This is a genomic window from Gemmata algarum (assembly GCF_034097035.1).
In the GTDB taxonomy this organism is placed as follows: Bacteria; Planctomycetota; Planctomycetia; order Gemmatales; family Gemmataceae; genus Gemmata; species Gemmata algarum.
The window spans coordinates 1-56,484 of the sequence record NZ_JAXBLV010000188.1 but is presented as its reverse complement, the minus strand read 5'-3'; the positions used below and the strand labels follow the sequence as shown (position 1 = coordinate 56,484).

The window sequence follows — 56,484 nt, the reverse complement described above, 5'->3', positions numbered from 1 at the left end:
CTTCCGGCGCGACCTTGGCGTCCAGTTCGACGTCGAAGTCACCCACCTCGGTCTGGAGCGTGGCCCGGGGCCGGGCGCCGAGCGGGGCGTCGCGCCATTCGAACCGCGGCGCCCGCTTGGGGTCGTAACCCGCGAGGTGCTTGGTGTCTTCCGGCTTGCGCTTCGCGGGGCGCTGGTACCGCCAGTCCTTGTTCCCGAACACTTCCTTGCAGAGCGCCGCCAGGGCCGGGTCGTAGTCCGTGAGCTTCCCGCGGGTGCGCACTTCGTTGTGCAGCGCGTCCGGCGGGGCGTTGTCGTCGAACCAGCACTGTACCCCTTCGGCCCAGTACTCGCTGTGGTTAGTGGCGGCGTACGTGTTCTTCCACAGCCCGCGGTCGAGCGCGGCCTGGTAGGCCGCCCGGAGCCGCTTGTCGAAGGTCGGGTCGGTTGTGCTCAGTCCGGTGCCGTGGATCGCGTGGGCGAATTCGTGGACGAAGATGTTCTCGCCCGGGTACGGGTCGCCGGCGTAGCCCAGCAGGTTCTCCTCGCCGCAACTGACCGCCGGGTTGGCGAGGGTCGCGCCGAGCCCGCGGGCGCGGCGGTCCCAGTACAGCTTCGGCTTCATGCGCGCGTGCTCAGGCACGTCGGTGGTGTACTCGGTCGCGGCCATCACCACGACGCGGACACGGTTCTTGCGCATCGCGTCGAGGACGTCTTTGCGCCCGTCGAGCATCCGGCCGACGATCCAGGCCGCCTCGGCCAGCGCGTGGTCGGACACCTTCGCCGAGCCGACCACCAGCACCCCGGCGTCGGCGTACTTCTGGTAAAAGCGGTCGAGCTTCCACTCCTCGCGCACGCGGTCGGGAATCGGGCCGGGCTCGGCGCCGCCGGCCGGGCCAGCCAGTGCCCCCAGCAGAACCACCACGGCGCATCGGAACGGGTGCGTCATCGCTCGTACTCTCGGTGTGGAAGAAGCCGTTCGCTTGCCGGTCGCTGTGGCGCGGCCGGTTCGCGTTCCCTTAGCCGCGCGGGGCTCGCGAGGGCGGGGGCCAGAATACGTGATTGCGGACCGGATTGCACGGCGCTTCGGGGCGGGATCGTACTGCGTGCGGCGCCGTGACCGGTGAAGGGGGAAAAGAGCGCGTCCCCGGTACGGGGCCGGGGACGCGCGACGGCTTACAGAGAGCAGGCCGTGGTGGGCGAACTTACTTCTTGCGCACCAGCTTCATGCCGCCGCAGTGGTCCTCGGCCGGCTTGCCGTTTACCCAGGCGACGCCGGACAGTTCCACGTGGTCGGCGTCCACGAAGGTGAGCGTCGCCTCGTGCATGTGCATGTCCTTGGCCGGGTCCAGGTTGCTGCCGCCGGCGAACGTGAACTTGATCTGGTTGGCCGGCGACTTCGGGTCGGCCTTCATCCGCGGCTGGTTGCCGAGCACGCAGTAGTGCGTCATCACCAGGTCGCTGCCGTCGAGGTGGTACACGGACACCATCTCCTGAGGCTGGCCCGGGAACGTGGTTTCTTGCACCGCGCTGCCGCCGGCGGTCACCTTGATGATCGACACCACCTTGTCCGTCGGCTTGCCGTCCTTGTCGGCCTCCACCCAGGTGCCGGCCAGCGCTTTGAGCTTCTCCAGCCCGGGGTGTGTCGGTGCGGCCTTGGCCGGCGCGTCCGCGCCGCGGGCGCCGGTGCCGAGGGCGATCACCAGCAGGCCGCAAGTCAACATCCGTTGCAACATACCGAACTCCACTGAGGGGGACGGGCGAACCGCGGCCCCGCACCGGGCGGGACCGTTTTCCTGCATCACTCCGGTGGTCGATCGGGAGCGCCCCGAATCGACACCGGGTGTTTTTCACATGCTTTTTCGCAGACTCGACAGGTCCACGACCGGGCGCACTTCGACCGTGCCGAAGCGCAAGCCCGGGTGCCGAGCGGCGACGGCCGCCGCTTCCGACGCGGATTCGGCCAGCACCAGGTAGTAGCCGCCGAGCACCTCGCGCGCTTCGGTGAACGGGCCGTCGGTGACGGTGCGCCGGCCGTCGCGCACCCGCACGCACGTCGCCGTGTCCGACGGGTGGAGCGGCGACGCACTCAGGTACGCGCCTGCGGCGCTCAGTTCCCGGCACAGCGCCGCCGCTTCACTCATCGCGGCGGTCATGGCTTCGGGACCGGCCGCGCGCCACGCGGCTTCGTCGTCGTGGCTGAGCAGCATGAACGGCGTGCGTCCCGTTCCGGTCGCCACCGCGGCCGGTTGTGAGGGCGGGAGCCCGTCGAGCGCGAGCAGCGGGCGGATCTCGACCGTGCTGCGGGCGATCCCGGGCAACCGGGACGCGACCGCAATCGCCTCATCCAGGTCGGGGAGGTCGAGCACGAAGTAGCCGCCGAGTTGCTCGGTGGTTTCCGCGAACGGGCCGTCGGTGACGAGCACGTCGCCTCCACGGACCCGCACCGTAACGGCCGTCGCGGCCGGTTGCAGCGGCGCGGCATCCAGGTATCGCCCCTGGGCGGCGAGTTCGTCACACAGTACGAGTGACGCTTTGACACAGGCCGTCCGCTCGGCGTCGGTCCAGGCGTCCTCGGCTCCGTACACGAGCAGCATGTACTTCATTCGCGTTCTCGGTGAGCGAAAGCGGCTCGTCCGCGTTCGTCGTTCGGTAGTCGAGTGGGCCGGGCACGAATCGACAGCGGCGAAGAAATTTCGTTCGGTCCGACCCTCGGGAGCTGGGCGAGCGGTCGTCAGAACCGTTCGAGCTGCGCCAGCCGGCTCATCAGGAAGCGGCGCTCCGGCTCCAGTCGCGCGAGCGACAGGGCGCGCTCGTAGGCGGCCCGCGCGGCGGCTCGGTCGCCGAGCCGGCGGAGCAAGTCTGCGCGGGCGGCGTGGGCCAGGTGGTATGTGCCGAGTGCGCCCTGTGAGAGGATGGCATCGATCAGCGCGAGCCCGGCGGCCGGGCCGTCACGCATCGCAACCGCAACGGCCCGGTTCAGTTCCACCACCGGCGACGGATGGGCCGCGCGGAGGGCGTCGTAGAGCTGCGCGATGTGGTTCCAGTCGGTCGCTTCGGGCGTCCGCGCGCGGGCGTGCGCAGCAGCGATCGCGGCCTGAAGCGTGTACGGCCCGGCGCGACCGCTGCTCAGCGCCCGCCCGACCAACTCCAACCCCTCGGCGATGAGGGCCGCGTTCCAGAGTGATCGGTCCTGATCGGCCAGAAGAACGACATCCCCCTCCGGCGTCGCCCGCGCAGGGCGGCGCGACTCCTGAAGGAGCATGAGCGCGAGCAGGCCGACGGCCTCGGGATCGGGGAGCAGTTCGGCGACGAGCCGGCCGAGCCGAACCGCCTCGCCGGACAGGTCCGGGCGGGTGAGCGCGGCGCCGGATGTCGCGGCGTACCCTTCGTTGAACACCAGGTACACCACCGCCAACACGGGTTCGAGGCGCTCCGCGAGTTGGTCCGCTTCGGGAACCGTGATGGGGATGCCGGCGTCGCGGATCTTGGCCTTGCCGCGCACCAACCGCTGCGCCATCGTCGCGGGCGCGGTCAGGAACGCGGCGGCGATCTCCTCGGTGGTCAGCCCGCACACCTCGCGCAGCGTGAGCGGCACTTGAACGCTCCGGTCCAGGGCCGGGTGACAGCAGGCGAACACGAGTCGCAGCCGGTCGTCTTCGATGTCCTCGCTGGCTCGAACCGCGTTGGCAGCGGCGACTTCTGCCGCCCGCTGGGCCAGCTCGGAGTGAAGGGCGGTGAGGTGCCCGCGCCGGCGCAGCGCGTCGATCACCTTGAACCGGCCGGTCGAAACGAGCCACGCCCGCGGGTTGTCGGGCACTCCGTCCGCGGCCCACTTCTCGACAGCCGCCGCGAACGCCTCGTGCAGCGCCTCTTCGGCCAGATCGAAGTCCCGCACCAGCCGGACCAGCGAGGCGAACACGCGCCGGCCCTCGGCGCGGTAAATGGCGTCGATTCGCGTGCGGATGTCGGTCGGTGGTGCTGGTTGGTCCATCACGTCAGGGTTCGGCTGTTCGCTCGGGAGGACAGCGGGACGATACTGCGGCGGGGCGGGCCGCGGCAGGTCAGTAGGCCGCTTCTTTTCGGACGGCCCGACGATTTGCACCGGCCGTCGCGTGTGCGATAATGCTAATACCTCCCGTCACCCCAGGGCTTCGCTCATGTGCTGCTTCTCCAAGTCGGTCGACGTGGTCGCGGACACGAACATCTTCGCCCGCGCGTCGAAGGACGGCCGGCAGTTCCTCGTGTACAGCATGCAGTTCGCGGCCGATCAGGACCTCGCGATGATCCTGCCGATCCCGACGCCCAAGGGGAGCGCCGATGACGCGGTGAAGTTCATCAGCCTCAAGAAGTACGAAGCGTTCTTCGACGACCTGCGGAAGGGGTTTCCGATTCAGAAGGGGCGCGGGCCGAAAAAGGAGCCGATGCTCGGGGGCCTCGGCGCGGCACTCCCCGTGGTGGAAGTGGGAGACTTCATCGCCTCGTTCGTTCCGGCGGTCAAGGACTTCGCCCGTCTTGATGAGAAGTTCCGGCTGCCCGAGGGCGTGTGGGCGAAACTGCCGCAGTACAAGGAGTTCGGGTTCGCCGTGTTCAAACTGAAGAAGCCCGAGAAGGACCTCAGTAAGGTTCACCCGATGGCGTTCGAGTTCCCGCGGGCCGACAAACGGGTGCTGTTCTTCCCGACGGTCCACATCCACGACGGAACGGTGGGCGAGAAGGCCGACTTCGACCACTCGCTGTTCTGCCAAGTGGAGGGGAACGGGCTGATGTCGTGGGACGAGTCGGCTCAACTGGCCGAGTCGTTCGTGAAGGTCAAAGAGGCGCACGGCATCGTGGACGGGAATGCCCACGTGTACCGCAAGGTTATGAAGGGCGAGTTCGAGAACAAAGACATACTGGTGTGATGCGGGGGGCCGCTGTGGTCAGGAGCTGAGTTTCGTTTGCGTTTGCCGGACCGATTCGCACCGGCGAACGGATCATCTGATTGAAGTTACGGCTGCGCCCGGCGCCGTTTCCAGAGATGGCGCCGGGCGCAGCGGGCGGTCACTTCTTCTTCGGCCGCTGGACGGGCGGGGCGTTGCGATCCGGGTTCGGGTCTGATTTGTACTTCCCGGCCACCGCGGTCGTCAGAAACCGCGTTTCTTCTTGATACCCCGTGCCCTCGGTCAGCACTTCCATGAGCATCGGCGTTCCGAACGGCCCAGCTTTTAAGTCCTTGATGGTGATCGCGTCGTCCTCGACACGCACCCGGAACGCGAACGGGAAATCCGTCACGAGAGCCCCGTAGACCATAGCCTCGGCTGCAATCTCGTCGCCCGCGCCGCTCACATCAGCCCCCGTAATCACCCCGTACACGGTGCTCTCACGATTAATGCTGTAGTCGGCATCGGCGTCGATCGTCAGCGTCGCGTCCTCAATGTTCACGACGGCGTGGACGTGGAGCCGGTCCTCGGTGAACGTGATCGTCGCGCGGCCGAACGGCTTCACCTCGCGCGTGTAGCTCCCGAGCGGCCGGCGTACCGTCAGTTCCTTGGCCGGGGCGTTCGTCGCTGCGGCGTTCGACGGCTGCTCGTCCGCCTTCGCAGGGGCGCCGCGGTCGGCCCGCTCCGTCTTGTCGGCCGCGAGCGGTTTCTTGGTGTCGCCCGCGTTCGCCTCGGCCGTGCCGACCGTCGAGCGGCCGAGCCCCAGACCGAGCAGCACGGCCGCCAGGAGTCCGATCCCGATGGCCGCTTTGAGTTTGGTTCCGATCATCGCTCGCACCACTCCGTTCGTGAGAGGTAGAACCCGTTCCGACACCAGTCCGTTGTCCACCGGCTCGCCGGCGGCGAGTGCCGCCGCGGTCGGCGTGATTCGACCCGCGAGCCGTGCCGCTGCGTGCGGCGTGACGCGCCCCGTGAGCACCGCGGCGAGCCCGCCCGCGAGGGTGACGCCCCGCTGGCTGAGCCGAGCGCCGAGCCGCTTCCGCGCCCACGCGAGGCGCGTCAGCAGTGTGCCCTTCGGCCACCCGAGTTGCCGGGCCGCTTCGGCGGTCGACGTTCCAGTCGCGTAGCAAGTCAGCACCGCGGTGCGGTACACCTCGGGCAGCTTGCCGATCTCGTCCAGAACCGCCGCCAGTGCCAGCCCGTCGGTGCCGGGTTCGTTGGCCGGGGTCGAATCGGGATCGACGCCCGCGTTCCGGCCGTTGCGCCGCGCGTTGTCCGTGCGGAGCCGGTTGGCGGTGCGCCACGCGACCCGGCACAGCCACGCGCCCAATGCGGCGCGGTCGCGCACGGCCGCAGCCCGCCGGACGAGCACCAGGAACGTGGCCTGGGCCGCGTCGTCGGCGTCGTTCGGGTCGGTCAGCACCGAGCGGCACACCGCGAGCACCGCCGGTCCGTGCCGCGCGACCAGTTCCGCGAACGCGGCCTGATCGCGGGCGTCAAGGAACCGGCCGAGCAGTTCCGCATCGGTGCGCTCGTCGGACCGCGACCGCGAGTCCGCAATCCGGCGGGCGGCGGCGTGAATGCTGTGCGGGCTCATGGCCGCTCCTGGCCGGTCACAAGACAAGTGGCTGAGAAGCTGGAAGTGATTTTCCGATTTTGTGGACGGTAAGTAAACCGGAACCGGCCGTCCGGTTTGCGCGGGAGCTTTCGCTACATGTGTGGTTCGCAGATGCGCCACGCCTTTGCGATGTGTTCGGCGGCGCTCGTTACCTCGTCCGAGGCGGCCCGAAGGGCGGCGGCGAGCTTCCCGCGCCCGCGAGCACCGTCCGCGAGCGAATCGGCTTCGAGCTTCGCCGCGAGTTCCTCCAGGAAGGTCGCCAGCGCGTCGTAGCGGAGGTCGCCGAGTTCGGTGGCCAGTTCCGCCAGCGTCCCGGGGTAACGCTCGACGTGGTTCGCGTGCGGCATTTTGCCTCTCACGGTTGGGGGGCGCGGGTCAGCGGCACGTCCGGTAGGAAGATGTGCGTGTAGCCACCTTCGTGGTGGATCAGCGACACGCGGGGCGTTTCGGTCCAGATAAATAGCGCGTCCTGAGCCAAGTCGCCGCGACAGCCCATGACGAACTCGCGCAGCGTTTCTCCGGATGTCAGGTACGGCTCGCGGCGTGACCAGAAACAGTCGTCCGGCAGGTACCAGAGCGGTCCGGGCGTCGGCGGGTGATCTTCAAAAACCGAGTCGAACAGTTCGGCCTTGGACAGTTCCTCGAACGGCTTTTTCCCTTTGCCCTCCGGGGCCGCGCGCCACGGGTTGTAGAACAGCACAAAATCGAAGGGGAGACCGGCCCGCGTCGCCGCGGCGGTAATGGAATCCGGGCCGAACGGTGCGGCACCGAGGTCCGCAAACAGCGCCCGCATGCGCGCCTCTGCGGCAACCCACCCCGGGAGCTGCCATCGCGGGTCTTTCGCAGCCTCGGCGCTGCGCGCGGCGAAACGTTCTCGGGGCGACAGTTTCTCGTTCGGTTTTTCAGGGCTCATTGCGTTCGTCTCACGCCCCCTCGTTCCGCTCCAGTTCGTCGAGCAGGTGCCCGAGCCTTTCCTTCCTCGTCTGCAAGTACCTGCGGTTGTGCTCGCGATGTGACTGTATCAGCAGCGCACGGCGATCCGCAATCCGTAACCCTCCAAGGCCGATCCTTATGAAGAGCGCTAAGAGAAACACCGCGCGTTTGGAATGCGGCCGTGGTGCCTCATGGGTTCGGCGCGACCCAGTTCTCGGTCTCCGTGCGGTCCATCTGTTTCCCGTGGTACACTCCCGGCCAACGACGGTGGAATTCGGGGTCGTCACCCGAGTCGTGCGTGTAGTCCGTGCGCATTCCGGCTCGGTCGAAGACGTAAACAGGGGGGCCGGATGCGAACGCCAAGGTCGGCGGCATCGGGCCGCGAACTGCGAGATACTCGGTGCCGTTCCGTTCGATGAGGCGATAATCGACCGGAGCGGGCATCGCGGCCAGATGTTCGCGCAACGTTTGTCCGTGTGGGTGAACCTCCCGGTATGCAACCACACGGAGAGCAGCCACGCCGACGAGACCCAGCACGTATGCGAGCCCGATCACCGCACACTGCCAGAATATCTGCCGCCGCACGCTTGTTGCTCGCATCACGCCCCCTCGTTCTGTTCCAGTTCGTCGAGCAGGTGCCCGAGCTTTTCCTTCTTCGTCTGCAAGTACCCGCGGTTGTGCTCGCCGGGCGGGAGCTGGATCGGCACGCGCTCCACGATCCGCAGCCCGTAGCCCTCCAGGCCGATCACCTTCCGCGGGTTGTTCGTTAACAGGCGGATGTCACGGACGCCCAGGTCGTGCAGGATCTGGGCGCCGATGCCGAAGTGCCGCAGGTCCGGGGCGAACCCGAGCCGCGTGTTCGCCTCCACGGTGTCCAGCCCCTCTTCCTGCTGGAGCTTGTACGCCTTCAGCTTGTTCAGCAGCCCGATCCCGCGGCCCTCCTGCCGCATGTACACGATCACCCCGCGCCCGGCCGCGGCGAGCTGCCGCATCGCGTACTGCAACTGCGGCCCGCAGTCGCACTTGGTCGAGTGCAGCGCGTCGCCGGTCAGGCACTCGCTGTGCATCCGCACCAGCACGGGTTCCGTTTGCACGGAGATCTGGGCGGGCGCGCCGGGCGCCGCCTCGGCCTGCACCCCGATCCCGCCGAGCGTCAGGGCCAGGTGCGGCTCCTGGTCCACCATCGACGTGTACGCGAACAGGTCGAACACGCCGAACTCGGTGGGCAGTTTCAGCGCGATCGCCCGGCTGATGAGGCGCTCCTTGCGGCGGCGGTACTCGATCAGGTCGGCGATGGTACACATCTTGAGTTCGTGCCTGACGCAGAACTCGCGCAGGTCCGGGAGCCGGGCCATGCTCCCGTCCTCGTTCAGCACCTCGCAGATCACCGCCACCTCGCGCATCCCCGCGAGCCGGCACAGGTCCACGCTCCCCTCCGTGTGCCCGGCGCGAACCAGCACGCCGCCGGGCTTGGCGATGAGGCCGTCCACGTGCCCCTTGTCGCGCACGAGGTCCTGCGGCCCCGAGTTGGGGTCAGCGCACACCTGGACGGTGCGGCACCGGTCGAACGCGGAGATGCCGGTGGTGATGCCGTAGCGGGCGTCGAAGTTGTGCGTGAAGGGCGTGGCGGTGGGGTCGAGGTTCACCCCGGGCAGGAGCTCGAGGCCCAGCCGCTCGGCGTGCAGGCGCGAAAAGGACACGCACAGCCGGCCGCAGGCGTGGCGGATCATGAAGTTGATGGCGGCGGGCGTCATCGCCTCAGCCGCCATCACCACGTCGCCCTCGTTCTCGCGGTGCTCGTCGTCCACGAGCACCACCATCCGACCGGCGCGCAGCTCGTCGAGTGCGACGTCGATGGTGCAGAAGCCTTCGGCCGAGCGCGGCATGGGAGCGGTCTCCGTGTAGGGAACTACCGCATATTGTACCCGGCCGGCCCGGTCGTCTGTCGCCGAATCAGTGGCCGGGGCCGCCGGGGCCGCCGGACCGAGCGTCACCGGCGGCCGGGCCGAGGGTCACCGGTACGAGGTCCGACTCGATCCGGGCCACCCGCCACCGGACCGCCGCCCACCGCTCCAGGTCGGGCGGCGGGTTGAGGCTCGGCTTCTCGCCCGCGACCGCCCCCGCTTTGCGCTGCTTCAGTTCCTCGAGGAGCGCGGGGTCCTTGGTAACCACCACCAGCCGGCCGCGGGCCGTTTCCACCTTGTTAACGTTCGGCAGCGGCAGCTCGACCGGGATGTAGAGCTCGACGGCGGCGTCGGTCACCTTCAGCGTGGGCTCCTTGTCGCTGACGTTCCCGCCGGGGTCCTTGAGCCGGCGCCCCGCCTCGAACAGCCCGAGCGCGTTCCAGCCGCTGAGGAACCGGTCCAGCTTGGTCGATTTCTCCCCGCCGGGGGCGGTGAAGAACCCGTCCGGGAGGCCGCCCGGGTTCGCGTTCGGGTACGCCGCGGCGGTCGGGATCGCGAACGCGATCTGGAGGAACGGGTCGCGCGCGACGGTGAGCCACTTCGGGTCCCCGCCCTCTTCGGCGAACGCCCGGTACAGGTACGGGTGGCCGGCCGGCCCGAAGCCGATGTGGTCGATGAACGCCTTGCCGAACGCCCCGCCGTTCGCCTCCAGCATCAGCAGCATCCACCCGTAGGTGGTGCGCTCGGCCTTATCTTGCCGGATGAACCCGCCGCTCTGCGGGCGGACGATCATCCACTGGCGGCCGACGTCGGCGCCGGTCACCCCCTCGACGCCCTTGAGCCCGACCACCACCGGGAACTTGCCCTCCGGGCACGTGATCTCCCCGTTGGAAATGCAGTCGATGGTGCCGGGCTTGTACGACCACTCGGCCACCTCGCCGGGGGTGAACCGGAGCTGGTCGCCGTTGCGCTGGGCGAGCCTCATCAGGTCGGTGCCCTTGAACGCCAGCAGCTCCTCGCCGTACCGGCCGCGCAGGGCGAGCTTGTCGCTCTTCGGAACGCCCTGGCGCGCGCCGGGCGGGATGGTCAGGAAGAACGCGTCCTCGGGGTCGCCCTTCTGGATCAGCCCGATCCACCGCTCGACCTCGGTCTTGGCCTCGCGGCGCACGGCGAAGCTGATCGCGAACAGGTACGCGAAGTACGCCAGCCCGAGCACCAGCGACAGCCACCACGCCGCGTCCGCCAGCGCCTCGCCGGTGCGCGTGCCCTCCGAGTTGCGGATCAGCCGCCGGGCCGCGAAGCTGAGCACCACCCCGATCACCGGGAGGATCAGCAGCTCCTCGATCAGCAGCGGCTTCTTGTTGACGAACGCGCTGACCCCGAGCACCAGGAGGAGCACCGCGAACAGCCCCGCGACCGCGGCCGCAGCAACCGCGCTCCAGGCAATGGGAACGTAGGGTGTGGTGTCCGCGGTGGACGGGAGCGCCGGCGGCTGGGTCGGTTCGGCCATGACTGTGTGTGGACTCTGGACAGAATGGCGGTTGGAGCCGTTGTAGCGTCCAGAGGTACTACGGGACAGCCACCCCGCCGGTTCGATCGGCTGATGGCAGCGGCGGGGAATCAGGAATCAGGGTGGTACGAGAGTTGTGCGGGCCGGCTCCTGATTCTTCATGCCGACGGATTTGGGGTTCTGGTCTTCAGTGTGGCCCGCTCGCTCCGCGAGCGGTGCTTCGGGCGTCAAATTAGCGACATTCGATGCACTCTGCACACGGTTGCAACCGCTCGCGGAGCGAGCGGGCCACACTGAAGACCAGAACCGGCCTCATTTCCGATCACGGCGCGGTGCGCTGGACGTACCCGATGACGACCGCCTTCACGGCTTCGGGCAGGGCGTTGAACTCCTTTTCGTCGAGCTTGCCGTCGTCGTTGGTGTCGAACCGCTTGAACCGCTCCTTGAACTGGTCGGGGATCGTGATCCCGTCCTTCGGGAATTTGAAGTCGGCCGCGGCGCCGGGGCGCAGGCCGAGCAGCCCGCCCGCCGGGGCGCCCGGGGCGACCACGAACTCGACGTACCCCAGGTGCATCTCGTCGGCGGTCTGCGGCCCCCACCGCACGGGCTTGGTGGCGTCCGGGTTGGCGGGGTTCTTGTCGCTGTTGTCGTACCACGCGGTGTACGTCAGCACGCTCCCTTTGGGCACCGGCACCGGCTCGGCGAACCGGTACTGCAACTGCCAGTTGAAGTCGTAGTGCGGCACGTCGAGCAGGGTGGTCGTCTTGCCGCCGGCCCTCAGCTCGTACCGCGCCGCCTTGCCGCGCAGGTGGGCGTGCGGGAACAGCGCCAGGACGTGGGCGTCGAACGGCACGTACGGGATGCTGGCGTTCACACGGTGGTTGTCCGCCCCGGCCGGGATCGTGAACGCCGGGTTCGCGATGCCCGTCACCCGCACCTCGTACCGCGGGGCCGTGTTCGCGAACACCAGCCCGATGCGGGTGCGGTCGGTGGTGGCCGTGCCGTTCGGGGTGTAGTGGAGCTGGAACACCAGGTTCGCGCCCTTCGGGAGCTTCTTCGCGTACCCCTCCGGGTACACCAGCGCGGTGCTCCCGGGCACGTAGGCCGCGAAGAACCCCTGCGCCTCGCCGCCGATCCGCTGGCCCTTCGGCAGCGCGAACACGAGGACGTGGTGGACGACCTCGCGCGCCCCCGGCTGCACCTCGACGGCCTGCACCCACTTGTCCTCGTCGAACTCCGTCGGAACGCTCACCACCTGATACGGCATCGTCCCTTCGGCCTTGATCGCGACCGGCTTGGGCAGTTGGAACACCGCGTCCGGCTTGCCGAGCCCCCACCCGCTCTCGTCCGCCCGGGGGAGCGGGGCGTCGGCCGGGTCGCCCTTCTTCAGGTCGCCCGCGAGCCACGCGAGCAGGTCGCGCTTGTCGCCCTCGGTCAGCGTGCGGTCGTTGGCGAACGGCGAGTGCTCGCCCTTTTTTGGCGGGGCCGCGAACCACGGCGGCATCGTCCCCTTGTCCACCACCTTGCGGATCATCCCCTTGTTCGCGACGACCGCGTCGTAGGTATCGAGGGCGAACGGGCCGACGCCGCCCTTGCGGTGGCACTCGGCGCAGTTTGCCTGCACGATGCGCTCCACCCGGGCGTGGTACGTGAGCGCCACCGCGGGGGCCTTGGCGCGGTCCGGGGCCAGTTCGCACCCCGGCGCGGTGGTGGCCTGAACGACGGGCCGCTTGTCGGCGAGGAGGTCGCTCAGCGCGGTGGCGAGGTAGCTCGCGCGGGGCGCGTCGAGGGCGTACCCGAGCCCGTACTGGTCGCTGACCGCGCCGCGGTACCGGACCGTTCGCGCCGCGTCGAGAACGACCACTTCGGTGGTGCTGGTCGCGCCGAGTGCGGCGGTCAGCGTCCCGTCGGTGTCGTGGGCGTAGCGCCCGGCGAAGGTCGTGGCGTCGGGTTTGTCGCCCTTCGTCGGGTTCACGAACAGGAAGCTCACGCCCTTCGGCGCGAACTCCTTTTCGAGCCGCTGAAGGACCGGCGTGTACTTCTTGCACAGCGGGCAAGTGGTGTTGGTGAACGCCACCACGAGCAGCTTGCTTTGCTTGAAGTCCGACAGCTTGCCCGCTTTACCCGCGAGGTCGGTGAAGGGCACGTCCGGGATCAACCGGCTCACCCCGGCTTCGCCCGGGAGGCGGAGCTTCGGCGCCTCTTTCGGGTCGGCGTCCGCACCCTTTTGGGCGCGCGGCGCGGGCGTGGCGTCATCGGCCGCGGCCGTCCAAGCGATGGCGAGCGTGAGGGCCAGGGCGGTCAGTCGCATGGGTCGAGTTCCGTGTGACGCAAGGACGCGGGCCGTGTGCCCGGCGGTCGGTTCAGATCAATAACCCGCTCCTCGGCACTGAGTTACCCGGAATCCGAACTCCGGGTTTCGGACTTCACGTTGGCTTCGTACCCGATTCGTTCGCACATCGGGCGTTTCCCAGTCAAGGTCAGGCACGCGGTCATTTCGGACACAAACAACGTATTCACAAGTCTTTGCGTCACTTCACCTGGGTGCTACTGGAGCTGATACCACTGTCGCGGAGGCACGATTTAACGCCTGAAACGTGCGACCGCGTGTGGTAGCGAAGCACCAGCGAACCGCCAGCCCGGAAGTAGCAGCCGTCCAGTCGGCGACCCGTCCGCGTCCACCAGTGCCGCGCTGTAACCCTCGTTACAGCCGTGTGGGTTTGAGCCCCCGAAGGGCATCGGACGGTAACCGGGAGCGGAGCGCCCGCCCTGGTACGAATCCGATCGCCAAACCCGGCACGAGTACACTGACCGCCCGCGCACGTCCTCATCACGGTTCGGCGGGTCGCGTCCGTTTCTCGTGGCACGGACATTCCCGCCGTCGAGCGCGGAAGGCGGCACAAACCGGAATATCCGTGCCACAAAGGCATCAGCCGAAAACGGTCGCTCGCGGCACGCACCGCGCGGCTTCTTACGGCTGATGTCACGCGCTCACGCCGCTCACCTCGGCCCGCCTCATGGTCGGATTTTGACAGGATTTCAAATTAACCGGCCGTCACCTGTTTATCCTGTCGGTCCTGTAAAACGCTCTTCGCCCACCCATCGCGCTCGAGTGCCATATTGCCCTTGCTCCTGGCCAGCCGAATCCCCGGGCGAGCTTCGGTCCGCCAGACGTTCTTGAGGTGCGGTAGCGATGCCCGACGAACAACCGCGATACTTCACCGCGATTGATATGTTTTGGGAGGTGTTCCACGTCGCGGTCGTTTCCACCGGCTGCTATCTCGGGTCGGCGGTCTGCGACACTTACCTCGCGATGCTGTTCGGCGGCTTGGTCGCCCGCTTGGCCGGGGTGACTCTTGTTCTCGGCATTCGCCGGCTGTCGGGTGTTCGGAACTGAGGAACCGTTGCGGGAAGCGCCCCATTCGCCTCTGCCTTTCCCTCTCACGCAAGTCAGACTTGACCACCTGTAGCAGCGATCGCTATCCCCGACGCGCCTCTCCCGCTCAACCGCTGACCGTAGGTGAACCATGCGGCGCGTCTACCCGGTGCTGGCGCTTCTGATGCCGTTGAACGGGTGCGCGTTCCTGGTCGCCACCAGCGGGAAAGATGTGGGCGCGCTGGCCACACGGGACGAGGTGCAACACGACTTCGGAACTCCGGTCGTCAGTGGGAGCGTAGAGGGTCAGCCCTACGACGAGTTCCGAACCCACCGGAAAATATCCGAGGGATGGAAGAGCATCTATTACAGCATGGGCTACGTCGTGACGCTGGGCTTCGGAGAGGTGATCTGGCTCCCGAACGAACTGTACCGGGCGACACGGCGGTCAATCGTCGGGCAAACCGTCCGCTTTGTGTACGACGAGGCCGGGAACGTTAAGTCTGTGCAGCTTGACGGGGAAGCTATACCCAACGCCCCGCGCCCCAGATGACTCGGGCGAACCGCTTCCGATAAGCGACCACTTCGCCGGACGGCGCGTCCGGTTCGCACTTCACCCACCGCCTTCCGCCCGCCATACTGGACGCAACCCGAGGGCGGCCGATGACTGAAGCCGAATGGCTGGCGTGCGCTCACCCGAAGCCGATGCTGGAGTTCCTACGAGGACAGGTGAGCGACCGGAAGTTGAAGCTTTTCGCCTGCGGTTGTTGCCGCCGTTTACTGCATCTGATGCCTGATATGAGAAGTCGAACCGCGCTGGAGGTCGCGGAACGGGTTGCCGATGGTTTGGTGTCGGGGCCGGCCGAACGAGAGGCGGCGTGGCAGGTTCGTCTCGGGCTACCCCATGACCACACCGGCTGGGCGTTACAACCGGATGCTTTCATTGCGGCAAGGAGTGGGGCAGAGCATTTGGCGGATGCGGTGCGGATGCAGCAGAAGCCTCTCAGACGGCACGAGGCATGGCTGAAGGAACTCGGTTCACAAGCCCTCCTCATCCGCTGCGTCTTCGGCAACCCCTTCCGCCCCGCAACCGCCGAACCCGGTTGGCTCACGTCCGATGTCCTCGCCCTCGCCACCGGCATCTACGCCGAGCGTGCCTTCGACCGCCTGCCGATCCTGGCCGACGCACTACAAGACGCCGGATGCGACCGCGACGACATGCTGAACCACCTCCGCGGCGACGGCCCGCATGTTCTCGGCTGCTGGGCGCTGGATTTGGTGCTCGGGAAGTCGTGACGCTCCGACGATCTACGCCGAAAGATCGAAATAGACCTTCAACGACCTGTTCCGCTTCTCCCAAGACGTGGTATAGAGTGCGAGTCTCGGCCCACATCGTCGTCTCACCCGAAAGGAGATCGCATGTTCGTGAAACTCGCGGTCCTGCTGGCCGTCTGTGCCCCCGTCGGTTCAGACGGGGACGCAGCGCCGGTGCCAGCCCCCGTGGCCGAGAAGGTGAAGACGGCGGAAGAAGTCCGGCGCGAGTGCGATGAGGTTGACCGCCGATTGGAGGCTTCGCTGAAGCGCACCGACGAACTCCTCCGGTCGCTCGGAATGACTCTGCCGAAAGGGGAGCCGGTACCCCCGCTCAACCTCGTGCCCAACGTGCCGATGTCGTCCAGTACCCCCATCGCTTCGGACGGAGACGCAGCGCCGGCGCCAGCCCCCGTGGCCTCAAAGGTGAAGTTGAAGACGCTGGAAGAAATCCGCCGCGAGTCCGAAGAACTCGACCGCCGAGTGGAGGCTTCGCTAAAGCGCTCCGACGAGTTGCTTCGGTCGCTCGGAATGACTCTGCCGAAGGGGGAGCCGGTACCCCCGCTCAACCTCGTGCCCAACGTGCCGATGTCGTCCAGTACCCCCATCGCTTCGGACGGAGACGGAGGCGCGGACACGGCGCCAGCTCCCGTAGCCCCGAAAGTGAAGACGGTAGAGGAGACCCTGCGGCAGTGTCGAGAAACCGACCGCCGGGTAGAGGCCACGCTGAAACGCACCGACGAACTCCTCCGGTCGCTCGGGCTAACGCTACCGAAGGTAGAACCGGTGCCCCGCCCCGATCTGCTGCCCAATGTGCCGAAGTCGTCCAGTGCCACCGTCGCTTCGGATGGGGATGCGGTTGCGCCCGTGCGCGTACCCCCACCCCTACCCGTGTACCCGAAGCCGAAGGCGTTCGAGCAATCGATCCGTGATTCCGAAGAACTCGACCGAGACGTGGCGGCTACGATCAAGCGTGCTGACGAACTCTTCCGGTTACTCGGGGTGACGACCCCAAAGTTGGTGCCAGAACCCCGACCCGACCTGCTGCCCAACGTGCCGATGTCGTCCAGTGCCCCTGTCGCTCCGGACGGGCACGCAGCGCCGGCGCCAGTTCCCGTGGCCCCGAAGGTGAAGTTGAAGACGTGGGAAGAAGTCCAGCGCGAGTGCGATGAGGTCAACCGCCAAGCCGATGCCGCGATGAATCGCGCGGAGGCGCTCATCCGGTCGCTCGGGCTGACGCTGCCGAAGGGGGAGCCGGTTCCTCCGCTCAACCTCGTGCCCAACGTGCCGAAGCCGTAGTGCAGTTGTTCCAACAGCGGCCCGCTGCGTCACCCGGCGCAGCGGGCCGCTCCGCCATTTCCGCTTCGCACTTCTCCTGTCACTTCCGGAACGACATACTGAACGCCTCTTAAATCGAGGTTGATCGATGGAAGAAAGTCGTTCGCAAGAACCGTTCATGCGAGAAATCGCGGCAACTTTTCAGGCCACCCGAGTGCGGCTTGTCCGCCGGTTGGCCGAAACCCCGTCTGCACAAGTCGGAGCGGTTGTGGAGGACGAACTGCGAGGGCTGTATCACGGGTTGTTCGTTGTTCTTGATGGCGGAACGGCCTTAGCCGACGAAGGGTTGGTATCGGTCGTAGGCGAAGACGGAGTGCCGTTCGCACGCTTTCTCCATGAGCTCTGCTTCAAACACTGGCCCGCGTGAATCCGTCGGTTGCCTGTTCCGGTTCTTTTGGGACTTGGTATAGAGTGCTGGTCTTGGCGCTCACAGAACCCCAGCCGAACAGGGGAACACAATGCGACTCATCCTCTCCGCGATGCTTCTCGCAATCTCGACCGCGGCTACTGCGGCCGACAAGCCTGTGGCCCTCTTCAACGGCAAGGATCTCACCGGCTGGGAGGGCGACACGGAGAAGACCTGGAAGGTCGAGGACGGGGCCATCACGGCCGGGTCGCTCGACGCCGTCGTGCCGCGCAACGAGTTCCGGTGAACCCTTTCGGAAAAATGCTGTCGTCCAACCCTGCCGGAGAAAGGGTATGAGAGCGATTGTCGTCTCACTTCTGGTACTCGGCTCTCTCTTCTGCTTTTTGTTGCTCCTCCCGATTGCGCTACTCTTGCACTCTCTGCACCAGCTTCGCCTCTGGCTCAGGGTGCGGAATTTACAGTGTTTCACGTGTGGAATGAGAATGGGTGCCTCGTCCGTCCGGTTGGCTGAAACCGTGATGCGAAAGCAGATGGAAGAGTTGAGACGCCAGCACCCGAACGTAGATTTCAGAGTCCAGAGAACGTTCGACGCCATCTGCCCAACCTGCGGGACGAGGTACAGGTATGATGAGGCAAGCCAGCAGTTCCGACTGACCCAGAACCATCAGGGTTAGCGCCGCTTACCGAACCTGTTCCGGTTCTACTGGGACTTCGGGTAGGGTGTGGTCCTGGTCGTTCACCGGACATCAGCCCAACAGGAGAACACAATGCGACTCATCCTTTCGGCATTGCTTCTTGCATTCTCGACCGCTGCCACTGCCTCCGAGAAACCAGTTTCTCTCTTCAACGGCAAGGACTTCACGGGCTGGGACGGCGACACCGAGAAAACTTGGCGGATCGAAGACGGATACATCGCAGGAGGCTCGTTAGAGCAGCTTGTTCCTCGAAACGAGTTCCTCTGCACCACCAAGACCTACGAGGACTTCGAGCTCAAGGTGACGTTCAAGCTGACCGGCGACAAGGCGAAGGCGAACGCCGGCGTGCAGTTCCGCACGAAGCGCATCCCGAAGCACCACGAGGTCATTGGCTACCAGGCGGACGTGGGGCAGGACTACTGGGGCGCCCTCTACGACGAGAGCCGCCGCAACAAGATCCTCGCCAAGCCCGCCAAGGACGTGATCGAAAAGCTGGTGAAGCACGACGACTGGAACGAGTACGTCGTCCGCTGTGAGGGGCCGCGGGTCAAGTTGTGGCTGAACGGCACGCTCACCGTCGATTACACCGAGGAGGACGCGAAGATCGAACGTTCGGGCGTGATCGCGTTGCAGATCCACGGCGGGGCGAAAGCAAAGGTGTATTACAAGAACATCACCATCGAAGAGTTGCCCGCGAAGAAGTGAAGTCACCGCGGGCGAGCTTTGCGGCGGCTCGTTCGGACCTGGGGTCAGAACGGGTGCAGAACGGATAGACGGGCGTGAAAGCGGTGCGACTCAGAGGCCAGAGGCGGTAACACCAGCGCTCGATGGACGAGCCAAGAAGATTTTTGACAGGATCAACAGGATTAACAGGATTTCAGCCCGATCCAGTCGTTTCACGTTCGCGCCGCGCGGCGGTTCTGGCCTTTGAGTGTGGCCCGCTCACTCCGTGAGCGGGAGCCCCGCGCATCCGATTCGCGCCGCGGGCGGGCCGGCCTCTCATCGCGCGCCGTCCGATCCCCCGAGCGACCGCTCACGGAGTGAGCGGACCACACTCCGAAGCACTGCACGGGCACTCCGTACCAACTTGAAATCACCCGATCGGTCTTTATCCGGTAAATCCTGTCGATCCTGTCAAAATCACTCTTCGTAAACGCCAGGGCCGGACGCGGGGCCGGGAATCGGATGCGACCGGGGTCGGCGTCACTGCCAGCGGACCGTGAGCTTGCCCCCCTCGCGGGCCTTGCGCTCGATGTACCGGAGCCCGATCCGGGCCACGGAGATGAACACGCACGCCAGGACCGCCAGCACGCTCAGCTCCGCCCACACCGCGAACAGCCCCGGCGTGTGGAACAGCACCTGGCGCATCGCGTCCATCCCCAGCGTGAGCGGGATCAGGCTCGCGAACAGCGCGACCGCGCGGGGCAGCACGTTCACCGGGAAGTTGGTCCCGCTCATCAGGTAGATCGGCTCCTGCAACAGACTGATGAGGTGCCACGCCTCCCGGCCCCACAGCAGGAACAGCGACGCGAACATCATCCCGAGCCCGTACAGCGCCGCCAGCGTTATCAGCAGCCCCGCGACCAGCAGCCACCAGCTCGACGGCTGGACCGGCACGTCGAACAGCAGCACCCCAGCGACGGTGATGGCCACGGCCCGGATGGTGGTGGTGATCATCCCGCCGAGCGCCATGCCCGTCAGGATCGCGGTCATCGGGGCCGGCGACATCACGTACAGTTCGAGGTTCCCGGAGTCGCGCTCCCAGTAGAGTTGCGCCCCGAGCCCCCACAGCACGTTGAGCCAGAAGGTGGTCATGGCGGCGCCGAGGACCAGCACGCCGGTGTACTCCGGCGGCGCCTGCATCGCGCGGTACGCGTAGGCGAACGCGGACACCGCCAGCACCGGCAGTATCGTCTCCTGGATCATCCACGAGTTGTTGCGGAACAGCCACGCCACCCGCGGGTAGGTCCGGGCCTGCGCGGCTTGCAGAAACAGCTTGAGCGAGGACATGCGGTGTGCTCGTGTGCGGTGGCGGTGCCCAAACGCGGCGCTACGGCGCGCCCGGCGGGGCCGCGCCGTCGTTCAGCCCGTGCCCGACCAGTTCGATGAACACGTCCTCGAGCGTCGGCTCCACCTTCTTCATCGTCAGCACGCGGGCGCCGCCCGTCACCAGCGCCTGCACCACGGTCCCGATGACCGGCTCGTCGAGCAGCGACACCTTCAGCTCCACCGTGGTGGGGGTCGTGGTGGTGGTGAGCTGGTGGACCCCGGGCAGCGCGCCCGCCGCGGCCCACGTCCCCGCGCCCGGGGCGAGGGAGATTTCGTAGAGCGGGTACTTCTGCACCTGCCGCTTCAGGTTCGCGGGGGTGTCGCAGGCGAGCACCTTCCCCTTATCGATGATCGCCAGCCGGTCGCACAGCTCGTCGGCCTCGGCCATGTAGTGCGTGGTGAGCAGCAGGGTCCGCTCCGGCCGCTCCTTCATCCAGTCGCGGACGAACGTGCGGATGGCCCGGGCGCTGGTCACGTCCAGCCCCAGCGTCGGCTCGTCGAGGAACAGGATCTTGGGGTCGGTGATGAACCCGCGGCAGAAGTTCATCTTTTGTCGCTGGCCGGTCGATAAATGGCTGATGCGGCTGCCGGCCTTGTCGGTCATGCCGACGACGCCGAGCATCCGGTCGATGCGCTCCTCGGCGACCTTCGTGGGGACGCCGTAGATGCGCGCGAACAGCCAGAGGTTCTCCCGCACGTTCAGGATGCCGTACCCGCTGGACTCCCCGCCCGACACCATGTTGATCCGCGGCCGGAGCGCGTCGGCCTCGGCGACCACGTCGAGCCCGTCCACGCGGGCGGTCCCGGCGGTCGGCGCGAGCAGGGTGGTGAGGATCTTGATGAGCGTGGTCTTGCCCGCCCCGTTCGGGCCGAGCAGCCCGAACAGCTCGCCCGGGCGCACCTCGAGCGACACCCCGTCGAGCGCGACGAAGTCGGCCGGCGCGGCGGCGGCGGGGTCGGGTTTCGACCGCCACCAGCGCCGCTTCCGGCTCTTGCGGTACGTGCGGGTCAGTCCTTCGGTGCGGATCGCCGGGGGTTCCATGTACCCATTGTAGGCGCGGACGTGCCGATCAGTGAGCGCCGGCAAAAGGCGGTCAGCCGTGCCGGATGTGTGAACCGCGCCCGGTCCGCCGGGTTGCGCCCGAGGGCCATCGAAGTGAAAGCGCCGCAGAGTGCAAGGCGGACTATTCAGCCCCCGTACCGGGGCGCTAAACTGCTCCAACGCCCGGTGGCTCACGTGCGGACGAAACGACCTTGACCGCGGCTCGTGACGACGCTATGAGCCCGATCGTTCGGATTCCCCCCGTCCCGAACCTCGCACAAAATCAGGTGACCTGATGCTCCGACGCGCGCACTCGCCCGCGCTTCAGGTGGAACAGCTCGAGGACCGGTTCAACCCGGCCGGCTCCATCATCCCCGCCGGTGAGTTCAACTGGACCCAGTACAGCCCCACGGGCGAGCTGGGCCAGTTGCTGTGGAACGGCGGGACCCTGGTCTACCAGTCGCGCGTCGCCGGTGCGTGGAGCACCGAAACCGTGGCGTCCTCCGGGATCTTCACCGCGGGCGAGTACAACAGTACCGACGCGGTGCAGAAGGCGTCGCAGACCGCGCAGCTCGTGTTCACCAGCGACGGGACGCCGCACGCGCTGTTCCTCGAAAAGGTCTGGGCCGGGAGCTCGTACCAGACGCTCATCCAGCACTACGCGCGGACGTCCGCCGGGTGGCAGCACGTCGAGACGATCACCCCGACGTGGCAGTCCGCGTGGGGGCCGAACAACCTGGTCGCGGAGGCCGGGGCGAACAACTCGATCCACCTGATCTTCACCGAGACCACGGCGGCGGCCACCGGGGTCGGCAACTTCGGCTCCGGCCAGCTGTGGTACTCCACCAACGCCAGCGGCTCGTGGGGGTTCGCCAAGATCGCGGACACGGCGGACCTGGCCCAGGACGTGTGGTTCACCGGCGGCCGGTGGGCGCCGCGGTTCCTGTCGCTCGCGGTCGATTCGCTCAACTACGCGCACGTGACCTACACCCCGCAGTTCTACATCGCGGGCGCGTTCTCGACGGTCAACAGCACGCTGATGTACGCGACCAACCGCGGCGGCGTGTGGAACTCGCAGACCCTGATGGCGCCCGGGGACGGGACCGCCGACGCCGGGCTGGGGGCCAGCGTCGCGGTCGGCCCCGGGGACCAGATCGCGGTCGCGAGCTACTACGTGGACCGGTACAACACCGGCTCGCCGCAGACCTCGCAGCTCATGTACCACACGCTCACCGCGGGCGGGTGGACGCACACCGTGGTGGCGAACGCCCCGGCCGGGTACGTCGCGGGCGACGGGGCCAAGTTCACGGGGTTCGCGCCGCAGCTCTACTTCGACGCCAGCGGCCAGGCCAACATCGTGTTCTCGGACGAGGCCGCCGAGCACCTGCCGGTCAGCTACGCGAACCAGTTCGCGGGGCAGATCCGGCTCGCGACCCTCGCGGGCGGGGCGTGGTCGATCCAGACCATTTACGCCCAGACGGACCCGATCCACAACCAGCTCCTGTACCCGGTCGCGGCCACGTACAACGGGCAGACCACGTTCGCCGGGCTGGTGGCGACGAGCACCGTGGACGGGAACAAGAACCCGATCCGCACCGACTACACGCCGGTCGATGTGAACGCGCCCTACGGGTCGGCCACGCCGCCGGTATCGACCACGCCCCCGATCGCCACCAAGCCCGGTTCGACCACGCCGGCGGCGGGCGCCGCGGCGGGCGGGAGCGTCAGCGGCAGCGGGTGGGCGGTGGCATCGGACAGCGGGGCGACCACCTCGCGGGTGTACGTGTACCGGGCCGACGGCACCCTCTCCATGTCGGTCACCCCGTTCGGCGAGGGGTACCGCGGCGGGGTCCGGATCGCGCGGGGCGACGTGAACGGCGACGGGGTCATCGACCTGATTACGGTTAGCGGCGCCGGGATCGAGAGCCGGGTGCGGGTGTGGAGCGGGGTCAACGCGGCCATGATCGCGGACTTCGTCCCGTTCGTCGGGTACCAGGGCGGGCTGTGGGTGGCTGCCGGTGACATCAACGGCGACGGGGCGGCCGACATCGCGCTCGGCACCGACCTCGGCAACGTGCCGCACGTGAAAGTGTTCAGCGGCCGCGGGGTGAACGAGATCGCCAGCTTCTACGCGTACTCCGTCGGGTTCCTCGGCGGCGTGCGGGTGGGCGTGGGCGACCTGAACCGCGACGGGTTCGCGGACCTCGTGACCGGGGCTGGCTATGGCGCCGGGCCGCACGTCCGGATGTTCGACGGCAAGGCGATCGCGAGCGGCGCCGGCCCCAAGCTGCTCGCCAACGACTTCTTCGCGTTCGCCCCGTCCATGACCGCCGGGCTGAACATCACGGTGGGCGACATCGACGGCGACGGCTACGCCGACATCGCCGCGTCGCCCGGCGCCGGAGCCGCGCACTTGCGGGTGTTCAGCGGGCGCGCCCTGGCGAACGGCCAGGGGCCGGTGGAACTGCTCAGCACCATCGCCTGGGACGGCGCGACCGGTCTGCGTACCGCGGCGGCCGACGTGAACGGCGACGGCCGGATGGACCTGATCGCGACGACGGCCGGTGCGAACAACGGCCGCATCGCCGTGTTCACCAACTCCAACCTGCTGCCGCCGAACCCGCTCGGCGTTCGCTGGATCGATACGGTTCCGGGCACCAGCACCGGCGTCTTCGTCGGCTGAACCAGTCTACCGTTCGCGTTCTTTAACGGCCGCGCTCGCGCAACGTCTGTTGTGCGAGCGCGGCTTTCTTTTGTATTTCGCTCGCCAGATGTGTGGTTCGTGTGGCGTTTGCTTCGTCCCGTAGCCGGCCCCACAGGGGCGGCCGGGCGCGGATCACTTCGTGATCGTTACGGTGGGCGTGTGAAGAGCTGTCTTGACCACGTGACCACATCTGAACTGCCCTGACGGCACGGCGACGCCCCCGGGCCTCGGAGCGGCACACCGCACCGGTCGCGAGCGACTCCCCTGATCGCTCGCGGCCGGCACGGCGGCGCTCCGCTCGTGTGTTTGCGCCTTTCGCTCCCGACTTGTCAAAGACCGGTGGTTCCGTGACCGTTTCGCCCCGGCTCTCCCCAGAGCCAGGGCATTCCTTCCGCATCCACATCCGGTTACTATGTGCGAAGCTCAAAACTTACACGCTGGGTTCTGACACAGCATGTTTCCCTTTCGCACACCCCTTGCCCTCGCTACGCTCGCCCTTTTGCTCGCCGTCGCTGCGGTCGGGTCGCCCCGGTCGCCGGCCGACAAGCGACCCGAGCACCCGGTGCCCGAGCCGTACAAACAAGCCCCACCCCATTCGTTCGAGTGCCGGTGGGCGGACACTCCGATCGTTCTCGACGGGCTCGCGGACGAACCCGCGTGGGCGCTCGCACAACCGATATCTGCATTCCACGTGCCGTGGCTGGGCGACAAGGCCCGGATGTCCCGCACCGCGACCACCGCGAAACTGCTCTGGGACCGCGAGTACATCTACTTCCACGCCGACATGGAGGATTCGGACCTCTTCGCCGACATCACCGAGCACGATGGCGGTTTGTGGAAGAACGACGTGTTCGAGCTGTTCTTGCGCCCGGATGCGGAGAAACTTGGGTACTACGAGTTCCAGGTCAACGCCGCCGGGGCGCGGTTCGACGCCTTCTACCCGAAGTACGACCTGGACCGGCTCGGCGCGCACGCCAAGGCCGGGACGTTCGGCCTCGAAGCGAAGGTGAAGCTGCGCGGCACGCTCAACGCGCGCGACGACGCCGATAAAGGCTGGAGCGTGGAGGGGCGCATCCCGTGGGGCGACTTCCTGCGCACCGGCGGGCGCCCGGTCGCCGGCGAGAAGTGGAAGCTGAACCTGTGCCGGTTCGACTACAACGCCGACTGGGCGGAGCCCGAGCTGTCGTGCGTGGCGCCCATCGCCAAGAAGAAGATCCCGCCCTTCTTCCACCAGAGCGACGACTACGCCACCCTCACCTTCGTCGGCCCCACGGCGGCCACCGCCAAACCATACGGGATCGAGACGCGCGAGCCGGTGGCGTCGAAGGTGGTCGGGTTCCCGGACCCGCCCCCGCCGTTCGTCGCGACCCGCATCCTCGACAAATACCGCCCGGAATACCCGATCCGCGTGGAGCCGATCCCGGGCACGCCGGAGGCGCTCGTCATCACGCAGCCGCACGCCTACGGCCCGACGAAGGTGCTGCGCGTCCCGTTCGGCCCCGGCGCCACCGACAAGGACGCGGTGAAGCAGCTCGACACCCCCAACGGGGGCACCGCCTACGACATCGCGTTCCACCCGAAGTTCGCCGAGAACCGGTACGTCTACATCGGTTGGAACGGCGCCCCCACGGGGCGGAAGAAGAAGTCCAGCGTCATCTCGCGCTACACGATGACCGCGAAGGCGCCGTATGAACTCGACCCGAAGAGCGAGCGGACCGTCATCGAGTGGGAGTCCGACGGGCACAACGGCGCGGCGGTGTGCTTCGGCCCGGACGGGATGATGTACGTCACGAGCGGCGACGGCACCGCCGACTCCGACGCGAACCTGACGGGGCAGCGCACCGACCTCTTGCTCGCGAAGGTGCTGCGCATCGACGTGGACCACCCGGCCGACGGGAAGATGTACGGCGTGCCGAAGGACAACCCCTACGTGGGGCGTAAGGAGTTCGTGCCCGAGACGTGGGCCTACGGCCTCCGCAACCCGTGGCGCGTCACCTACGACGCCAAGCTGAACCAGCTCTGGGTGGGCCAGAACGGCCAGGACCTGTGGGAGCAGGCGTATCTGGTCAAGAAGGGCGAGAACTACGGATGGAGTGTGATGGAGGGCTCGCACCCGTTCTACCCGAACCGCAAGGCAGGGCCGACGCCGATCACCAAGCCCACGGTGGAGCACCACCACTCCGAGGCGCGCTCGCTGACGGGCGGGGTGGTGTACCACGGGGACAAGCTGCCGGGGCTGAAGGGCGCCTACGTCTACGGCGACTACAGCACCGGCCACATCTGGGCCGTGAAGCACACGGGTGAGAAGATCGAGTGGCACAAGAAGATCGCGATCACCACGCTGAAGATCACGAACTTCGCGCTCGACCGCGACGGCGAGCTGGTCGTCTGCCACCACGCCCCCGCGGGCGAGGGCGGGTTCTACACGCTCACCCCGAACGCCGCGAAGGCCGACACCGGGTTCCCCAAAAAGCTGAGCGAGAGCGGCCTCTTCGCCTCGGTCAAGGACCACGCGATGGCCCCGGGCGTGGTGCCGTACTCGGTGAACGCGCCGTTCTGGTCCGACGGGCTGCACAAGGAGCGGTTCCTGGCGGTGCCCGCGGGGAAAATCTCGTACAAGCGCGCCGGCGGCTGGGACTTCCCGGACGGGGCGGTGCTGGTGAAGAGCTTCGCGCTCGAAACCCGCGAAGGCGACCCGGCGAGCCGCACCTGGATCGAGACGCGGTTCATGACGCGCCAGGGCGGCGAGTGGTACGGGTACTCCTACGTCTGGAACGACGCCGGCACCGACGCGACCCTCGTGGACGCGGCCGGGCTAGACCGCGAGTTCACGGTCCGGACCGCCGCCGGCGCGGCGAAGCAGTCGTGGCACTACCCGAGCCGGGCCGAGTGCATGGTGTGCCACAGCCGCGCCGCGAACTACGTGCTGGGGCTGTGCGAGGTGCAGATGAACAAGGACCACACCTACCCGAACGGCCGCACCGACAACCAGCTCCGCGTGCTCGAACACCTGGGGCTGCTCGACGTGGGGTGGGCGGGCGAGGCCAAGGACCCGAGCGCGCGGCAGCAGCCGGACCAGCGCGAGCCGAAGCCGACGGGGCTGCTGCCCGCGCCGCCCGCGGGGCTGAAGCGGCTGGCCAACCCCTACGACAAGGCGCAGCCGCTGGCGGAGCGGGCGAAGGCGTACCTGCACGTGAACTGCTCGAGCTGCCACGTGGAGGCGGGCGGCGGGAACGCGCAGATGGACCTCGGCTACGCGACCGCGTGGGACAAGATGCGGCTGATCGACGTGACGCCGGTCCACCAGTCGTTCGGGCTGGCGGACGCGCGGCTCGTCGCGCCGGCCGCGCCCGAGCGGAGCGTGGTGCTGCACCGGGTCGCCCAGCGCGGCCCGAACACCGGCCAGATGCCGCCGCTGTCCTCGGCCCGCGTCGATCGGGCCGGCGTCGAACTGCTGACCGAGTGGTGCAAGGGCCTGCGTAAGTAGCAGGTGGGCGCGACACCGGTCCCAAGAACCGCCGACTTACGTCGGCGGTTCGGCGCTCAATCCAACTTATGCTCGCGGCTGATTCCAGTAGTTTCAAGTTCGCACAGCGCGATTCCGGTTTTGGAGTGTGGTCCGCTCACTCCGTGAGCGGTCGTTCCGCGCGCCCGACTCGCCCCGCGGGCGTGCCGGCCCCGTCGTTGCGCGCCACGCGCATCCGATACCCGGAGCGACCGCTCACGGAGTGAGCGGACCACACTCAACGGCCTGTGGATGGGTCGGCTACGCCAACTTGAAACCACCGGATGCTGATTGAGCGACAGGCTGATTGTGTCTATGCCACAAAAAGCCAAATCTATAAATACATTGCCCGGATCAGCTTTTCGTTGCGGGAATCGGTTTCGCGTCCGGGTCGCGCGTTTTCAGCTCCTTGACGAGCGTCTCGGCTTTGTCCACCGTACTCAAGTCGATGTCCTTCAGCACCCACTTCCCGTCTTTGGTCTTCTTCAACGTGAAGATCAGGCACCTGCGGTCGGCGCCAGCGGGAGCCTTTTCCGGCAGTCCGATCGGGTCGCTCACCGCCATCGCGTACCCGTGCTTGTCACTGATCAGGACCGTCGGTAGTCCGAGCGATTTGGCGGCGATGAGTTCTTTCAGCTTCTTGGCGGATTCGGGCTTCGCCGGGCTTTTGCCTTCTTCCGCAAGCTTTACCGCATCGTCGAATTGACCCGCGAGCGCGGCCGCGACATAGCCCTCAGCAACTTGGCGCGGGTTCGGAGTCGGTTTCGGGTCGGCAGCGGGAGTGAGTGCGAACACACAAACCAACGCGAGCATGTGATAGCCCCTGAAAGGAATCGTGCGTCCGGAAGACGTTCGGGGCGGGTCGTGGTTTCAGACTACGATTGCGACGGAGTGGATTTTGACACCGAGCGTTCTCTCCCTTTTCAGCAGCAACACACAACGTCCCCGCTCACCAGCGCGGATTGCTACCATCACGCCTGCGGCCCGGGCGCCGGCCGTAATGGCGTCGAAATCGAAAGCTGGCGTCGCGCTCCCCGTGCGGCTCGCGCCCGATGTTGGCGGGCGCGCCTTGCTTCGCGCGCGGGGTTCGTGCATCTTGAAGGGATGGCCGGCGAGTTGTCGTTCGAGAACCCTGAGTTCCTGTGGCTGGCGCCGCTCGCGCTGTTCGTCGCGTGGTGGTGGGGCCGGCGGTCGCGTCCCGCGCTGCGGTTCAGCGACGTGAGCCGGTTCGGCCCGCGCCCCGGGCGGCGCGCCACCGCCGCGCGCCGGGGCAGCCCCGCGCTGCGTGGGCTGGCGTGCCTGCTGCTGGTCGTCGCGTGCGCCGGGCCGCGCCGGCCGGACCTGGTCACGCAGTTGCCCGCGAAAGGGATCGCGCTGGTGGTGGCGCTGGACGTGAGCGGCAGCATGGGCGCCGAGGACGTGGTCTGGACCCCCAACACCCCGCCGGTCTCGCGGCTCGAAGCCGCCCGGCGCGCCCTCAAGCTGTTCCTCGCCGGCGGCGCGGCCCCGGACGGCACCGCGTTCGACCCGCGCCCCGGGGACGCGGTCGGGCTGGTCGCGTTCGCCGCGGTGCCCGAGACGGTGTGCCCCGCCACGCTCAACCACTCGGTGCTGTTCAAGGTGGCGGACGCGCTCCAGCCGAAGGGCGGCGCGGACGCCGGGACCAACATCGGCGACTCGCTCGCCGAAGCGGTCATCCGCCTCGACGCCGCCGACCAGAAGTCGCGGGTGCTGATCCTCCTGAGCGACGGCGAGCACAACATCCTCAAGGAGGACGTGCGCGACGCGCAGCGCCCGGGCATCGACCGCACGCTGAAGCCCCGGGAGGCGGCGCAGCTCGCCGCGAACCTCGGGGTCCGGGTGTACACCATCGACGCCGGCGGCGACCCGCCCCTCGGCGCCCCGCCCGACGCCGTCGCGCAGCGGTTCGCCGGCCGCAAGGCGCTCAAGGACGTGGCCGAGATGACCGGCGGCAAGTCGTTCCAGGCGACCAGCGGGGCCGAACTGCTGGCCGCGTACCGCGAGATCAGCCTGCTAGAGAAGACCGACGACCGCGCGCCGATCTACCGCCGGTACTTCGACTACTACGCGTGGTGCGCCGGGGCCGCGCTCGTCTTACTGCTGTCGGCGCACGCGCTCGACCGCACCGCCTGGCGCACCATGACGTGAGCGGCGGTTGCAACGCTCGCCACGAAGGCGCAACGCGCCCTTCGTTCCCCCTGTTTGTGTCCCAAGCGGTTACCGCTTTATGCTCCTCTTCACGGCGTCTTCCGGCCTGGGCGGGCTGCTGACCGACGGGCGCGAGTTCCTCGCGGCCGTGCGGCTGGGCCGCCCCGCCGCGCTGTGGCTGCTGGCGCTGCTCCCGCTGCTCGCCCTGCTGAACCGCTACGCCGCCCGCCGCCGCCGGGCGGCCCTCGCGGGCGTCGGGCGCCCGGCGGCGCTCACGGGTCAGCTCACGCACCCGCGCCCCCGGCGCCGCTGGGCGGGGCTGACCTACCCGCTCGCGTGGCTGCTCCTGGTGGTCGGCCTCGCGGGGCCGCGGTGGGGCGAGAGCGACGAGCCCGGCGTCGCGGTCGGGCGCGACACGGTGATCGTGATCGACCTGAGCCGCTCGATGCTCGCCGAGGACATGGCCGACCCCGGGGCCAGGTCGCGCTGGGAGGCCGCGCGGTCCGGCGCGCTCGACCTGCTCGCCGCGATGGAGCGGCGCGGGGGGCACCGGGTCGGGGTCGTGCTGTTCGCGGCGCGGCCGAAGCTGGTGTGCCCGCTCACTACCGATTACAAGCACGCGCGGGCGGTTCTGCGGGCCGTGAACGGCAGGTTCCCGCCGCCCGAGTGCCGGCCCGGCCCCGAGGCCGACGCCACCTCCGGTACGCGGTTCGGCGCGGCGCTGGTCGCGGCCGTCGCGGCGCACGACCCGCGGTTCGTCGGGGCGCAGGACATCGTCCTTATCTCCGACGGCGACGACCCCGAAGAGGCCGACCGCGAGTGGGTACGCGGGGCGAACGCGGCCCGCACGGCCAACGTCCCGGTCCACACGGTCGGCGTGGGGAACCCGGGCCAGCCCACCGTGCCCGACCTCGGGCCGGACGCGGTCGAGCCGTTCAGCACCAAGCTCGAAGAGGGCGAGGACAAGCCGCTGAAGTTGATCGCGGGGGAGACGCAGGGGGACTACGTGGCGGCCCGCACCGGCTCGCCGCGGCTCGGCGAGTTCTTCCTGAACCGCATCGAGGGGCACAAGCTGCGAACGGTGGTGGGCGACGACCAGGTGCCGCAGCCGAAGGAGCGGTACCCGTGGCTCCTGGCCCCGGCGCTGGCCCTGTTTTTTGTCGGCTGGCTCCGCGGGCGCTGATCGCGACGAAATGCGAAGGCGGCGGATACGATACAATGTCGAACGTGGCCCGCAACGAACGGGGAACGGCAATGCGTCTCACCCGTAGCCTCTTTTGTCTGGTGTCTGTCGTCGTTTGCTTGCTCGCGGCGGCCCCGCCGCACGAGGACGCGCCCGACGACCTGATTCGACAGGCGAACGCGCTGTTCCGCGAGGGCGATAAGGCCGGCGCCGACCAGCTCTACGCCCGGGCGGAGGAGCGCACCGGCGACCCGGGGCTGGTCGCGTTCAACCGCGGCGTGGTGCTGTTCGACCGGCAGAAGTACCGCGACGCCGAACAGCTCTACGCGTGCGTCCTGGACGACGCCGCGTGCCCGCCGGACCGCGCCGCGCGGGCGTGGTACAACCGCGGCACCTGCCTGCTGCACCGGGGCGGCTCGTGGGAGGTGTTCCGGGCCGCGGTCGCGTGCTTCGAGCACACGCTCGACAGTCCCGCGGCCGACGAGCGGCTCCGCGCCGACGCCCGCCACAACATCGAGCTGGCGAAGCTGTTGTGCGCGAAGGAGCGGGCGAAGGAGGAGAACAAGAAGAAGTCGCCCAACACGGACGTGCCGCCGGAAGAGACGCACCAGCCGCGCCAGCGCCCGGACCCGCAGCCGGGCGGCGGCGACCCCGACCCCAACGGCGGCGAGCAGCCGACCGACCCGGGCGCGTCGAAGGGTCCCGGCGGGATGCACGCGCAGCAGCAACAGGGCACGGCCATCAAGCCGACCGAAACCGACCAGACCACCGCCGGCAACAACGCCGCGCTCGAGGTGCTCAAGGACGACGCACAGGTGCAGCAGTTGAGCGAGAAGGACGCGCGGGCGACCCTCGCCGAGATCGAGAAGCGCAACCGCCGGGAGCAGCAGTCGCTGCTCCGCACCCTGTACGGCCCCGAGCGCACCGCCGTTCGGGACTGGTGAAGGCAGCGACGAGCGACGGGGGCACATGCTTTTTCTTGACCGTAACACGTTGCGCGGCGCCGTAATGCTGGCCGCACTCGGGCCGTTGCTCGTCGCCCACCGGCCGCTATGGGCTGGACAGCCGGCCTTTTTCGAGCCGAAAGAGCACTACTACAAGGCGAAGGGGAGCAGCGTCAGCGTGCGGTGGGTGGTCGAGCCGCGGGAGGTGCTGGTGGGCCGCGACCTGACCGCCACGCTCGTCGTCACGGGCGCGACGAACCCCACCGAGGTCGTGAAGCCCGACCTGCGGAAGCTCCCCGGGTTCGACGTGTTCAAGGTGACGGACGTGCCCGACCCGCCCCCCTCCCCGACCGACAAGGAAGTCCGGTTCGTGTACAAGCTGGCCCCGCGCGGCACCGACGTGAAAGAGGTCCCGCCGCTCAAGTTCAGTTACTTCAACCCGGGCGCGCCGCCGGGCAAGCAGCAGTTCCCGTCCACCCGCACGGACCGCGACGAGGACACCCCCGTCATAACGGTTCGCGAGGCGCCGAAGGTGGAGCGCCGGGTGGTGCCGCTCGAGGCGCCGGAGCGCCTGTTCCAACTCGAAGCCGGTGCGGACGCGCTCGGCCGCGGGCCGTTCGTGCCCGGCGTGTGGGCGTGGGCCGCGGCGGTCCTGGCGGGGCCGCTCGCGGCCGTCGGGTGGTTCCTCGTGTGGCGCCGGTTCAACCCGACGGCGGCGCGGCTCGCGCGGGCGCGGCGGTCCCGGGCCGCGCGCCGGTCCGTCGAGCAGATTCGAAAGGCGAACCGCACCCCCGACCCGCCCGCGGCGATCGCGGGCGCGGTTCTGGGCTACCTGCGGGCGCGGTTCCTGCTACCGGAGAGCACGGTCACGCCGTCGGAAACCATGTCCGCCCTGCGGCAACTGGATGTACCCGCAGGCGTGGCCGAACGGGTCGCCGAGGTGCTGCGCGCGTGCGACCGCGCGCGGTTCGCGCCGACCGGTGCGGAAACGGCCCTCGCGACCGAGGCCGAAGCGCTGCTCACGCGGCTGGAGGCGCTCGCGTGAAGCGGCTGGCCCCTGTCGCACTCTTTGCCGTTCTTCTGACCGTCGCGCCCGCGGCGGCGGCCCCGCCCGAGGACACGCTCGCGGCGGCGGAACGGGCGTTCGCGGAGGGCGTGGGGTCGCGGGCCGACGCCGAGACCGCCCGCCCCGCGTTCGCCCGGGCCGCGGCGGCCTACGACGATCTCTGGGCGCGGGGGCACCACAACCCGGAGCTGGCGCTGAACCGGAGCCGCGCGCACCGGCTTGCCGGGAGCCTGCCCCGGGCCGTCGCCGCCCTTCACGACGGGCTCGCGGTCGCCCGGTTCAGCCGGCCGCTCCAGGTGGAACTCGAAGACGCCCGCGCGGGCGTGCTGTACCCGCTCGAAGGCGAGCTGGCGGCGCAGGGGAAGCCCGTGCCGGTGCGCACCGTGAGCACGCGGCTGTCGGCCCTCGACACGTGGCTGTTGAGCGGGCTGATGTGGCTGGTGGCGTGCGGCAGCGCGGCGCGGTTCGTCGCCACCCGTCGCGCGGCGTGGCTCGCGTGGGCGGGGGGCGGGCTGTGCGGGCTGGGCGCGCTGGCGGCGCTGTGGGTGCAGGACGCGCGGGCGCGCGAGCGGGCCGAGTCGCTCCCGCTCTTGGTGGTGGCGGAAGACGTTCACTTGCGAAAGGGGAACGCGGCCGAGTACCCGCCCCGCATCGAGCCGGCGCTGCCGCGGGGGGCGGAGGTGCGCGAGCTGTCGCGCCGCGGCGGGTGGGTGCAGGTGCAACTGCCCGGGGGCATGGCCGGCTGGCTCCCGGAACCCGCGGTTCTCCCGTGCGGGCGGTGAGGAGAGCATTCCAACTTACAGCCCACCGGCTCGGCCGCGATCCCAACCCGCGGCACGAACAACCCGGCGAGCGCCGGGAAACAGATCACGCGGCTGGTTCCGGTGCCGCGCCGAGTTCGGCGCGGCACCGGAAGACCACCAACAGCACACGATCTGGTTCCGCCTCTGGCGCTGCCGTGCATGTGCTCACGGCTGCGTGCCACTCGCCTTGCGCTTGCATGCGGCCTTGGCGGTCCAGGGCAGCGTAAGCACGTCACCCACCAGAGAGAACGGGAGATCGATGAACGCAACGATGCCGGCCAAGGGGGGCTCGTGGCTGACGGCGTCCGTCGCGAACTCCAGATCCGTCCGGACTCCACCGAACACCTCGCGCGGGGCCGGCTTCCCAGTGGCCCGATCGGTCCGCATGTTCGCGGTTGTGCCACAACCAGCCACCAAGAAGGCGACTGCGCACCCCAGAGCGATTGCGAAATGTCGGGTCATGGTCGTGCGCCCGTGTCCGGTGTCGATTCACTCTTAATCGACACGCCGACGGTGACCGGCGACCCCAAGTGGCGTGGCTTCGTGCCGCGCGGGAGGGAAGCCGCGTGCAGTTCGCTCGACCGTTACGCTCTTCCTCAGCAACGTCTTCTGCCCGTGTGGCCGAACTGCCGAATGGGAGGCGCCCGAACCGGTCGGCGAGTGGATCCGCCTCACGCTCTATCTCGTTGCCGACCTAACAGTCTGACTCGTACCCGTCATTTTCATCCCTTTGCCAAGGTTATCGCAGTGCGTGGCTCGTATCGTGCGTCGCTCTGTGACTTGTAGGTGCTTTTTGCGGGCACTGCGGCGCGGTATACTCGTTCCGACTCGCTCCGGAGGCACCCGTGACAACTCGCATCCCGCTTCTGCTCGCCGGGCTCGCGGTCTTCGCAACGCCCACCGGTGAAACCGCTCGGGCGCATCACGCGCCGGTCCCGAAACGCACCGCGCCGGCCCTCGTGCGCCCGACCCCGGAACAGGTCCAGGAGGCCAACGACGCGTTCGCGGGGCTGGCGGGCGCGTGCGCGGAGGAGCCGCTGGCGAGCGGGCGGGGCACGGTACACGTCTTTCACTTCCCGGTGGTGGCCGACGACGAGACGCTGAAGCGGGTTCCGGACCTGCCGTTCGCGTTCGGGTTGAGGTTCAACTGCGCGAACATCACGGACGCGGGCGTCAAGGAGCTCAAGCGGCTCACCAACCTCACTTACGTGAGCTTCTACGGCACCGCGGTGACGGATGCGGCCCTTAAAGAACTCAAAGAGCTCCCCAACCTCACCGACCTGGACCTGGGCACGACGGGGATGACCGGCGAGGGGCTCGCCGCGCTGGACGGCGCTCCCAACGTCGTCTTCTTGAACCTGTGCAACTCGCGGGTGACGGACGCAGGGCTCAAGGCGGCCAAGGGGCTCCCCAGGCTCCGGGTTCTGCGGTTCTCCGGCGACCGAGTGACAGACGCGGGCCTCAAAGAACTGGCCGAGATGCCGAACCTCTCCGAGGTGGGTTCGTACTCCAAGCGGGTGACGAACGCAGGGCTCAAGGGGCTCAAGGGGTTGAAGCACCTAACCGTCCTGAACCTCTACGCCCCGCAGGTGACGGACGCGGGCCTCCAAGAACTCGGCGGCCTGACCAGCCTGACCCGGTTGTGCGTGCAGGAGGCGCAGGTGACGGACGCGGGCCTCAAGGGGCTCAAAGGACTCAAAGAACTCACCGATCTGGAACTTCGGAAAACCAGGGTGACGGGAGCCGGCCTCAGCGAGTTCTCAGCTCTCAAACGGCTGTGTCTGAACGAGTCGCCGGTGACGGACGCCGGGCTCAACGGGGTCGGCGGGTTGCGGAACCTCGCCGAACTGGAACTCGGGGCGACGCCGGTGACGGACGCGGGCCTCAAGGAACTCAGAGGGCTTCCGAAGCTCGCCCGCCTCCGCCTCTGGAACACCGCGGTGACCGGAGCGGGGCTCAAGGAGCTGAAAGGGCTGACCGGTCTGACCGAACTGGACCTCGGAGGTACGGGGGTGACGGACACCGGGCTCAAGGAGCTCAAAGAGTTCCCGAACCTCACCGAACTGGACCTCTGGCGCACGAAGGTGACGGACGCCGGGCTCAAGGAACTCAAAGGTCTCCCGAAGCTCACCAAACTGAGCGTCGGGGGCTCACAGATCACGGACGCGGGGTTGAAGGAACTCGAAGAGCTGCCAGGGCTCAGGGCGCTGAACCTCAGTGAGACGGGGATTACGGACGCGGGCGTTGTGGAGCTCAAAAAGCTGCGCCGTCTCAAAGAGCTGTTGCTGTTCCGCACCAAGCTGACCAAAAAAGGGTACGACGAACTGCGTATCGCCCTGCACTCCTGCGTGCTCAGCTCCTTTGAACAGTAAGGCGGCTCGTCAGCAATGCGCGACCGCGCATTGTCACGCGCCACCCGGCCATCCATTCGGGCGACCGGCGCGTCGGTCGCAAATCCGCACACGGTTTCCGGACGCAGAATACGAAGTCACACGATTGCAAGACAAACCCGCCCGCGTCACTTCGCTTCTTCGCTGAGGTGCTCGGCGAGCGCGGCCCGGAGCCGCGCTTCGAGCGCCGGCGGCAGCGGGCCGCACTTCGGCAGCGCCCGCACCACCCGCACCGTGCGCGAGTACGTGGACACGTACACCTCGCACTTCGGGCACCCCTTCACGTGAACGGTCACCGTCTCGTGGCGCTCGTGCGCCACCACCAGGACGCCGTCGGCGCCCACGTAGTCGGCCAGCAGCGCCTTCAACTCGTCACACGTCATCACGCGTTCTCCTCGAAGTGCGGTGCGAGCAGGTCGCGCATCCGCATTCGCGCGCGGTGCAGACGGCTCTTCACGGCGGCCACGCTCAGGCCCAACATGCTCGCGATGTCCGCGTTGGGGAGCCCCTCAACGTCGGCCAGCAGGTACACGTCGCGGAACGGCTCCGGCAGCTCGCCGATCGCCCGCTCGATGACCGCCGCCTGCTCGGCCGCGAGCACCGGCTCGTCGGGCGCGACGTTCCACCGCTTCACCTCGCCCTCCGGGGCGGCGGCCTCGAGCAGGTCGTCGGCCACCTCGCCGGACTCGTGCTTCTGCCGCGACGCCCGTTTGGCGCGGTGGGCCAGGGCCGCGTTGACCGTCACCCGGTGCAGCCACGTGGCGATCTGCGACTCGCCCCGGAACGTGTCCAGCTTGCGCACCACCTGGAGCAGCACGTCCTGGGTCACGTCCTCGGCGTCGGCGTCGTTGCCGAGCATCCGGCGCGCGATGTTGTAGATCCGCGGCGCGTACTCGCGAAAAACGAGTTCGGGGGTCAGCTTCTCGGGCAGCGGTGCAACCATTCGGCGGCTCGCGGGCGAGGGTCGGTCCCGTTCACTTTAACACAGCGAACGGGGTGTGTCCGTAGCAACCCGTGTGCCCGCGCGGCTCAGGCGCTCTGCGCCGCGGGCCGGGCGACCGACATCGCGCCGCGGGAGGCGTACCGTTTTATCAGGGCCGCGGCACTCGCGACCGCCCACCAGCCCAGCGCGGCGGCCACGCTACCGGCCATAGCGCCGGCGGCCCCGCACGCCTCCAGGTGTGCCGTTCCGGCCGCGGCGCAGAGCCCCACCGCGCCCACCGCCCCGCCGGCCGCGCCGACAATCCCCGCGGGCATCAGCCCCCGCTCGGACAGCGGTTCCGCACCGCCCGCCCCCCGCTCGCTCATCGCACCCCCTCCACCAACCCGAGCGCCCGACACAGACGGATCGAGATGGCACCAAAGTGACATCTCTAGTTCTACACCCCTTTCTTCACGAAATCTACACGAAGCGCAACATCAACCGAAATTCTGACAGCGCGTGCGGCGCGCTGTCCGGCCGGTACGATAAAGTAACGCCGCCGCACACCGCACCCGGGGGACCGATGCCTTTTCGCGCCGCGCTCTTCGACTTCGACGGCACACTCGCCGACAGCTTCGCCGCGATCACGTCCAGCACCAACCACGTCCGGCGGAGCTACGGGCTGCCGCCGATGACCGAGGCGGAGGTGCGTGGGTACGTCGGGTTCGGCCTCGACAAGCTCATGGCGGACCTCGTACCGGGCGCCCCAGTGGGCGAGGCGGTGGCCCGGTACCGCGAGCACCACGCGGGCGTGATGATCGCCGAAACGCGGCTCCTGCCGAACGTCGGGGACACGATCCGGGCGCTCGCCGGGCGTGGGCTGAAGCTCGCCGTGTGCAGCAACAAGCGGGTCGAGTTCACGCGCGAACTGGTTCGCGCGCTCGGCCTCGGCGACTACTTCGCCTATGTACTCGGTCCGGACGACGTCGGGGACCGGGCCAAGCCCGACCCGGCCATGTTGTTAGAGGGGCTGAAGCGGCTCGAGGTTTCACCCGCGAAGGCGGTGTACGTCGGGGACATGGTTGTCGACGTGCGCACGGCCCGGGCCGCCGGGGTCGAAGTTTGGCTCGTTCCGACCGGGACGACGGAGCCCGGTGAGGAACCGGACCGGCGGCTCACCTCGTTCGACGAACTGCTCGCACTGCTCGCCGGGTGAAGACCGCAGGTCCGTAAAAACGTCGGAGGGGCCGCGGGGGCTGATGTCAGCCCCCGCGGCCCCTGAACCGTTTTGCGCCGTTACGCCCAGTCGTTACCAGCGCCACGGGGACCCGTAGCCGCGGTAGCCGTAGCTTCCGTAGTACGGGCGGCCGTAGTAGGAGTTGTACCCGTAGTTCGGGTAGACGGAGCCGCTACCGAAACTGAAGCCCCCGCGCGGCCCGCCGACACTCAGCCCGAACCCGCTGCTCGGGTAGCTGTAGCCGCGGTAATAGCTCGGGTACGCGTACCCGCCGCGGTACCCGCTGGAGTAGTTGTGGTAGTGGCCGCCGTGGTAGGCCGGGGGCCGGGCGTCGGCGGCGCCCGCGGACACAGCCAGCGCGCCGGCGGCAACGAACGACAGTATAGCGAACTTCATTGCAGCGTCTCCTCGGTGTGGTTTGAGGAGCCGGTCGCGGAGTTGGGCGGCAGCGCGTCGGGCGTCGGCTCCGGTTGTCGAACGCTCTCGGCCGCCGGACTTGCGCCCGGCGGCCGAGAAGAGATACCGGTTCGACCGAATTTGCTTACGCGACGCCGAAATGGTGCTGGAGCTTCTTGATCGCCTTGTACTTCTCGTCGCTGACCCGCTCGACGGTCGTCGCCAGCTCCGTGGCGATCTCCGGAACCGGCCAGCCGTCGGCGGTCAGCTCCAGGATGCGGCGCTGCCGCGGGCTGAGCTGCTCGGCCGCCTTGGCGACGGCGTCGCGGTCGTCGCGGGTGGTGTTGGTGACGGGCCGCCGGTCCGGCAGCTCGTGCGACAGCGCCGCGAACTTACGGGCGCGCTGGGTGCGCTTCTTCACCGCGTCGATGGCGCGGAGGAACTCCCGGCGCTCGCTCGTCTCGCTGTCCACCAGCACCGCGCCCCACTTGTCCGCTTCGACCCGCTCCAGGAGGCGGACGAAAACGGCCTGGGTGCAGTCCTGCCAGCGGTCGGCGGGCAGGCGGGCGTTCCGCCAGCACGTCTGGCAGTACTTGCTGATGTCGGTGACGGCTTTCGCGCTCGGCTCCGCGCCGCGGGCCACGGAGGCGCCCGCCCGAGCAGGTGAGGTGGCCAGCGCGGTGCCGAGCACCATCGCCACCATCACGCCGCGCGACGGCTTCGAGGGCAGGTAACGGGTCATGCGGTCACGTCCCTAAGACCAAGTTGCGAACTTCGTCCATTATACCGACGCGGCGGGACGCCTTTCTCGCCCGAAGCGTACAAAAAACGGGAAGTCAATTAAAGCCCGTTTCGGTAGGGTGGGACAAGGCTTTCGCGCGGTCTCACCGGCCCTCCGCGGTTGCCCCCGGTCGTGCGCCCGTGCGGCGATCGCGGTGCCCGCGCGGGCGCCCCGGCCGGCACCGCATTCCGCCCCCACCGAACGGCGCAAAGCCTTGCCCCGCCATCTGATGCGAGCCCATCTATGCGTCGATTGCTGCCCCTGTTGGTTTTCATTCCGGCCGTCTCGCTCGCGCAGGACGCGAAACCGCCCGAGGTGCCGAAGGGCACCTCATTCAGCTTCGCGTTCGCGAAGAGCACGGTTTTCCCCGGCACCACCCGCACCGTAACCGTGTGGGTGCCGGCCCAGTACGACGGCAAAACGCCCGCGTGCGTGTACGTGAACCAGGACGGACTGCCGGGGTACGTCGGCCCGACGTTCGAGAAGCTGATCGCGGCGAAGGAGATGCCGGTCACGATCGCGATCGGGGTGACCCCGGGCGAGGTCAGGGCGGGCGACCCGAAGGCGGCGCTGACCCGGTACAACCGGAGCTACGAGTACGACGGCCTGGGCGACGCCTACGCCCGGATGCTGCTCGACGAACTGCTCCCGGAGGTGGAAAAGCGTACCACGAAGGACGGGAAGCCGATCGTGCTCTCCAAGCGGGGCACCGACCGGGCGATCGGCGGCGCGTCGAGCGGCGCGATCTGCGCGTTCACGGCGGCGTGGGAGCGCCCGGACGAGTTCTCGCGGGTGTTCAGCACCATCGGCACCTACGTCGGGCTGCGCGGCGGCGACATCTACCCGACGCTGATCCGCAAGTTCGAGCCGAAGCCGCTGCGGGTGTACCTCCAGGACGGCACCAAGGACCTGAACATCTACGGCGGCGACTGGTGGATGGCGAACCAGACGATGGAGCGGGCGCTGGTGTTCGCGGGCTACGAAACGAAGCACTCGTGGAACGACGGCGGGCACAACGGCGGGCTGGCCGCGGGCGTGTTCCCCGAGGCGATGCAGTTCCTGTGGAAGGACTGGCCCGAACGGCCGAAGGCCGGCAAGGGCTCGCAGCCGCTGCAAGAGCTTTTGATCCCCGGCGAGGGCTGGAAGCTGGTGGGCGAGGGGTACAAGTTCACCGAGGGGCCGGCGACGAGCCCGACGGGCGAGGTGTTCTTCAACGACGTGGGCTCGTCGAAGACGTACAAGGTCGTGGACGGCAAACCGGTGGAGTGGCTCGCGGACAGCAAGCGCGGTGACGGCCAGCGGTTCGGCCCGGACGGCCGGCTCTACGCGAACGCCGCGGGCGAGTCCAAGGTTCTGGCGTGGGACGGCGCGGGCAAGCCGAGCGTCTTCGCCGAGGGCTTCAAGGGCAACGACCTCGTGGTGCTGCACAACGGGGCGGTCTACGACACGGACCCGTTCGAGACGCCCAACAACAGCAAGGTGTACTACGTCTCGCCGAAGGGCGAAAAGAAGGTGGTCGATACGGGCCTGAAGTTCGCGAACGGGATCACCGTATCGCCGGACCAGACGCTCCTGTACGTCGCGGACAGCCGCACGCACTGGGTGTACAGCTACATGATCCAGCCGGACGGCACGCTGGCGAACAAGCAGAAGTATTTCCACCTCTACGTCCGCGACGCCGACGACGATTCGGGCGCGGACGGGCTGCGGTGCGACCGCGACGGGCGGTTGTGGGTCGCGACGCGGGCCGGGTTGCAGGTGTGCGATCAGGCGGGCCGGGTCAACTGCATCATCCCGACGCCGAACGGGAAGCTGTCGAACCTGACGTTCGGCGGCGCGAACATGGACGTGGTGTACGCGACCTGCGGGGACAAGGTGTACAGCCGCAAGGTGAAGGTGAAGGGCGCGAACGCGTTCGAGCCGCCGTTCAAGCCGGCCCCGCCGCGGCTGTGACCAAGCGAGCGGGGGGCGTGAGCCCCCCGAGTGAACGCCCCGCTCGCGCTTCCGGCGCGAGCCCTTCGCTCGCCTCCCTCCGCACGAGTGGTCGTGGCGCGTTCACTCGGGGGGCTCACGCCCCCCGCTCGCCTCCGCACGAGCGGCGCGTTCACTCGGGGGGCTCACGCCCCCCGCTCGCCAAGGCGTTGACTCGGAGTTCGGGGCGGAAGCTCGCCTGGAGAGTTTTCACACCGTAAGATCAGAAGCGTAATTGTTTGGCGAACGATCGCCCTTTTCGGCTACGAACAGGAGATCGCGATGGCCCGCTCGTGGCTCCTCACCTCGACCTTTTACGGCAACTGGTTACCCGGCGACCCGCGCGGTTTCGTCTCACGTGTACGGGATCGGCGGGCCGAGGACGCCGAGGATGTCGTTCGGTTGGAACACGACCGCCCCGGCACGCCCTGCGACGCCGACCTCCCTGGCTTGTGGCGTGCGGCCGTCCACCAGATGAAAGGGCCGCGCGTCCGCATCGATCGGGCGCAGGCGGACGCGCTCGCCAATCAGTTCCGAGAGACCGCGACCCATCGCCAATGGGTTCTGCACGCGCTCGCGGTGATGGCGAACCACGTTCACCTCGCGGTCACCGTGACGGACGGCATCGAACCGAGTGACATCCTTTGGCGACTTCAAAAGTTACGGCAGCCGGGTCTTGAACGCGCGTTGGGGCAAGCGGCCGAACGGCACGTGGTGGACGCAGAGCGGGTCAAAACGGAAACTGCCCAACGAGCGCGCGATCAGCGACGCGATCGCGTACATTGTTGGACAGGAATATCCCCTTGTGGTGTGGTCGCTTGAGGTCCAGGCGGGGGGCGTAAGCCCCCCGAGTGAACGAACCACAAACGCTCGTGCGGAGGCGAGCGGGGGGCGTGAGCCCCCCGAGTGAACGCGCCACGAACACTCGTGCCACGATCCTCCCGAGTGAACGCGCTGCGAGCGATCGTCCCGCTGTCGGCGAAGGACTCGCGCCGGAAGCGTGAGCGAGGTGTTCACTCGGGGGGCTCACGCCCCCCGCTCCTCCGCACGAGCGTTCGTGGTTCGTTCACTCGGGGGGCTCACGCCCCCCGCTCGCCTAAATGCCCTTGTACGCCGCTTCGAGGCGCCGCACGTACCCCGGCACGTCCGTCACCGGCGACTGGCTCATCATGTCGCGCAGGCTCGATCGCAGGTCCGCGAGCCCGGCCCGCTGGTCCGCCCACGTCGCCGCCAGCGTCACGAGCTGGTCCGTGTCGTCGGCGATGAACTCCGGCAGCCCCAGCGCCGTCAGCAGGCTCATGCTCTGCCGGCCCCGCGCGTCCCGGCCCGCGACCGTGAGCACGGGGACCCCCATCCACAACGAGTCGCACGTGGTCACGGCGCCGCCGTAGGGGAACGGGTCCAGCATCAGGTCGAGCGGCTGGTACGCCTCGAAGTAATCGTTCCCCGACAGCCGGTACACCAGCTCCAGCCGGTCGGTGACGATCCCGCGCTGCGTGAACCGCGCGGAGATCTCTTCCGACGACGCCACCGACTGGCCCGCCAGCAGCACCAGGCGCGACTTCGGCACCGCCTTCAGCACGGCGGCCCACGCGTCGAGGCACACGTCCGACAGCTTCGCCGGGTGGTTCAAGCACCCGAAGGTGAACGCCCGGCGGGCGGCGGGCGCCGCGCCCGGTACCGGCGCGTCCGCGGGCGGCACGTACACCCCGCCGAGGTCCGGCAGCCGGAGGAGCTTTTCCGTGTAGAACGACTCGGTGCCGGGCGGGTCGGCGGTCGCGTCCGTCACCCGGTAATCCATCGCCCTCATGCCGGTCGTCGCCGGGTAGCCGAACAGGCTCAACTGAACCGGGGCCGGCTTGCGGGCGAACAGCAGCAGCCGGTTGCCCTGCCCGTGCCCGTTCAGGTCCGCGAGGGTGTCGATCTCGTCGGTGCGGACCAGCTCCGCCGCCCGCTCGTCGGAGAGGTGCGGGATCGGGTGCCAGGTGTCCGCGAGCCGGTGCAGCCGCTCGTACACCTCCCCCTGCCGCGCCGAGTTGGCGTACACCGTGACGTGGAACTGTCGGCGGTCGTGGTGCGTCAGCAGCGCTTCGAGGAACGAGACCGCGGCCCGCGACTTGAACTCGCCGATCACGTACCCCACGCGGACGCGCCCCGGCCGGGTCGTGCGCCGCGGCGGCTCGGCCGGCGTCAGCGGGTCGGCGTGCTTCTGCGCCCAGGCGACGTGCTCGTCGCGGAGCTGCTCCGGGGTGAGCGTGCCCGGGTAGAGCAGGTTCGTCAGCAGCGCGCTTTGTGCGATCGGGTTGGGGGCCAGGTCCAGCGCCTTGCGGAGCGCCGCCACCGCCTCGCCGACCCGCCCCTGCTCGCCGAGGCTCGTGCCGAGGTTCGCCCACGCGTCGGCGAAGCCGTCCCGCAACTCGACGGCGGTGCGGTACGCCCGCTGCGCCTCGTCGGCGCGCCCGACCGCCTCGTACGCCACGCCGAGCGCGTTCTGCGCCTCCGGGTAGTCGGCCCGCAGCTCGACGGCCTTTTCCAGCACCTCGACGGCCTGCTCGTGCTCGCCGGCCGCCGCGAGGTGCAGCCCCAGGTGGCAGTACCCGCGGGGCTGGTCCGGGAACCGTGCGACCGCCTCCCGGAACGCGCCGATCGCCTCCGCCCGCCGCCCGCACCGCGCCAGCGCGTCGCCGAGCAGCGTGAGCCCCTCGGGCACGTCCGCGTTCACCGTGACCGCGCGGGCGAAGCACTCGACCGACCGCGGCCAGTTGCCCACGTCGCCCGCGGCCAGGCCCAGGTTGACGAGCACGGCGGGCGCGTCGGGCGAGAGCCGCAGCGCGTCCTCGTAGTGCGGGATGGCGTCGGCGGAGCGGCCGGTGCGGCGGTACAGGTTCGCGAGGTTGAAGTGCGTGTTGAGCTGGTCGGGGTCGGCGCTGAGCGATTCGAGGTACAGGCGCTCGGCCCCCTCGGCGTCGCCGCGCTGGGCCACGATCGCGGCCAGGTTGGTGAGCGACGGCGGGTGGTTCGGGGTCGCGGTGAGGAGCTGGCGGTAGCCGCGTTCGGCTTCGTCGAGCGATCCGCTGCGGTGCGCCGCGACGGCGCGCTGGAAGAGGTCGTCCAGGGTGGCCACAGGTCCCTCCGGCCGGAGCGGGCGAACGGTGCGGGCTGTTGTATCCCGGAACGCACCGGGGCGCCAAGCCGGGACGTTTCCCGTAACTCGGCGCCCGTGTCAAGCCGGCCCGCGGGGTCCGTTCGGCCCGGAAGGCGTTACTCGCCGACGTACGGCAGCAGCCCCATGAACCGGGCGCGCTTCACCGCGGTGCCGACCTCGCGCTGGAACGTGGCGCACAGCCCGCTCCGCTTGCGGCTGAACAGCTTGCCCTGGCCGGTGATCATTTTCTTCAGGTTGCCCACGTCCTTATAGTCCACGAACGCGGGGCGCGGGCAGCCTTCCTTCGTGCAGAACCGGCACCGACCCGCGCGCGACTGGCTCAACTTCTTCCGATTCATGTCGTTCCCAGCACCCTGTGTGAAGCCGCAGCACCAATTCCGGCAATTCGGAAAGAGTTAATATAGACGACAGAACGAGGAACGGCAACGGCCCCGGCGCGCCGAGACACACGCCCCCCGGCGCCGTTACACCCCCAGCTCCTTTTTGAGCGCCGCGTACCAGTCGCTGAACCACCCGGTGCGGACCTTGTTGTGGCCGGTGTCGTCCATGGTGCGCACGATCATCTTCTTGATGTCCCGGTCGGGCTTCTTGCCGGCCATCGCACGCTTCACGTTCCCGAAGATCAGGTCGAACTCGCGCCGGTCGATCTTCCCGTCGTTCCCCGCGGCGGTGGCGAGCTGGTCCTCGATCTGTTTCTGCACCCGCGACTCCAGCACGTAGCCGAACTCGTCACACACTTGGTTCAGCGCCGCCAGCGCGCTCTCGACCGTCACCCCCAGTTCGGCCGAGATGAGGACGATCTCCCGCTCTTCGTTGCGGTCGATGTACTTGTCGTCGTACGCGCGGGCCTTGATCTCGTTGACGATCCGCTTTTTGATGTCGTCCGGGGACATGGGGCCGGGCTCCTGCTGCGTAAAAAGCTCCAGGGCCGACACCGTTCGGCGCCGCCGGGAGCGATGCGCGAAATTCTAGCCCACCGCCGCCGTCCCGCAATGACGGAGCGGGCGCCTACTTGTCCTTCTTCTTTTTCTTCTTGTGCTCGTCCTTGTGGCCGTTGGTGGACGGGGCCAGCATCGCCGACAGCTCCGCCCCGGCGCCGACGAGCGCCTCGCGCAGCTTCTTGCCCTTTTTCTTCTCTTTCTTCTTGTCCTTTTTCGACGGGAACGCCCCCTCCGGCGGTTCGACCAGATCTTCAATGAGTTCGCCGGGGCGCACGCCCAGCGCGCCGGCCAGCGCGATCAGGGTGCTGGCCCGCGGGTCGGCCTTCCGCGCCTGCTCCATCTTCGCCACCAGCGACAGGCTCAGGTCCGCCTTCTCCGCAACCGCCTCCTGCGACAGCCCGGCCGCGGCGCGCAGCGTTTGTAACCGGTAGGCGATCTGCTTCGACAACCCCATACGCAACCCTCGTGAGGGAATGGAATGTGTGGAAAATGTGTAGGCAATGAGATGATACCGAGATCCCGATAGGACTCAAGTCCTACCGGGACCCCGCGAGCGGTTGCGCGATCGAGGTGGGTGCTACGGCGCGGCGGCGGTGGCGGCGCCCCACACGGCGGGCACGGTGTCCTTGTGATCGCCCTGGACGTAGAAGCTCTCGCCCCCGTCCGCGACCGTGCGGACCAGGATGGTCTTCCACGGCCGGTAGTAGTACCGCGGGTCGGTCTTCGGCGCCTGGGTGTGGTAGTCGTCGCCGAGCGGCAGCAGGTCGAACACCGCCGTGGTGAACGCGGCGATCCGCTCGCCGCTCTGGTGCGCCACGTTCCGCGCCATCGCCAGCGCCTTCAGGTACACTTCCGGCCCCATGACGGCGGTGCCGAAGTTGAGCACGATCCCGCCCTCCAGCCTCCGGATGTGCTCGGCGAACACCAGGAAGTCGGTGTAGCTGGCGCGCCCCAGCACCCCGCCGTCGGCGTTCGGGTGCTCGTGGATGATGTCGTACCCGATACCGATGTGAACCGTGACCGGGATCTTGAGCCGGTACGCCGCGGCCAGCACGCTCGCGTGCTTGTACGGGAAGAACCCCTCCGCGATGGCCCGCCCCACGCTCTCGCCCAGCCCCATGCCGTCGCGCACCCCGCGGGTGATCGCGTCGTTCATCTTCCCGGTCTCGTCCCACAACCCGAACTCGCCGGACGACACGTACCGGGCGACGCTCTCGGTGCTGGCCCCGATCAGCGCGAACTCCCAGTCGTGGATCGGACCGGCGCCGTTCATGGCGATCAGCGACACCAGCCCGCGCTCCATGAGGTCGATCAGGTGCCGCTGCGCCCCGGCGCGCAGCACGTGCGCCCCCATCATGAGCACGCGGGCCGCCCCGCGGGCCTTCGCCTCGGCCAGCCGCCGGCCGATCGCGGGCAGCGACGGGTGGGCGAACGCGCCGGCGGCGAGCGGCAACATTACGTCCAGGGTGAGGTCGTGCTGACGGTTGGCGAGCGGCTGGAGCCGGAGCTGCGAGCGGTTGAACTGCGGGTACGGCATCGGTGCCCTCACGCAAAGAGAAGGAAGATCGGCCGCAAAATCGCACAAGGGGAACAAAAAGAGCGTGGATCAGGGGACCGAATCGGGTACTCGGTCGGCCGCTTCCAGCCTTCTTTTTGTGCCTCTTGTGCGTTTTTGCGGCCAATCGTCTTTGTTTTATGGCTGTGTGGTGAACTCCAGCCCGGCGCGGGGCGGGTTGGTCTGCCCCGGGGCGGTGTCCGGCGGGAGCAGCTCCCAGGCGCCGCCGGCGCCCATCTGGTAGCCCACCATGTACATGCGCTTCGACTCTTCCGGGTCGAACACCATGCTGCTGGACCGCCCCTCGAAGTTGTCCGGCAGCGCGATCAGCCCGAACCGCGAGTTGGTCACCCGGCACAGGGCGTGGAGCTTCACCGTGTCGGCCCGGAACAGGGCGTACAGGGCGGTCGAGACGGCGTTCACGAGCGTCTCGAACGTACCCGGGTTCTGCCGCGACCGGTTCTGGTGCGTTTTGCCCGCGGACAGCACCCACACGTTCGACCCGGGCGCCAGCGGGCCGTTGGTGCGGACGAACACCTGCGCCAGGTTGCCGGCGTCGGCGTGCAGCTCCTGGTAGCGGACCCCGTTAACGGTCACGTCGAACTTGACCGCCGGGACGATGCCCGGGATCGAGCACGCGGCCAGCACCACCTTGCGCACGATCTCCTTCGCGTCCGGGCGGCCGGAGCTGGCGATCCCGCCCAGGTCCCACACCACCAGCCGGTGCGTGAGCACGTTCGAGGTGGCGATGAACAGCCGCCGCCCGTCGGCCTGGGCCGCGCACAGGTCGGCCATGACCTCGTCGTCGATGTACCGCTCGAGCAGCTCCTCGAGCGGCGCCGAGGTCATCAGCGCGCCGCCGCTGAGCACCCCGCGGACCGGGCGCCAGCGGAACAGGTCGGAGCGGCGCAGGCTCACGAAGATGCTGGACAGCGCGCGGTCGTACTTGGGGCCGAGGAACGCGAGGAACGCGGTCGGCGCGCCGCTGCTCACGCCCGTCGCCACGTCGAACGTGGGCCGGGTGCCGGACGCGCTCCAGCCGACCAGCGCGCCGGCGGTGAACGCGGCGTACTTGCCCCCCCCGGACACGCACAGCACGTTCTGCGGGCGGCCCGCCGGCGGGGCCGCGGCCCCCTGCATCACGGCCGCCAGCCCGGCGACCGCGTCCGTGTCGGCGTCGTGGTAGTCGTCCCCGGGGCGGGCGTTGACCCATACTTTGGTGGCGACCTCGTCCGGGACCGGGGCGCGCACCTTCGGCCCGAGGCACCCGACGGCCGCGACCAGCGCCAGCGGCACCAGTCCGGTGAACAACTGCGCGATCCGGGCGCCCCCCAGCCGCCCGAACGAGCCGGTTCCCATGCCTACCCCCGCTACGGTCCCTTGTGGGCGGGAGGAGATAGCACCACCCGCGCCGCCGGTCAAGCGCCAAGTCGGGGTCCGCGCGCGCTTTCGGTACTTGAGCAATTTGCGGAGCTTCGGGCCGGTTCCGGCGCGCCGGTCGGGGGCGCCGGAACCGCCGGTCGGTACACTTTGAGGAACGCCCCGCCCGGTTCCGAACCTCTCGCCGGTCCGCACCCATGTTGCTCGTTGCACAAGGTCCCACCCCGGGCGACGTCTGGCGCCGCGAGCTGCCGCACGACGTGCCCGTCGTTCTCGGGCGCGACGCGGCCGGTTGGTCCGTGCCGTGGGAGCCGTTCCTCGCCCGGCGGCACGCCGAGCTGACCGCCCGCGGCGGGAAGCTGAAGGTGCGCAAGCTCGCGGAGGCGGCCAACCCGGTCTTTCACGCCGGGCGCCCGGCCGACGCGTTCGAGGTGCCGGCGGGCGGGTCGTTCGTCATCGGCCGCACTTCGTTCACCCTCGCCGCCGGCGAGGACGCCACCCCGCCCGAGCCCGATCGCCCGCTGCTCGACATGCGGACGATCGGGCACCACGAGCTGGACCGGCTCGCGTTCCGCGACGCCCCGCACCGGCTCGACGTGCTCAGCCGGCTCCCCGACGTGATCGCCAGCGCCTCCGACGACGCGGACCTGTTCCACAAGCTCGGCGACATGCTGCTGGCGGGCGTCCGCCGCGCGGACGCGGTCGCGGTGGTGGCGCTCGCGCCCGGGGCCGACCGGCCCGCCGTGCTCCACCGGGACCGCCGGCTGGCCGGCGCGGGCGACTTCGAGCCGAGCCGCCGGCTCGTCGCCGCCGCGGTCGCGGAGCAGAAGCAGACCGTGCTCCACGTGTGGGGGGCGGAGCCGGGCGCCGCGCCCGCCGACCCGTTCACCCTGCAAGAGCGGTTCGACTGGGCGTTCTGCACGCCCGTCGCCGGCGAGTCGTGCCCGGGGTGGGCGCTGTACGTGGCCGGGCGGTTCAACGGGGCCGCGGCGGCGACGCTGCTGGCGCCGTGGGAGTCGAACGAGCTGCGCGACGACGTGAAGTTCGCGGAGCTGGTGGCCGACATCCTGGGCTCGCTCCGCCAGGTGCAGGTACTGCGCGAGCGGCAGGGGGTGTTCCGCCGGTTCTTCTCGCCCGGGGTGCTGGGCGTGCTGTCGGGCGGCGACCCGGCCCGCGCGCTGGAGCCGCGCGAGGCCGACGTGACCGTGCTGTTCTGCGACCTGCGCGGCTTCTCGCGGCGGGCGGAGGAGGCCGACAACCTGCTCGACCTGTTGAACCGGGTGAGTGCCGCGCTGGGGCTGATGACCCGGAACATCCTGAACCACCGCGGGGCCGTCGCGGACTTCCTGGGCGACGCGGCCCTCGGGTTCTGGGGCTGGCCGCTGGAACAGCCGTTGAAAGTCGAGGACGCGTGCCGGGCGGCGCTCGGCATCCGGGCCGCGTTCGAGACGGTGGCGCGCGACCCGGCGCACCCGCTGCACGGGTTCCGGGTCGGGATCGGGGTCGCGAGCGGCCGGGCGGTGGCGGGCGGGATCGGCACCCCGGAGCAGGCGAAGGTGACCGTGTTCGGGCCGGTGGTGAACCTCGCGTCGCGGCTCCAGGACATGACCAAGCTGCTGCGGGTGCCGATCCTGATCGACGAGCCGACGGCGGAGGCGGTGCGCGAGCGGCTCCCCCGCGACGCCGGCCGCACGCGGCAACTGGTGAAGGTGCGCCCGCCCGGCATGGAAACGCCGCTGGTGGTGTCCGAACTGCTGCCACCGGTCCCGGCCGGCGGGGCGCCGGAGGGCGGGCTCTCCGACGAAGACCTCGCGGCCTACGGCGAAGCCCTGACCGCGTTTTTGGCCGGAGACTGGGCGGTCGCGTACAAGCGGCTCCACCGGGTCCCGCCGGACGACCGCGGGAAGGACGTGCTGACCGAATTCATTCTGAAGAACAACCGCACCCCGCCGCCCGGCTGGGACGGCGTCGTCCCGCTCGCGGCGCGGGGCTGACATTGGCCTTCGCGGGGCCGATGTTTTGTGATGCGGTGCTCGAACGCGCCGCCGGTGGCCATCAAGCGGCCGACGTGAGCCTCCCGCTTCACCGGGGGGACTTGCGCCCGTACTTGCGGGCCTGCGCCTCGTCGTCCCGCCGCAGGTCGCGGCGCACCTTCAGCACGAACAAACCCAGAGCGACCGCGATGAACAGGATCACGCCGACGAACCCGAGCGCGACGGGGTCGCCGTCGGCCAACTGTTCCAAGAACTTCGCGATCGCCCCGCCCCGGTTCCCGCGCATGCGCACACCTTGGCGGGCAAGAGTGGACGAAGTGGGCGCGGCCCGCACGCGCGAGGGCCAGTAGACCAGCACGCGGCGGAGAAGTCAACGGCCGAGCCCGCAGACGCAGGCCGGCGGTCAACCGGGCGCGTCACCGCCCGCGTAAGCTTTACACGAGCGCCGGGGTGACGAACGGCTCGATCTCTTCCAGCGTGAGCGGACGGGCGAACTCCATCCCGACGAAGTAATCCCCGGCCGCCAACTGATTCACGTGAGCCACTTGGGCCCGGACCGTCAGGACGCGCCAGGAGGACGTCACCTCGACCGTCAGCGTGACCCCGAGCAGCGGGCTCGTCTCGACCAACATGCTCAGGCCCGTGGCGGAGATGTCCCACAGCACCCCCTCACCGCCGGACTCGGTGTAACAGGAAGTCGTTGAGTTGGGAACAAAGCGAACTGCCGCTCGCCGGTCAGAGTTCTGAACAGACATGCAGTGCGCCTCCACGGAGTTACTGGTGTGGGAACCATAGAACACGACTCGTTCTGGGGCAGAACTAAAATGAGCGGTGGGTGAAGTGCGGGACGTTCCCGACGGGGAGCCGGCCCATCTGAGGGGCAATTGAGGCGAACGCTTGTTCAACCGGCGCTGGAATGAACGAGTCCGGCACACCGGTGCGTGCGGCCGGGGCGCTCGCGCAAAGCCCGGGTGTTACCCCCGGCATCGGTCACGGATGCGGCCGGACACAAGGAACGGACCAACAATCGGGTCACGTCAGTGAGTATACGGGTGGTATTGGGCACCAACGCCGGCGATGGCCGCCGGGCTCACCGGTCACGTGTGGTCACTCACTGAACGGTTGGCCGATCCCGCCGTGCAACATGCGTAGAACATCAGCAAAAGCGAACGGCCCGGGGGAATCCCCGGGCCGTTCAGCGTATCAGTGCGGGAGACAGGACTTGAACCTGCACAGGATTGCTCCCGCCAGCCCCTCAAGCTGGTGCGTCTGCCATTCCGCCACTCCCGCGGGGAATTGCTCTTGAGAAATTATTGCGGGTTGGAGGCCGTTTTCAAGAGGGGGACGTGAATCTCCTTCATTCGGCTAGAAATGCCCGCACCGCGGCGGCGGTGGCCCCGGGGTGCGTGTACTGCGGGTAGTGGCCGCACTCCCGGAACTCGACGCGCCGCACGTCCCGCAGCCCGTGTGCGAGAACCGCCTCGCGGCCCCGCGGTACGATCCGGTCCCGGTCGCCGCCGACCAGGAGCACGGGGGCGGCGATTGCGGGCAGCAGCGGGCGCAGGTCGAGCGAATCGAGCGCCACCGCCCGGCGGGCCGCCGCGCGGATCGGGGTCCGGCCGTTGCAGTCCAGGAACAGCGCGCGCGCCAGCGGCGAGCACCCGTCCCAGGTCGCGGGGCAGGCGCGCCGCATGGCGAACTCGCGAAACGGGAGCTCGCACAGCCGCCCGTCCCAGTAGCGGCCCTGACGCGCCCCGAACCGCTCGTACCACCGCAGCGGGCGAAACGCGAACCCGCCCTTCAGCACGCACTTCGTGAACCGCTCCGGGCGCTCGGCCAGGGCGCGCAACGCGACCGTCGTGCCGAACGACGACCCGAGCAGCGCCACGCGGCGCAGCTTCAGGTGATCGAGCAGGGCGTAAAGGTCGGAGGCGAGGTCGCGGTGCCGGTACGCGCCGAGCGTCGCGCCGTCGTCGGCGCCGTTGGGCAGTTCGTAAGCCACGCAGGTGAAGTGCGGGGCGAGTTGGTGCATCACCATCGCGAACCCGCGCGCCGCGTCCGACAGCCCGTGCAGGACCACGAGCGGCGGGCCGCTCCCCCAAACGGTGAACCGCATGAGGTAACGGCCCGTGTCGAGCGCGGCGTGGGCGGCCTCGTGCGCGAGCGCCCGCAGCGCGTCGCGGCACCGGGCGTCGGTCACATCGGGGCGGGCGGTCACTTGACCGGTTCGATCTTCCACAACTGCTTCTTCGCCTTCGGGTCGGCCTTCTTCTGAATGATGCGGCCCTCGTCGTCAATGTCCAGCACCAGCTCGCTCGATTTGCTCGTGATGCGGCGCTCCGCGTCCTTCTCCTCCCAGGACCAGCGCTGGTTGTCGGCGTCCTCGTCCTTGGCGTCCCAGACGATGATCGCCACGCCCTCGTCCTTCGACGCCTCGAACACGTCGAGCGCCTTGCCGCTCTTCACGTTCACGAGCGCGAACGCCTTCCCGTCCTTCTTGACCTCCCACTGCTGGGCCTTGTTGGCCGGATCGGCCTTGGCGAGCGCGGCGCGGGCGCCGGCCTCGTCGGAGTCGTCCACGACCGCGAGCACCTTGCCCGTTTCGACGTTCACGATCCGGACCTTTTCATCCGCGGCCAGGGCGGGGACCGCGAGCAGACCGCAGGCCGCGAGGGCACAGAGCGAACGCAACATGTGAGTTCTCCTTGTCAGCATGTTTGAAGTGCGAGAGCGAACGCGCCGGGCCGAAAGTGAGACGTGCAGCGTCGGCCGGGCGGTGGTGATTGTAGGAGATCCGCGGAAGAGCGGTCAACGCGCCGGGAAGCGGCCCGGGCGAGTTTCACCGAAACGTCACCGAATCAGAGCAGAAGAGGATTGGCCACAAAAACGCACACAGGGCACAAAAGAAAACCCAAGAAGAAGCAGAGAGGATAGCCGCAAAAGGAAACCGAAGACCAAAGCAGAGAGTGATGACCGCAAGAACGCACACAGGGCACAAGAGAAAACCGAAAACCAGTACAGAAGAGAAGTGTTTTGAACTCACTCTTTGTCTTGGCCTTCGGCTTCCTTTTGTGCCCTGTGTGCGTTCTTGTGGCTAATCTTGTCTTTCGCCTTCGTCTTCGGTTTCCTTTTGTGCTCTGTATGCCTTTTTGTGGCCCATCCCCTTCTTGATCGTTACGTGCTGGCACCGCTGCACATCGGCAAGGACGTTCTTCAGACGTGTATCCAGGGCGGCCGGTCCCGACTTCAATCGTGGACCGAGAGCGTTCACCAACGCCCACCCCGGAACTAGTTCGGGGTGAACGCAGGTTGATTCAGCACCCCGGAACTAGTTCCGGGGTGGGCGAAACGAACAACGCTCCCGGGAACGCAATCGCGAGCAACTGCACCCGCGGCGGAGCGCCGCAGAGGAGGTCTCGGAACCGGCCGCCCGTGGCTCTCAACCGCCTCCAGTCGCGGCGGTCTGGCTCTTGTCTACTTCTGTTGTGCGGCGCGTTCGCTGGCGGCACGCCGCTCGAACTCATCCGTGATCGGCCTCCCCGCGGCGTCTTGCGGGCACCGGGCCTGCGGAAACGTTACGATGAAGCCCCGGTTCCCGTTTACCTCGCCGAAATCGATCCGGGCGCCTCGGGCGTACGGGCGCTGCCACTCGAGGACCACGCACCGAATCCCATCGACCACGAACTCGAAATCGTCGTCCCCCGGGGGAGCGGCCTCGATATCGAGTTTGTTCTGGAAACCAGTACACCCGCCGCCTTTGATCGTGTACCGCAGCCACCACCGATCGATGTTCAGACCTGCGACGTGCGTCCGGAGTTCGTGGGCCGCCGCTGGTGTGATTTCCAGGTACACCCGCTCCCGCGGGGGCGGGGCCAGTTCCAGCGCCGGGCCGGCAAGGCTCGGCGCCGGGGTGCGGGTCCGCACGTAGCGCGCGGGCATGTCGCACCCCGTGAGCCACACGAGAAAAAGGGCAAACGCGGGACCGGTTCGGGCTCGGATCATGGGCACGATCTCGCTTATTTCAGATCCGCTCTATGCTATCAGACCCGGTCGGCCACGCAACCGTCACTTCTTCTTCGGCTCGGGCTCCTTCGCCGCCAGACCGGGGCTGGCGTTGAACACCTTCACAACGGCCGCCGTCTTCACGTTCCACACCGCGACACTACCGTCGTAGCTGCCACCCGCGACCAGCTCGCCGTCGGGGCTGAACGCCACCGTGTACACGTAGTCCGTGAGGCCCGCCAGCGACTTGCCCGCCGCCAGCGTGTCCATGTTCCACAGCCGCACGGTCTTGTCGGCGCTCGAGGTGGCGAGCAGCGGCTGCTTCGGGTTCGCCACGACCTTGAACACCTCGTCCCCGTGCCCGCCGGCGTTCTTCACCTGCTTGCCCTCCCCGTTCGGCTTCCAGGTGCGGAGCTGCTTGTCCGCACCCACCGAGTACCCGGCCGAGCCGTCCGCCTTCACCGCCACCCCGTACACGATGTTCTGGTGCTCGGGGAACGTCACCACCGACTCCTTCGCCTTCAGGTCCCACACCTTCGCGGTCTTGTCGCGCCCGGCGGTCAGCAGGTACTTGCCGTCCGCCGAAATGGTGCAGCCGAGCACCCAGTCCGCGTGGTTCTCGACCGTCTGCACCGGCTTCGCTTTATCGAGCCCCTCGGACAGGTCGAAGACCCGCACGGCGCGGTCGCAGCCGCCGGCCGCCAGCGTCTTGCCGTCCGGGGTGACCGCCAGGCACAGCACCGAATCTTCCACGTCGAACAGGTGCTTCACCAGCACCTTCGGGTCGTTCACGCCGTCGAGCACCTCCACGTCTTCCCCTTTGACAGAGGAACCCTCTCCGGCCTTCCCCTTCGCAGCGAGGTCGTAGATGCGAACGTCGCCCTCCTGCCCCGGGCGCCCGCCCGCGACCGCCAGCTTGCCGTCCGGCAGGAACGCCAGGCCGTAGGCGCGCTCGGACCGGGTGCGGACCCGCTTCGTCAGCTTCCCGGTGGTCGCGTCCCACACGGTGAGTTCGTGGTGCCCGCCGACCACCACCGACTTGCTGTCCGGCGTAAAGGCCAGCGCGTTGACGATGACCGCGAACGGGTACGCCTTCGGCGGCGCCGGCGGTTGCCACCGCACCCGCAGCTCCTTCACGAGGTCGGCCTTCGGGTCGATGCCGGCGTCGAGCTTCGCGCCCTCCTTGATCCACCGCTCGACGAGATCGGCCTTGCCCTTCGGGACGGCCTCGCCCTTGTCGCGCGGCGGCATCCGCCGCTGGTCGGTGGTGACCAGGAGCGCGTGGAACTCGCTCTGGTCGGGCTTGCCCGGCACGATCGGGTCGCCGCCGGTGCCGCCCGCGCGGATCTTCTCGTAGGTGGTCATGTCGTACTTGCCCGACTTCTTCTTGGAGTCGTGGCACGCGAAGCAGTTCTCCTTGAAGATCGGGGCCACGTCGTTGATGAAGCTGACGGGCTTCTGGGCGTTGGCCGCTGGTAGGTCCGAGAACAGCAAAAGGTAGGAGGCGATCAGCGCGGCGACTGCGCAAAGGACGCACGCACAGTATCGGTGGCGCAGCATGACTGGGTGTCTCGGAGAAAGTGAGTCGGGGCAGGTTTGGAAGTGAGTGTAACGGATGTCGGGAGCGGGAGCAACGAGATCGGGCCGAAGAACGAACGCGCCCCGGGGCGCACGGCCAAGGCCAGGACAGCACATTCGCGGTCTGGTTGCTGGCGTCTGGTTGCTGGCGTCTGTTTTTGGCGCCTGCCTTCGTCTGTGCACGGATGAGAAGGCCACACAGACAGGAATGTCTGTGCCACAAGAAGTAGGCACAGCCGGCCGGATCATAAATCAGGGCAACACGTTGGGATCGGGTGGATTCGCTCGGGATGTCTCGGCGTTGCTGAATCCCTGAATTACGACCGGATCGGTAGATTTTTCCGGCCGGTAGGTAACTCTGACACGGCGCGAGCGAACTTCACCACATTTCGACAATCCGGCCGCAACCGTGGGCTCCCGATCAAGCTCGCCAAACGGTGCATCTTGACGACCGGTCGTCCGATGTTCGGACAGTTAGTTACCGGCGTGGACAAGAACTGGTCACCCGTTTCGGAACCACTTTTTTCCGGCATTTCGGTGACGTGCCGGCACCCGGTTTGCAACTTACATTGCCAATCAAAGTAGTGCTTCCGCACAATTGGACGGTCGATTTGCGACGGATCGCACGAGACGGTACTCGCCGCTCGTAGCTCTCGCCCGTCGCCTTCCGCGGCGGCCCGGCCGCGAACCCGTCGCCCCAACCCAAGTCCGCGAGGTCCTTGTCACATGGGCTGGAGCAAGGAACGTCTGGAA

The 56,484-nt window shown here is 68.5% G+C and carries 51 protein-coding genes and 1 tRNA gene (1 of these 52 only partly in view); 18 read left to right on the top strand and 34 right to left on the bottom strand.

Annotated elements, in window-relative coordinates:
- The 4 genes from R5W23_RS18305 to R5W23_RS18290 all read right to left on the bottom strand — a co-directional run.
- A protein-coding gene (locus R5W23_RS18305; protein WP_320687529.1) for a peptidylprolyl isomerase crosses the window boundary here: on the bottom strand, positions 1-928 show its 5' portion. Its footprint begins 389 nt before the window's first position; only the first 928 of its 1,317 coding nucleotides appear in the window; its start codon is at positions 926-928; the stop codon falls past the left edge of the window.
- Between the two features lie 256 nt (positions 929-1,184).
- Positions 1,185-1,715: a hypothetical protein gene (locus tag R5W23_RS18300; RefSeq protein WP_320687528.1), complete on the bottom strand. Its 531-nt coding sequence runs from the start codon at positions 1,713-1,715 to the stop codon at positions 1,185-1,187.
- Between the two features lie 114 nt (positions 1,716-1,829).
- Positions 1,830-2,585: a YciI family protein gene (locus R5W23_RS18295; RefSeq protein WP_320687527.1), complete on the bottom strand. Its 756-nt coding sequence runs from the start codon at positions 2,583-2,585 to the stop codon at positions 1,830-1,832.
- A 128-nt stretch (positions 2,586-2,713) separates the two neighbouring features.
- Positions 2,714-3,973: an RNA polymerase sigma factor gene (locus R5W23_RS18290; protein ID WP_320687526.1), complete on the bottom strand. Its 1,260-nt coding sequence runs from the start codon at positions 3,971-3,973 to the stop codon at positions 2,714-2,716.
- 166 nt (positions 3,974-4,139) lie between these two features.
- Here R5W23_RS18290 and R5W23_RS18285 point away from each other — a divergent pair, with 166 nt between their 5' ends.
- The gene (locus R5W23_RS18285; protein WP_320687525.1) at positions 4,140-4,883 is read left to right on the top strand and encodes a hypothetical protein; all 744 of its coding nucleotides are present in this window, start codon (positions 4,140-4,142) and stop codon (positions 4,881-4,883) included.
- Positions 4,884-5,022: 139 nt separating this feature from the next.
- On the opposite strand, the gene R5W23_RS18280 is transcribed toward R5W23_RS18285, so the two are convergent.
- The 7 genes from R5W23_RS18280 to R5W23_RS18250 form a co-directional block, all read right to left on the bottom strand.
- Positions 5,023-6,498, bottom strand: a complete 1,476-nt coding sequence (locus tag R5W23_RS18280) for an RNA polymerase sigma factor (RefSeq protein WP_320687524.1) — start codon at positions 6,496-6,498, stop codon at positions 5,023-5,025.
- Between the two features lie 113 nt (positions 6,499-6,611).
- Positions 6,612-6,866 (bottom strand): hypothetical protein, encoded by a 255-nt coding sequence (locus tag R5W23_RS18275; protein WP_320687523.1) that lies wholly within the window; start codon positions 6,864-6,866, stop codon positions 6,612-6,614.
- 8 nt (positions 6,867-6,874) lie between these two features.
- Entirely contained in the window at positions 6,875-7,312 is a 438-nt protein-coding gene (locus R5W23_RS18270; protein ID WP_320687522.1) for a hypothetical protein, read from the bottom strand.
- Positions 7,313-7,641: 329 nt separating this feature from the next.
- Positions 7,642-8,037: a hypothetical protein gene (locus R5W23_RS18265; protein ID WP_320687521.1), complete on the bottom strand. Its 396-nt coding sequence runs from the start codon at positions 8,035-8,037 to the stop codon at positions 7,642-7,644.
- 14 nt (positions 8,038-8,051) lie between these two features.
- Entirely contained in the window at positions 8,052-9,338 is a 1,287-nt protein-coding gene (gene ribA, locus R5W23_RS18260; RefSeq protein WP_320687520.1) for a GTP cyclohydrolase II, read from the bottom strand.
- A gap of 67 nt (positions 9,339-9,405) precedes the next feature.
- Positions 9,406-10,866, bottom strand: coding sequence for a hypothetical protein (locus tag R5W23_RS18255; protein ID WP_320687519.1), 1,461 nt, complete (start codon positions 10,864-10,866; stop codon positions 9,406-9,408).
- A 322-nt stretch (positions 10,867-11,188) separates the two neighbouring features.
- Complete coding sequence (locus R5W23_RS18250) at positions 11,189-13,177, bottom strand: redoxin family protein (protein WP_320687518.1); 1,989 nt, start codon at positions 13,175-13,177, stop codon at positions 11,189-11,191.
- 882 nt (positions 13,178-14,059) lie between these two features.
- On the opposite strand from R5W23_RS18250, the gene R5W23_RS18245 reads away from it, so the two are divergent.
- The 6 genes from R5W23_RS18245 to R5W23_RS18220 all read left to right on the top strand — a co-directional run bounded on the left by R5W23_RS18245 (position 14,060) and on the right by R5W23_RS18220 (position 18,658).
- Positions 14,060-14,263, top strand: coding sequence for a hypothetical protein (locus tag R5W23_RS18245; RefSeq protein ID WP_320687517.1), 204 nt, complete (start codon positions 14,060-14,062; stop codon positions 14,261-14,263).
- Between the two features lie 130 nt (positions 14,264-14,393).
- On the top strand, positions 14,394-14,795 hold the full coding sequence (locus R5W23_RS18240) for a hypothetical protein (RefSeq protein ID WP_320687516.1): 402 nt from the start codon (positions 14,394-14,396) through the stop codon (positions 14,793-14,795).
- A 110-nt stretch (positions 14,796-14,905) separates the two neighbouring features.
- Positions 14,906-15,538, top strand: coding sequence for a hypothetical protein (locus R5W23_RS18235; RefSeq protein WP_320687515.1), 633 nt, complete (start codon positions 14,906-14,908; stop codon positions 15,536-15,538).
- 123 nt (positions 15,539-15,661) lie between these two features.
- On the top strand, positions 15,662-16,852 hold the full coding sequence (locus tag R5W23_RS18230; protein ID WP_320687514.1) for a hypothetical protein: 1,191 nt from the start codon (positions 15,662-15,664) through the stop codon (positions 16,850-16,852).
- Positions 16,853-17,349: 497 nt separating this feature from the next.
- Positions 17,350-17,544 carry a family 16 glycoside hydrolase gene (locus R5W23_RS18225; protein ID WP_320687513.1) on the top strand — a complete coding sequence of 65 codons (195 nt, stop codon included), beginning with the start codon at positions 17,350-17,352 and terminating at the stop codon, positions 17,542-17,544.
- A 481-nt stretch (positions 17,545-18,025) separates the two neighbouring features.
- Entirely contained in the window at positions 18,026-18,658 is a 633-nt protein-coding gene (locus R5W23_RS18220; protein WP_320687512.1) for a 3-keto-disaccharide hydrolase, read from the top strand.
- A gap of 498 nt (positions 18,659-19,156) precedes the next feature.
- Here the strand turns inward: R5W23_RS18220 and R5W23_RS18215 are convergent, their stop codons facing one another.
- Positions 19,157-19,963, bottom strand: a complete 807-nt coding sequence (locus tag R5W23_RS18215) for an ABC transporter permease (RefSeq protein WP_320687511.1) — start codon at positions 19,961-19,963, stop codon at positions 19,157-19,159.
- Positions 19,964-20,003: 40 nt separating this feature from the next.
- Complete coding sequence (locus R5W23_RS18210; RefSeq protein WP_320687510.1) at positions 20,004-21,044, bottom strand: ABC transporter ATP-binding protein; 1,041 nt, start codon at positions 21,042-21,044, stop codon at positions 20,004-20,006.
- A 295-nt stretch (positions 21,045-21,339) separates the two neighbouring features.
- Here R5W23_RS18210 and R5W23_RS18205 point away from each other — a divergent pair, with 295 nt between their 5' ends.
- Both R5W23_RS18205 and R5W23_RS18200 read left to right on the top strand, forming a co-directional pair.
- A complete protein-coding gene (locus R5W23_RS18205) occupies positions 21,340-23,727 on the top strand; it encodes an FG-GAP repeat domain-containing protein (protein ID WP_320687509.1) in 2,388 nt (795 codons plus the stop codon).
- Positions 23,728-24,202: 475 nt separating this feature from the next.
- Positions 24,203-27,235, top strand: coding sequence for a PQQ-dependent sugar dehydrogenase (locus R5W23_RS18200; protein ID WP_320687508.1), 3,033 nt, complete (start codon positions 24,203-24,205; stop codon positions 27,233-27,235).
- A 372-nt stretch (positions 27,236-27,607) separates the two neighbouring features.
- Here R5W23_RS18200 and R5W23_RS18195 read toward each other — a convergent pair whose 3' ends face one another.
- Positions 27,608-28,066, bottom strand: coding sequence for a hypothetical protein (locus tag R5W23_RS18195; protein WP_320687507.1), 459 nt, complete (start codon positions 28,064-28,066; stop codon positions 27,608-27,610).
- 276 nt (positions 28,067-28,342) lie between these two features.
- On the opposite strand from R5W23_RS18195, the gene R5W23_RS18190 reads away from it, so the two are divergent.
- The 5 genes from R5W23_RS18190 (at position 28,343) to R5W23_RS18170 (ending at position 33,397) form a co-directional block, all read left to right on the top strand.
- Complete coding sequence (locus R5W23_RS18190; RefSeq protein ID WP_320687506.1) at positions 28,343-29,422, top strand: vWA domain-containing protein; 1,080 nt, start codon at positions 28,343-28,345, stop codon at positions 29,420-29,422.
- A 79-nt stretch (positions 29,423-29,501) separates the two neighbouring features.
- The gene (locus R5W23_RS18185; protein ID WP_320687505.1) at positions 29,502-30,605 is read left to right on the top strand and encodes a VWA domain-containing protein; all 1,104 of its coding nucleotides are present in this window, start codon (positions 29,502-29,504) and stop codon (positions 30,603-30,605) included.
- Positions 30,606-30,676: 71 nt separating this feature from the next.
- The gene (locus R5W23_RS18180; RefSeq protein ID WP_320687504.1) at positions 30,677-31,549 is read left to right on the top strand and encodes a hypothetical protein; all 873 of its coding nucleotides are present in this window, start codon (positions 30,677-30,679) and stop codon (positions 31,547-31,549) included.
- Between the two features lie 25 nt (positions 31,550-31,574).
- Positions 31,575-32,594 (top strand): hypothetical protein, encoded by a 1,020-nt coding sequence (locus tag R5W23_RS18175; RefSeq protein WP_320687503.1) that lies wholly within the window; start codon positions 31,575-31,577, stop codon positions 32,592-32,594.
- The gene (locus R5W23_RS18170) at positions 32,591-33,397 is read left to right on the top strand and encodes an SH3 domain-containing protein (protein WP_320687502.1); all 807 of its coding nucleotides are present in this window, start codon (positions 32,591-32,593) and stop codon (positions 33,395-33,397) included. Before R5W23_RS18175 ends, R5W23_RS18170 begins: the two co-directional genes overlap by 4 nt.
- A 186-nt stretch (positions 33,398-33,583) precedes the next feature.
- Here R5W23_RS18170 and R5W23_RS18165 read toward each other — a convergent pair whose 3' ends face one another.
- The gene (locus R5W23_RS18165; RefSeq protein WP_261190154.1) at positions 33,584-33,805 is read right to left on the bottom strand and encodes a YceK/YidQ family lipoprotein; all 222 of its coding nucleotides are present in this window, start codon (positions 33,803-33,805) and stop codon (positions 33,584-33,586) included.
- 458 nt (positions 33,806-34,263) lie between these two features.
- On the opposite strand from R5W23_RS18165, the gene R5W23_RS18160 reads away from it, so the two are divergent.
- The gene (locus R5W23_RS18160) at positions 34,264-35,790 is read left to right on the top strand and encodes a leucine-rich repeat domain-containing protein (RefSeq protein ID WP_320687501.1); all 1,527 of its coding nucleotides are present in this window, start codon (positions 34,264-34,266) and stop codon (positions 35,788-35,790) included.
- Positions 35,791-35,936: 146 nt separating this feature from the next.
- Here R5W23_RS18160 and R5W23_RS18155 read toward each other — a convergent pair whose 3' ends face one another.
- From R5W23_RS18155 to R5W23_RS18145, 3 genes are all read right to left on the bottom strand, one after another.
- The gene (locus R5W23_RS18155; protein WP_010036934.1) at positions 35,937-36,191 is read right to left on the bottom strand and encodes an anti-sigma factor family protein; all 255 of its coding nucleotides are present in this window, start codon (positions 36,189-36,191) and stop codon (positions 35,937-35,939) included.
- Positions 36,191-36,751, bottom strand: coding sequence for an RNA polymerase sigma factor (locus R5W23_RS18150; RefSeq protein WP_261190152.1), 561 nt, complete (start codon positions 36,749-36,751; stop codon positions 36,191-36,193). Before R5W23_RS18150 ends, R5W23_RS18155 begins: the two co-directional genes overlap by 1 nt.
- 86 nt (positions 36,752-36,837) lie before the next feature.
- Positions 36,838-37,116, bottom strand: a complete 279-nt coding sequence (locus R5W23_RS18145) for a hypothetical protein (RefSeq protein WP_320687500.1) — start codon at positions 37,114-37,116, stop codon at positions 36,838-36,840.
- 197 nt (positions 37,117-37,313) lie between these two features.
- On the opposite strand from R5W23_RS18145, the gene R5W23_RS18140 reads away from it, so the two are divergent.
- Positions 37,314-37,946 carry an HAD family hydrolase gene (locus tag R5W23_RS18140; protein ID WP_320687499.1) on the top strand — a complete coding sequence of 211 codons (633 nt, stop codon included), beginning with the start codon at positions 37,314-37,316 and terminating at the stop codon, positions 37,944-37,946.
- Between the two features lie 93 nt (positions 37,947-38,039).
- Here R5W23_RS18140 and R5W23_RS18135 read toward each other — a convergent pair whose 3' ends face one another.
- Positions 38,040-38,363: a hypothetical protein gene (locus R5W23_RS18135; protein ID WP_320687498.1), complete on the bottom strand. Its 324-nt coding sequence runs from the start codon at positions 38,361-38,363 to the stop codon at positions 38,040-38,042.
- A 145-nt stretch (positions 38,364-38,508) separates the two neighbouring features.
- Positions 38,509-39,105 carry a sigma-70 family RNA polymerase sigma factor gene (locus R5W23_RS18130; protein ID WP_261185690.1) on the bottom strand — a complete coding sequence of 199 codons (597 nt, stop codon included), beginning with the start codon at positions 39,103-39,105 and terminating at the stop codon, positions 38,509-38,511.
- A 282-nt stretch (positions 39,106-39,387) separates the two neighbouring features.
- On the opposite strand from R5W23_RS18130, the gene R5W23_RS18125 reads away from it, so the two are divergent.
- A complete protein-coding gene (locus R5W23_RS18125; protein ID WP_320687497.1) occupies positions 39,388-41,097 on the top strand; it encodes an SMP-30/gluconolactonase/LRE family protein in 1,710 nt (569 codons plus the stop codon).
- A gap of 372 nt (positions 41,098-41,469) precedes the next feature.
- On the opposite strand, the gene R5W23_RS18120 is transcribed toward R5W23_RS18125, so the two are convergent.
- The 7 genes from R5W23_RS18120 to R5W23_RS18090 form a co-directional block, all read right to left on the bottom strand.
- A complete protein-coding gene (locus R5W23_RS18120) occupies positions 41,470-41,715 on the bottom strand; it encodes a hypothetical protein (protein ID WP_320687496.1) in 246 nt (81 codons plus the stop codon).
- 496 nt (positions 41,716-42,211) lie between these two features.
- Entirely contained in the window at positions 42,212-44,239 is a 2,028-nt protein-coding gene (locus R5W23_RS18115) for a tetratricopeptide repeat protein (RefSeq protein ID WP_320687495.1), read from the bottom strand.
- A 137-nt stretch (positions 44,240-44,376) separates the two neighbouring features.
- Positions 44,377-44,619: a 30S ribosomal protein S18 gene (rpsR, locus tag R5W23_RS18110; RefSeq protein WP_261185695.1), complete on the bottom strand. Its 243-nt coding sequence runs from the start codon at positions 44,617-44,619 to the stop codon at positions 44,377-44,379.
- Positions 44,620-44,745: 126 nt separating this feature from the next.
- Entirely contained in the window at positions 44,746-45,174 is a 429-nt protein-coding gene (locus R5W23_RS18105; RefSeq protein WP_320687494.1) for a hypothetical protein, read from the bottom strand.
- A 115-nt stretch (positions 45,175-45,289) separates the two neighbouring features.
- Positions 45,290-45,676, bottom strand: a complete 387-nt coding sequence (locus tag R5W23_RS18100) for a helix-turn-helix domain-containing protein (protein WP_261185697.1) — start codon at positions 45,674-45,676, stop codon at positions 45,290-45,292.
- A 123-nt stretch (positions 45,677-45,799) separates the two neighbouring features.
- The gene (locus tag R5W23_RS18095) at positions 45,800-46,759 is read right to left on the bottom strand and encodes a hypothetical protein (protein WP_320687493.1); all 960 of its coding nucleotides are present in this window, start codon (positions 46,757-46,759) and stop codon (positions 45,800-45,802) included.
- Positions 46,760-46,915: 156 nt separating this feature from the next.
- A complete protein-coding gene (locus tag R5W23_RS18090) occupies positions 46,916-48,136 on the bottom strand; it encodes a patatin-like phospholipase family protein (RefSeq protein ID WP_320687492.1) in 1,221 nt (406 codons plus the stop codon).
- A 218-nt stretch (positions 48,137-48,354) separates the two neighbouring features.
- Here R5W23_RS18090 and R5W23_RS18085 point away from each other — a divergent pair, with 218 nt between their 5' ends.
- Positions 48,355-50,151 carry an adenylate/guanylate cyclase domain-containing protein gene (locus R5W23_RS18085; RefSeq protein ID WP_320687491.1) on the top strand — a complete coding sequence of 599 codons (1,797 nt, stop codon included), beginning with the start codon at positions 48,355-48,357 and terminating at the stop codon, positions 50,149-50,151.
- Positions 50,152-50,239: 88 nt separating this feature from the next.
- On the opposite strand, the gene R5W23_RS18080 is transcribed toward R5W23_RS18085, so the two are convergent.
- From R5W23_RS18080 to R5W23_RS18050, 7 genes are all read right to left on the bottom strand, one after another.
- Entirely contained in the window at positions 50,240-50,437 is a 198-nt protein-coding gene (locus R5W23_RS18080) for a hypothetical protein (RefSeq protein ID WP_261185703.1), read from the bottom strand.
- A 148-nt stretch (positions 50,438-50,585) separates the two neighbouring features.
- Positions 50,586-50,906 carry a PilZ domain-containing protein gene (locus tag R5W23_RS18075; RefSeq protein ID WP_261189075.1) on the bottom strand — a complete coding sequence of 107 codons (321 nt, stop codon included), beginning with the start codon at positions 50,904-50,906 and terminating at the stop codon, positions 50,586-50,588.
- Positions 50,907-51,358: 452 nt separating this feature from the next.
- Positions 51,359-51,441, bottom strand: a tRNA-Leu gene (locus tag R5W23_RS18070).
- A 67-nt stretch (positions 51,442-51,508) separates the two neighbouring features.
- On the bottom strand, positions 51,509-52,390 hold the full coding sequence (locus R5W23_RS18065) for an alpha/beta fold hydrolase (protein ID WP_320687490.1): 882 nt from the start codon (positions 52,388-52,390) through the stop codon (positions 51,509-51,511).
- Positions 52,366-52,845, bottom strand: a complete 480-nt coding sequence (locus R5W23_RS18060; RefSeq protein ID WP_261189077.1) for an RICIN domain-containing protein — start codon at positions 52,843-52,845, stop codon at positions 52,366-52,368. The genes R5W23_RS18065 and R5W23_RS18060 overlap by 25 nt, the downstream gene beginning before the upstream one ends.
- A gap of 780 nt (positions 52,846-53,625) precedes the next feature.
- A complete protein-coding gene (locus tag R5W23_RS18055; RefSeq protein ID WP_320687489.1) occupies positions 53,626-54,090 on the bottom strand; it encodes a HesB/IscA family protein in 465 nt (154 codons plus the stop codon).
- Between the two features lie 126 nt (positions 54,091-54,216).
- A complete protein-coding gene (locus R5W23_RS18050; RefSeq protein WP_320687488.1) occupies positions 54,217-55,713 on the bottom strand; it encodes a c-type cytochrome domain-containing protein in 1,497 nt (498 codons plus the stop codon).
- Positions 55,714-56,484 lie beyond the last annotated feature (771 nt).

Excerpts from the sequence above, each read along its gene's own strand:
- R5W23_RS18300 (WP_320687528.1), bottom strand. The coding sequence starts at position 1,715 with ATGTTGCAACGGATGTTGACTTGCGGCCTGCTGGTGATCGCCCTCGGC.
- R5W23_RS18295 (WP_320687527.1), bottom strand. The coding sequence starts at position 2,585 with ATGAAGTACATGCTGCTCGTGTACGGAGCCGAGGACGCCTGGACCGAC.
- R5W23_RS18290 (WP_320687526.1), bottom strand. The coding sequence starts at position 3,973 with ATGGACCAACCAGCACCACCGACCGACATCCGCACGCGAATCGACGCC.
- R5W23_RS18285 (WP_320687525.1), top strand. The coding sequence starts at position 4,140 with ATGTGCTGCTTCTCCAAGTCGGTCGACGTGGTCGCGGACACGAACATC.
- R5W23_RS18280 (WP_320687524.1), bottom strand. The coding sequence starts at position 6,498 with ATGAGCCCGCACAGCATTCACGCCGCCGCCCGCCGGATTGCGGACTCG.
- R5W23_RS18275 (WP_320687523.1), bottom strand. The coding sequence starts at position 6,866 with ATGCCGCACGCGAACCACGTCGAGCGTTACCCCGGGACGCTGGCGGAA.
- R5W23_RS18270 (WP_320687522.1), bottom strand. The coding sequence starts at position 7,312 with ATGCGGGCGCTGTTTGCGGACCTCGGTGCCGCACCGTTCGGCCCGGAT.
- ribA (WP_320687520.1), bottom strand. The coding sequence starts at position 9,338 with ATGCCGCGCTCGGCCGAAGGCTTCTGCACCATCGACGTCGCACTCGAC.
- R5W23_RS18255 (WP_320687519.1), bottom strand. The coding sequence starts at position 10,866 with ATGGCCGAACCGACCCAGCCGCCGGCGCTCCCGTCCACCGCGGACACC.
- R5W23_RS18250 (WP_320687518.1), bottom strand. The coding sequence starts at position 13,177 with ATGCGACTGACCGCCCTGGCCCTCACGCTCGCCATCGCTTGGACGGCC.
- R5W23_RS18245 (WP_320687517.1), top strand. The coding sequence starts at position 14,060 with ATGCCCGACGAACAACCGCGATACTTCACCGCGATTGATATGTTTTGG.
- R5W23_RS18240 (WP_320687516.1), top strand. The coding sequence starts at position 14,394 with ATGCGGCGCGTCTACCCGGTGCTGGCGCTTCTGATGCCGTTGAACGGG.
- R5W23_RS18235 (WP_320687515.1), top strand. The coding sequence starts at position 14,906 with ATGACTGAAGCCGAATGGCTGGCGTGCGCTCACCCGAAGCCGATGCTG.
- R5W23_RS18230 (WP_320687514.1), top strand. The coding sequence starts at position 15,662 with ATGTTCGTGAAACTCGCGGTCCTGCTGGCCGTCTGTGCCCCCGTCGGT.
- R5W23_RS18225 (WP_320687513.1), top strand. The coding sequence starts at position 17,350 with ATGCGACTCATCCTCTCCGCGATGCTTCTCGCAATCTCGACCGCGGCT.
- R5W23_RS18220 (WP_320687512.1), top strand. The coding sequence starts at position 18,026 with ATGCGACTCATCCTTTCGGCATTGCTTCTTGCATTCTCGACCGCTGCC.
- R5W23_RS18215 (WP_320687511.1), bottom strand. The coding sequence starts at position 19,963 with ATGTCCTCGCTCAAGCTGTTTCTGCAAGCCGCGCAGGCCCGGACCTAC.
- R5W23_RS18210 (WP_320687510.1), bottom strand. The coding sequence starts at position 21,044 with ATGGAACCCCCGGCGATCCGCACCGAAGGACTGACCCGCACGTACCGC.
- R5W23_RS18205 (WP_320687509.1), top strand. The coding sequence starts at position 21,340 with ATGCTCCGACGCGCGCACTCGCCCGCGCTTCAGGTGGAACAGCTCGAG.
- R5W23_RS18200 (WP_320687508.1), top strand. The coding sequence starts at position 24,203 with ATGTTTCCCTTTCGCACACCCCTTGCCCTCGCTACGCTCGCCCTTTTG.
- R5W23_RS18195 (WP_320687507.1), bottom strand. The coding sequence starts at position 28,066 with ATGCTCGCGTTGGTTTGTGTGTTCGCACTCACTCCCGCTGCCGACCCG.
- R5W23_RS18185 (WP_320687505.1), top strand. The coding sequence starts at position 29,502 with ATGCTCCTCTTCACGGCGTCTTCCGGCCTGGGCGGGCTGCTGACCGAC.
- R5W23_RS18180 (WP_320687504.1), top strand. The coding sequence starts at position 30,677 with ATGCGTCTCACCCGTAGCCTCTTTTGTCTGGTGTCTGTCGTCGTTTGC.
- R5W23_RS18175 (WP_320687503.1), top strand. The coding sequence starts at position 31,575 with ATGCTTTTTCTTGACCGTAACACGTTGCGCGGCGCCGTAATGCTGGCC.
- R5W23_RS18165 (WP_261190154.1), bottom strand. The coding sequence starts at position 33,805 with ATGCGGACCGATCGGGCCACTGGGAAGCCGGCCCCGCGCGAGGTGTTC.
- R5W23_RS18155 (WP_010036934.1), bottom strand. The coding sequence starts at position 36,191 with ATGACGTGTGACGAGTTGAAGGCGCTGCTGGCCGACTACGTGGGCGCC.
- R5W23_RS18150 (WP_261190152.1), bottom strand. The coding sequence starts at position 36,751 with ATGGTTGCACCGCTGCCCGAGAAGCTGACCCCCGAACTCGTTTTTCGC.
- R5W23_RS18145 (WP_320687500.1), bottom strand. The coding sequence starts at position 37,116 with ATGAGCGAGCGGGGGGCGGGCGGTGCGGAACCGCTGTCCGAGCGGGGG.
- R5W23_RS18140 (WP_320687499.1), top strand. The coding sequence starts at position 37,314 with ATGCCTTTTCGCGCCGCGCTCTTCGACTTCGACGGCACACTCGCCGAC.
- R5W23_RS18135 (WP_320687498.1), bottom strand. The coding sequence starts at position 38,363 with ATGAAGTTCGCTATACTGTCGTTCGTTGCCGCCGGCGCGCTGGCTGTG.
- R5W23_RS18130 (WP_261185690.1), bottom strand. The coding sequence starts at position 39,105 with ATGACCCGTTACCTGCCCTCGAAGCCGTCGCGCGGCGTGATGGTGGCG.
- R5W23_RS18125 (WP_320687497.1), top strand. The coding sequence starts at position 39,388 with ATGCGTCGATTGCTGCCCCTGTTGGTTTTCATTCCGGCCGTCTCGCTC.
- rpsR (WP_261185695.1), bottom strand. The coding sequence starts at position 44,619 with ATGAATCGGAAGAAGTTGAGCCAGTCGCGCGCGGGTCGGTGCCGGTTC.
- R5W23_RS18105 (WP_320687494.1), bottom strand. The coding sequence starts at position 45,174 with ATGTCCCCGGACGACATCAAAAAGCGGATCGTCAACGAGATCAAGGCC.
- R5W23_RS18100 (WP_261185697.1), bottom strand. The coding sequence starts at position 45,676 with ATGGGGTTGTCGAAGCAGATCGCCTACCGGTTACAAACGCTGCGCGCC.
- R5W23_RS18095 (WP_320687493.1), bottom strand. The coding sequence starts at position 46,759 with ATGCCGTACCCGCAGTTCAACCGCTCGCAGCTCCGGCTCCAGCCGCTC.
- R5W23_RS18090 (WP_320687492.1), bottom strand. The coding sequence starts at position 48,136 with ATGGGAACCGGCTCGTTCGGGCGGCTGGGGGGCGCCCGGATCGCGCAG.
- R5W23_RS18085 (WP_320687491.1), top strand. The coding sequence starts at position 48,355 with ATGTTGCTCGTTGCACAAGGTCCCACCCCGGGCGACGTCTGGCGCCGC.
- R5W23_RS18080 (WP_261185703.1), bottom strand. The coding sequence starts at position 50,437 with ATGCGCGGGAACCGGGGCGGGGCGATCGCGAAGTTCTTGGAACAGTTG.
- R5W23_RS18075 (WP_261189075.1), bottom strand. The coding sequence starts at position 50,906 with ATGTCTGTTCAGAACTCTGACCGGCGAGCGGCAGTTCGCTTTGTTCCC.
- R5W23_RS18060 (WP_261189077.1), bottom strand. The coding sequence starts at position 52,845 with ATGTTGCGTTCGCTCTGTGCCCTCGCGGCCTGCGGTCTGCTCGCGGTC.
- R5W23_RS18055 (WP_320687489.1), bottom strand. The coding sequence starts at position 54,090 with ATGCCCGCGCGCTACGTGCGGACCCGCACCCCGGCGCCGAGCCTTGCC.
- R5W23_RS18050 (WP_320687488.1), bottom strand. The coding sequence starts at position 55,713 with ATGCTGCGCCACCGATACTGTGCGTGCGTCCTTTGCGCAGTCGCCGCG.